A 57671-nucleotide genomic window follows, 5' to 3' on the forward strand; every position below is an offset into this window, starting at 1 on the left:
GCCGCCGGGCTCGGCCTCGGCGAGGACGGCGGGCTCCGGGAACAGGTGGGTGAGGCTGCCGCAGGGCGCGTCGAGCGCCTTGCCGTACCGGCGCACCAGTTCCGCGGCGCCGTGCACCCCGGCCAGAGCGCGGACCGCCGGTTCCAGCGGGTCCACGGCGCCCGGCGAGCGCAGCCCGGGCCGGGCGGCGACCAGGGGGGCCAGGCGCGGGTCGGCGCCGAGCCGCTCGTCGACGGCGTACGGGTCGGCGTCCAGGTCGAACAGCCGCCGCAGCCGCTGCACGGCGGTGGTGAGGTCCCGCGGGTCGGTGAGGTGGAGCCGGGCGTCGAGCCAGCCGCCGGGACGGGTGCCGGTCCCGGCCCTCGGCGCCCGGGTGCGTTCGTGGACGGCGACGATCCCGGTGCCGTACGGCAGCCGCAGGCTCCGACGGTAGGTGCGGGCGCCCGGGGCGCCGGCCACCTCCTCGACGCCCGGCACGGCCTCCCGTGCCAGCTGGTCGAAGACGGCGGCGGCCTGGTACGGGCCCCGGTGGGCGAGACGCAGCGGGATGCCCGCGCCGGGTGCGGCCCGGCGGGCGCCCCGGCCGCGGGGTGCGGCGGCGCGCACCTCGGTCGGCGTCGCGCCGTACACCTCGCGGACGGTGTCGTTGAACTGCCGCACGCTGGCGAACCCGGACGCGAACGCGATCTCGGTGACGGGCATGCCGGTGGTCTGCAGCAGCATCCGTGCGGTGTGCGCCCGCTGGGCCCGGGCGAGCGCCACGGGTCCGGCGCCCAGCTCGGCGGTGAGCTGCCGCTGCACCTGCCGGGCGCTGTAGCCGAGCCGGGCGGCGAGTCCGGCGACGCCCTCGCGGTCCACGACGCCGTCGGCGATCAGGCGCATGGCCCGGCCGACGACGTCCGCGCGGACGTTCCACTCCGCCGAGCCCGGCACGGCGTCCGGGCGGCATCGCCGGCAGGCCCGGAAGCCGGAGCCCTGCGCGGCGGCGGCGGTCGGGAAGAACCGCACGTTGCGGCGCTTCGGCGTGACCGCCGGGCAGCTGGGCCGGCAGTAGATGCCGGTGGTCTCGACGGCGAAGAAGAACACCCCGTCGAACCGTCCGTCCCGGCTGCGCACCGCCTCGTACCTGCTGTCATCGTCCATCACGCGTCCCAGTGTGGGCCGGGGCCGAGGGCCGGGCCAGCGGAAATCGGACGTCACGTTCTCCCGCCCCGGGCAGCCGTGCCGCCGGGCACGCGGCCCCGGACGCCGGGGCCGGAAGGGGCGCCGGACCGCCGCCGGGCAGTCCGCGGACGCCGGGAGGGGCGTCGGCGGGCCCGTCCTGGGCAGGGGCCCGGGACGGGCAGGCGTCGGCGCGGGGTCCTTCTCAGGGGCGGTGTCCCCGTTTGGCCGCTCCGGCCGCCTTTCCCTCCGCCTGCTTCCGCTTCCACTCGTTCTTCATCTCGGCGCGGAGGCGGGCGTCCGACTTGGTCACGATCCACTGGTTCTCCCGCACCAGCTTGCGGTAGCTCTCCAGTCGCCGTTCCGGGAGCTCGCCGTCCGCCACGGCGGCACGCACCGCGCAGCCCGGTTCGCTCTCGTGGGCGCAGTCGTGGAACCGGCACCGCCCGGCCAGTTCCTCGATCTCGGCGAACACCTGCCCCACGCCGTTCCCGGCGTCGTACATGCCGACGCCCCGCAGTCCCGGTGTGTCCATGAGCACCCCGCCGGAGGGCAGGGCGAGCAGGTTGCGGGTGGTCGTGGTGTGCCGGCCCTTGCCGTCGACGTCCCGGGCGGCCCGCACGTCCATGACGTCGGCCCCGGCGAGCGCGTTGGCGAGGGTGGACTTGCCCGCGCCGGACTGGCCGAGCAGCACGGTCGTGCCGGAGCCGACGAGCGCGAGGAGGGTGTCGAGTCCGTCGCCGTGCAGGGCGCTGACGCTGAGCACCGGCACGCCGGGCGCGCTGGTCTCCACGTCCTGCACGAGGTGGGCGAGGGTGACCGGGTCCGGCACGACGTCCGCCTTGGTGAGGACGACGACGGGCTGGGCGCCGGACTCCCAGGCGAGGGCGAGGAAGCGTTCGATCCGGCCGAGGTCGAGTTCGGCCGCGAGGGACACGGCGACGACGGCGCGGTCGACGTTGGCGGCGAGGATCTGCCCCTCGGACCGCTTGGAGGAGGTGGAGCGGACGAACGCGGTGCGGCGCGGCAGGTACGCGCGGACGTAGCGGGGGGAGCCGTCGGGGTCGACGGCGACCCAGTCGCCGGTGCACACGACCCGCATCGGGTCGTGCGGGGTGACGAAGGCGGTGTCGGCGCGGACGGTGCCGTCCGCGGTGACGACGTCGCACTGGCCGCGGTCGACCCGGACGACCCGGCCGGGCAGCAGTCCGTCGGCCGCGTACGGGGCGAACGCGTCGGCCCAGGCCCGGTCCCAGCCGTAGCGGGCGAGGGCGGGGATCGCAGCGGGGATGGAAGTCAAGGGAGACCCTTCACAAGGGTGGCCCCGGGCAGGCGCGTTCGGTGCGCGGTCGGTTCAGCCGGCGGCCACGGAGGTGGACTTGAGGAGTTCCTGGGTCGGGGCAGAGCCCGGCGCGGTGACAGCCATCGGTCGGCACCTCCTCGTCCTCGCTCGCGCGTGCGCACGCCGCCGCGGCGTGCCCGCTCACTGTAGCCCACGGCCGGGGAGGTGCGTCACGGCATTTTCCGCCCGTCCGGCTCCGGCGTTCGGGGTTCTCGACCCGTCGCGCACGGCGTGCCGTCGAGGGGGAAGGCCCGCGGCGCCCGGTTCGCGCCCCTCCTGGAGCCGATGGACACGAAGGACAGGCAAGGACAGCCTGCCGTGCGCGGTGACGGTCCTGTTGTGGCCGGCGGCGGTGGCGGTGACGCGGGAGCCGTCCTGGTGACGGTGGCGTCCCGCATCCGGCCGGCCCGCCGGCCGTCGCGGACGGTCCAGGACACCCGCCGGCCGGTGAGGGGACGGCCGGTGAAGGGCCGGCCGGTGGTGACGGCGACGGCGGCCTGGGAAGCCGTCGGGCCGCTGGCCGGGCCGCTGGGTAGGCGACCCGGCAGGCGGGCGTCCGGGGGGCGGCGGAGGTGGCGGCAGGGCCGGGCGGCGGGCGGAGGTACGGGCGCGGGCGGCGTTCGGCTCACCATCGGGCCCCGTGCCGGGTCACACCCCCGCCGGCGCCTCCCCCGGCCGGTGGGCCGGTTCGTCCGCGGGCAGGCTGTCCATGAAGGAGCTGACGGAGAACACCGCGCGGCCGGGTCCGGGCGGGCCGTAGCCGGGCGGGGAGGACAGGCCGAAGTCCTCCATCGTCTGCCGGTAGGCCTGCAGCAGCCGGATGTGGTACTCGAGCGGCGCGCCCTGCGGGTTGGCCTTGCCGAGCGGGGTGGTGGGCTCCGGGCACCAGGTGGTGAAGCGGGGGGTGATGCCGTGCGACATGAAGAAGCGCAGGCCCTCGGTGGTGGAGGCGATGGCCTCGTCGACGGTGGTGAAGCCGAACGGCTCGGCCATCTCCACGCCCGCCACGAAGTTGGGGATCACGTTGCGGGCGCCGAACACCTCGGCGGAGTCCAGGATGCGCCGGTGCCATTCGTCCCGGCCGACGTACCGCTCCTTGCCCGGGCAGTACAGCTCGAACAGCCGCCGGTCCCACACCTCGAAGTTCGGGTGGTAGATCTGCACGCCGTAGTCCTTGAACCGCTGCACGTCGGGCTTGGGCAGCGCCTGCGCCACGACCTTGCCGATCCAGCGGCCCGGGAAGCGCTCCTCGATGGCCTTGGCGTAGTGGCCGTAGAAGTCGGCCTCGTCCCGCCCGGCGACCGTCTTGGTGATCGCACCGCCGGTGAGGGTGTAGGCGGTGGACGCCTTCTGGGTGTCGTACCGGTCGATGATCTCCAGCGCCTCGAGGACCTCCTCGACGTCCTTGACGCCGGTGTACGGCCGGCCGGCGGCCTTGTGCTGGCGCCAGTTGTGGTTGATGTCGCAGTACTGGCACTCCTCCTTGGCGCCGAAGTACTGGCAGACCCGGAAGACCGTCAGGTAGATCAGATAACCCCACTGGATGGTGGGGGCGACCTCCATCACCGACTTCCCGTTGGACAGGGTGTGCCGGTAGTACTCCGGCATCGGCGGCACGCCGACGTCCGCGATGCGCCGGCCGTCCAGGTACAGGCCGAGCAGTCCCTCGTCGTCGGCGGCGACCCGGTACGGGGAGGCGGGGTTCACCCGCACGGAGACGACCGTCCGCCTCAGGTCGTACGGACCGCCCGTCAGGATGATCTCCTCCGGGGGCCGGCGCAGCGCGGCCTCGCCCAGTTCGGGCAGCGTGCCGTGGTCGAAGGAGAAGATGAAGTACGACTTGGGCTTGACGTCCCCGTCCTCGTTGTCGCTGAGAGCGGACGCGTCGAAGGCGACTCCGCCCCGGAGCAGGTCCTCCTTGAAGACGGCTTCCCGCGGCACGTGCGGGAACCGCTCCATCAGATCCTCGACCAGTGCGGTGCGACTGCCCATGCGTCCGTCTCCTCCCGGCTCAGGCGTACGCCCCCCACCGTATGCCCCCGCCTCCGGCCCGCCCGTGCCGGGTCCCCGCGAGCGCGGCGGCCTCCTTCTCGGCGTTGGCTCCGGGCCCCCGGTCCCGGCGGGCCGCGCTCAGGCCGCCCGCTCCAGCGTCGCCGGGTCGACGGCGTGCAGGAGGCCGTCGCCGCGGGACAGCCGCTCGGCCTCCTGCACGACCGTGAGGCCCAGCCGGGCCACCTCGTTGCCCTGGGAGCCGGCCAGGTGCGGGGTGACGAAGGCGTTCGGCAGGTCGTAGAGCGGTGAGTCGGCGGGCAGCGGTTCGGGGTCGGTGACGTCCAGGACGGCGCCGAGGCGCCCGGCGCGCAGTTCCGCGACGAGCGCCTCGTGGTCGACCAGGGCGCCGCGGGCGGTGTTGACGAGGACCGACCCGGCCGGCATCAGGGCGAGTTCGCGGGCGCCGATCAGGCGGCGGGTCGCAGCGGTCAGGGGGGCGTGCAGGGTGACGGTGTCGGAGGTGCGCAGCAGCTCGTCCAGCGGCAGCAGCGGGACGCCGAGGCGGGCGGCCTCCGGCGCGTCCACGTACGGGTCGGCGAGGGTGACCGCGAGGTCGTGGGGGCGAAGCAGTTCGATCAGGCGGCGGCCGACGCGGGAGGCTCCGACGACGCCGACGCGGCGGCCGTGGTTGCCGATGCCGGGGACGATCTCGCCGTAGGGGTGGGCGGCGCGCCGGGCGCGCAGCAGATCACGGGCGGCGAAGGCGTCCTTGCCGGCGAGGAGGATCACCGCGAGCGTGTACTCGGCCACGGGCCGGGCGTTGGCCTCGGCCGCCGAGGAGACGACGATGCCCCGCCGCCAGACCTCGTCGGTGACGAACCCCTTGACCGAGCCGGCCGCGTGCAGCACGGCGCGCAGCTCCGGCGCGGCGTCCAGGGCGGCCGCGTCCAGCCGGGGGCATCCCCAGCCGGTGATGAGGACCTCGGTGCGGGCGAGGGCGTCCCGCATCCGGGGGTCGGTGAGGTCGTGCGCCACCACGGCGGGGTCGATGTCCAGGCAGGCGCGCAGCCGGGCGAGCAGTTCCGGCGGGAAGACGTGCGGCACGTTGCGGGCCGTCATGGCGAACAGTGCTCGGGGACGCTCGGGCAAGGACGTGACCTTCCGCTCGGCGGCGCACGGGACGGTGACCGTTCCTACGGTAGGCGGCGGGTGAGAGGGTCGGCGCACACGCACCGCATCGGGAGGGACGCGACGGATGATCGGGACCGCGAGGACGACGGGCACGACGGGCACGACGGGGGCGGCAGGGGCGACGGGGGCCGAGGACACCGCCGGGACGGGGGCCGTGGGGGGCGCCGGGGACGCGGGCGCGTGGACCAACTGGGCGCGCACCGTGACCTACTCGGCGCGGGAGTTCCACCGTCCGCGCACACGGGAGGAGCTGGCGGCGCTGGTGGCGGGCAGTGCGCGGGTGCGGGTGCTGGGCAGCGGGCACTCGTTCAACCGGATAGCCGACCCCGGCCCCGACGGCGTCCTGGTGTCCACGGCCGGGCTGCCGCCGGAGACGGAGGTGGACACGGCCGCGCGCACGGTCCGGGTGTCGGGCGGGGTCCGCTACGCGGAACTGGCCCGCGCGGTGCACGCGCACGGCCTCGCCCTGCCCAACCTGGCGTCCCTGCCGCACATCTCGGTGGCCGGTTCCGTGGCGACCGGCACCCACGGCTCGGGCGTCGGCAACGGGCCGCTGGCCTCGGCGGTCAGGGAGGTCGAGCTGATCGTCGCGGACGGCACGACCGTGACCGTCGGCCGGGACGACCCGCGGTTCGACGGCGCCGTGACCTCGCTCGGCGCGCTGGGCGCCGTCACCGCGCTCACCCTCGCCCTGGAGCCGGCGTACCAGGTGGAGCAGCGGGTGTACACCGGGCTGCCGCTGGACGGGCTGGACTTCCCGGCGGTGGCGGCCGCCGGCTACAGCGTGAGCCTGTTCACCGACTGGCGGGAGCCGGGCTTCCGGCAGGTGTGGGTCAAGCGGCGCACGGACCGGCCGGCGGTGGACTTCCCGTGGGCGGCGCCCGCGGCGGGGCCGCTGCATCCGGTGCCGGGGATGCCCGCGGTGAACTGCACCGAGCAGCTGGGCGTGCCGGGACCGTGGCACGAGCGGCTGCCGCACTTCCGGGCGGAGTTCATGCCGAGCAGCGGGGAGGAGATCCAGTCGGAGTACCTGCTGCCGCGGTCGGCGGCGCTCGACGCGCTGCACGCGGTCGACGGCATCCGGGAGACGGTCGCCGGTGTGCTCCAGGTCTGCGAGGTGCGCACGGTCGCCGCCGACCCGCAGTGGCTCAGCCCCGCCCACGGCCGGGACTCGGTCGCGCTGCACTTCACGTGGGTGAAGGACGCGGCGGCGGTGCTGCCGGTGGTGCGCCGGCTGGAGGAGGTGCTCGACGTGTTCGATCCGCGTCCGCACTGGGGGAAGGTGTGCGCGATGCCGTCGGCGGTCCTCCGCCGGCGGTACGCCCGCCTCGCCGACTTCCACGCCCTGGCCCGCTCCCTGGACCCGGCCGGCGTCTTCACCAACGACTTCCTGCGGGACCTGTTCGGCTCCTGAGCACCCGCGCCTCCGGCGGGCCGACGCCCCGACGTGCCCTTGTGGAAGGACCCGCCAGCCCCTAGCGTGCCGCCGGGGGTCGCACGGACCGGCCGCGAGGGCTGAGCGAGGAGACCGATGTCCTTCCGCACGCGCACCGACCACGTCGAGGACGTCTCCCCGGGCCGCGGGACCCTGCCGCCGCGCGCCTGGTACGCCTCCTCCGACGCGCCGTCCCTGTCGCTCAACGGCTCCTGGCGCTTCCGGCTGTCGGACACGGCCGACGCCGAGGACGACTCCTTCGCCGCGCCGGGGTACGACGCCGGGGACTGGGCGGAAATCCGCGTCCCCGGCCACTGGGTCCTCCAGGGCCACGGCTCCCCCGTCTACACCAACCACCGCTACCCGTTCCCGGTGGACCCGCCGCGCGTCCCGACCGAGAACCCGACCGGCGACCACCTGCGGGTGTTCGCCCTGCCCGCGGACTGGCCGGCGGCCGGGGGCGCGGTGCTGCGCTTCGACGGGGTGGAGTCCTGCGCCCGGGTCTGGCTGAACGGCACGGAGCTGGGCGACTTCAAGGGCTCGCGGCTGCCGCACGAGTTCGCGGTCGGCCGGCTGCTCCGGTCCGGGGACAACGTCCTGGCGGTGCGGGTCCACCAGTGGTCGGCGGGCTCGTACCTGGAGGACCAGGACCAGTGGTGGCTGCCCGGCGTCTTCCGGGACGTCACCCTGCTGCACCGCCCCGCCGGCGCGGCCCGGGACTTCTTCGTGCACGCCTCCTACGACCACCTGACCGGCACCGGCGTCCTGCGCGTCGACTCCGAGGCGTCCGGCCGGGTCACCGTCCCGGAGCTGGGTGTGGACGTCCCGGCCGGAGAACCGGTGACGGCGCCGGTCGAGCCGTGGTCGGCGGAGACGCCGCGGCTGTACGACGGTGTGCTGGACACCGGGGGCGAGCGGGTGCCGCTGCGCATCGGTTTCCGCACGGTGCGGGTGTCGGACGGCCTGATCCGGGTCAACGGCCGTCCGGTGCTGTTCAAGGGCGTCAACCGGCACGAGTGGCATCCGGAGCACGGGCGCGCCCTGGACCGGGAGACCATGCGCGAGGACGTGCTGCTGATGAAACGGCACAACGTCAACGCGGTGCGCACCTCCCACTACCCGCCGCACCCGGCCTTCCTGGACCTGTGCGACGAGTACGGCCTGTGGGTGATCGACGAGTGCGACTTGGAGACGCACGGCTTCACCGAGCAGGGCTGGCGGGACAATCCCGCCGACGACGACCGCTGGACCGCGGCCCTCCTCGACCGGGCGGCCCGTACGGTCGAGCGGGACAAGAACCACCCCTCGGTCGTGATCTGGTCGCTCGGCAACGAGGCGGGCACCGGGCGGGGGCTCACCGCGATGGCCGGGTGGATCCGCCGCCGCGACGCCTCCCGGCCGGTCCACTACGAGGGCGACCGCGACTGCCGCGACACCGACGTGTACTCGCGGATGTACGCCGGCCACGCCGAGGTGGAGCGGATCGGACGGGGCCTGGACGGCGGGACGCGCAGGCGCCGCTCCCTCCCCGTCATCCTCTGCGAGTACGCGCACGCCATGGGCAACGGACCCGGCGGACTCGCCGACTACCAGCTGCTGTTCGAGGCCCACGACCGGCTCCAGGGCGGCTTCGTGTGGGAGTGGATCGACCACGGCATCGCCCACCCCGCCCTGGGGTACGCCTACGGCGGCGACTTCGGGGAGGAGCTGCACGACGGCAACTTCGTCTGCGACGGCCTGCTCTTCCCCGACCGGCAGCCCTCCCCCGGGCTGGTGGAGTACAAGAAGGTGATCGAGCCCGTCGCCGTCACGGGCGACGGCATGGCCGGCACGGTCCGCATCACCAACAAGTACGACTTCGCCGACCTGTCGCACCTGGCGTTCACCTGGTCGTACGAGGTCGAGGGCGAGCCGGTGCGGTCGGGGACGCTGGACGTGGGCGCGGCCGGTCCCGGCGAGAGCGTCGAGGCCGGGCTGCCGGCCGTGCCGTCCGGGGCGCCGGCCGGCGAGGCCCACTGGACCGTCCGCGCGGTGCTCGCCTCCGGTACGACGTGGGCACCGCGGGGTCATGTCGTCGCCTGGGGGCAGATCCCCGTGTCGGCGCGCCGGGCGCCGCACGTCGCCGCGACCGCCCGGCCGGTGCTGCGGGACGCGGCCGTCACCCTGGGGCCCGGCGTCTTCGACGCCCGCACCGGAGCGCTGCGCTCCGTCGGCGGTGTGCCGGTCACCGGTCTGCGCCTGGACGTGTGGCGGGCCACCACCGACAACGACGACGGGGCCGCCTGGCAGAGCGATCCGCGCCACGGCCCGCTGTGGCGCGCGCTCGGCCTGCACCGGGTGCGGCACCGCCTCGACGCGGTGGAGGCCGGCGCGGACGCGCTGACGGTCCGTACGCGGGTGGCGCCGGCCGCCCGTGACCTGGGGCTGGCGACGGTGTACCGCTGGACCTCGGACGGAGACCGCCTGCGGCTGACCGTGCGCACGACCCCGGAGGGCGACTGGACGGTCCCGCTGCCCCGCCTCGGCGTCCGCTTCGGGCTGGCCGCGGCCGACCGGGTGCGGTGGTTCGGCGGCGGTCCCGGCGAGGCGTACCCGGACACCAGGGCGGCCTCCGCGGTGGGCCGCTGGCGGTCGACCGTGGACGCGTTGCAGACCCCGTACGTGCGCCCCCAGGAGAACGGCGCCCGGATCGACGTGCGCTGGGCGGAACTGGGCGGCCTGCGCGTCGAGGGGGATCCGGTGTTCCTCCTGACCGCCCGCCGCTGGACCACCGAACAGCTGGACGCCGCGGCCCACCGCACCGACCTGACGCCCGGGCCCGCGTCCGGCAGCGGTTCCGCCGCGGCGGTGTGGGTCAACCTGGACCACGGCCAGCACGGCATCGGGTCCCAGTCCTGCGGCCCCGGCCCGCTGCCGTGGCACCGCCTGCGGGCCGAACCGGCGGTGTTCTCCTTCGTCTTCTCCGCCTGCGGCGCCGGATAGGCCGGCCGCCGCTCCCGGCCTCCCGCCGCATGCCTCTTCCTAGATGGTCTAGGATCGCGCCTAGGCATCCAAGGAGGTGGGCGTGGCGCGGGTGGGACTCACCGTCGAGCGGCTGGTGGCCGCCGCCGCCGACATGGCGGACGAGGTCGGCTTCGACAACGTCAGCATCTCCGCGCTGGCCCGCCGGTTCGGCGTCAGGGACGCGAGTCTGTACTCGCACGTCCGCAGCCTGCAGGACCTGCGCACCCGGCTCGCGCTGCACGCCGGCGGCGAGCTGATCGACCGGATCGCGGCGGCGGTGGCCGGCCGGGCGGGCAAGGAGGCGCTGAGGGCGTTCGCCGGCGCCTACCGGGACTACGCCCTGGAGCACCCCGGCCGGTACGCGGCCACCCAGATCCGCCTCGACCAGGCCCTGATCGCCGACTCCCCGGCCCTGCGCCGCACCGCGGAGATCACCTACGGCATGCTCCGCGCCTACGGCCTGACCGAACCCGACCTGACGGACGCGGTCCGCCTGCTGCGCAGCACCTTCCACGGCTACTGCGTCCTTGAGGGCGCGGGGGGCTTCGGCGCGGACCGGGACGTGCGGGCCTCCTGGGAGAAGGCGGTCGACGCCCTGCACCTCGCTCTCACCCACTGGCCCCGGGAGGCGCACGACGATGACTGACCTTCCGCACCACGACGTCACGGGCCGCGGCCCCGTACTGCTGCTGGTGCCCGGCGGGGCCGGGCACCCGATGGGGCTCGGGCCGCTGACCGAGCGCCTGGCCACGCGCTTCACCGTGGTGACCTGCGACCCGCTGGGCCTCGCGCACGGCCGTCTCGGCCGGCCGGTCGCCGAACAGCGGGTGGCGGACTGGAGCGAGGGGGCCCACCGGGTGCTGGAGGCCGTGCTGCCGGGCGGCGAGCGGGCGTACGCGTTCGGCACCAGCTCCGGCGGCATCGCCGTGCTGGACCTGCTGGCCCGGCACCCCGAGCGGCTGGCGCACGTCGTCGCGCACGAGCCGCCGTGCGTGACCGCGCTGCCCGACGGGACGGAACGGCGGCAAGAGCTGATCGCGCAGCTGGACGGCCCCGGACGGCCGCCCGCGCAGGGCGACGCGGCGACCCCGATGGGCGTCTTCCTGGGCCGGGTGCTGCGCCCGTTCACCGCCTACGCGCCGACCGTCACCCCGCCGCCCGGCCGGCTCACGATCGCCGCCGGCGCCGCGTCCCGCGGACAGCTGCTCCACCGTACGGCCGGAGTCCTCGCCGGGCGGCTGGGGTGCGCCTTCGCCGAGTTCCCGGGCGGGCACCTCGGCACGCTGGATCACCCCGTGGAGTTCGCCGACGCGCTCACCGAGGCGCTGCGTCCGAGCGCGCCGGCGTCGGTGTAGGAGGGGGCCGTGCCGCCCGGTGCCGGGGTACGGGCTCGCGGCGCGATCGTCGCGGGGCGCTCCGGCACGGCGGTGGCCTTCCTCTCGGCGGGACCCGGTCCCGGTCGGACCGCCCGCACAGGCGCCCCCCGCGTCCGCGCCGGTTGCGGTTCGGCTAGCGTCGTGGCATGACCAGCGACCCCTCCCCCGGCCTCGCCGACGCCCTCGCCGCCGGAACGGTCGTGCTCGACGGCGGCATGTCCAACCAGCTGGAGTCGGCCGGGCACGACCTGAGCGACGAGCTGTGGTCGGCGCGCCTGCTCTCGGAGCGGCCCGAAGCGGTCACCGAGGCCCACCTCGCGTACTTCCGGGCGGGTGCGAGCGTCGCGATCACCGCCAGCTACCAGGCCACCTTCGAGGGCTTCGGCAAGCGCGGCATCGGCCGCGAGGAGGCCGCGCGCCTCATCGCGAGCAGCGTGGAACTGGCGCGTGAGGCGGCCCGGCGGGCGGCGGACACGGGCGTGCGGCGGCCGCTGTGGGTGGCGGCGTCGGTCGGGCCGTACGGGGCGATGCTCGCGGACGGCGCGGAGTACCGCGGGCGGTACGGGCTCGGCGTCGCCGCACTCGAACGCTTCCACCGGCCGCGGATGGAGGTGCTGGCCGCCGCCGCGCCGGACGTCCTGGCGCTGGAGACCGTCCCGGACGCCGACGAGGCCGCCGCCCTGCTGCGGGCGGTGCGCGGGCTGGGCGTGCCGGCGTGGCTCTCGTACACGGTCGACGGCCGGCGGACTCGGGCCGGCCAGCCGCTGGAGGAGGCGTTCGCGCCGGCCGCCGACGTCGACGAGGTGATCGCGGTCGGGGTCAACTGCTGCGCACCGGGGGACGTGCGGCCGGCGGTGGAGATCGCGGCCCGGGTGACGGGGAAGCCGGTCGTGGTCTACCCCAACAGCGGCGAGACCTGGGACGCGCGGACGCGCGCCTGGACCGGGCCCGCGACGTTCGGCGCCGCGCAGGTCCGGGCGTGGCGGGAGGCGGGGGCGCGGCTGATCGGCGGGTGCTGCCGGGTGGGACCGGACGTGATCAGGTCGATCGGCCGGGCCTTGGAGACGGCCTGAACCGACCGGTCGCCGGACGCGCCGGCGCCCGGGCCGTGCGCGGTGTGCGGGTGGGGTGGGACGGCTCAGCGGCGCAAGGTGCCGACCGAGCCGCGCAGGCGGCGCATCGCGGCGGCGAGCTCCGCGCCGGGGGCGCGGGGCACGGCGTGCCGGGGTGGTCGGGGGGCGGTGGGGAAGGCCGACCACAGGGCGAGTTCCGCGTCCCGCGGGCCGTGGACCGTATGCGGTGGCCCGTCGCCGAAGACCCGTACCGGGTGGGTGGCGTCCCACGCCTGCCAGCCCGGGTCCCCGCTGGTCACGAACCGCACCCACGCCCCGTGCATCGCGTCGCTCAGCTCCTGCGGCGCGCCCTCGCCGGCCAGCTTCGCCGACTCCGGCGCGTCCCCCGTGCCGAACACGAACCCCAGTTCCAGCGCGTGGCAGGCGCCGAGGCCGGGGCGCCGGGACGGCCAGGCGAACTCGTAGACGTGCGAGGTGCCGGGGCGGGCGTCCGCGAGCCGGTGCAGCGGCACGCGCAGCAGGTGGTCGGTGATCATCTGGCCGACGATCTCGGCGGTGCCCGCCCCGGGGTGCAGGGCGCGGTAGCCGCGCGGGATCTCCGGACCGGCGTGGCAGCGGGCCATGGCCCCGGCCAGGGCGACCGGGCCGAGCCGGTCGACGCGCTCCAGGAGACCGCCGGGCGCCAGCCACAGCCGGTACTCGTCCCGCGTCCAGCCCATGAGCAGGTCGACGTCCGGGGCGGCGGCGCCGGCGATGAGCGCCTTCAGCGGGTCGCCGGGCACGAGGTCGCCGTCCACGACGACGCCGAACGCGGGTCCGCCGAGCACCGGGCTGCTGCGCCGGCTCACCTCGGCCTGGGTGCGCAGCAGCAGTTCCCGGTCGACGGCGGCGAACGCCTCCGCGGTGCCGGGGATCTTCAGCCGGGCCGCCATGCGCCGCACCATCCGCCGCACCCCGTCCCGGTCGGACACCTCGGGCGGTCCGCTCTGCAGCACCGCCCGCCGGATCAGGCCGCGGGTCTGCGGCGCGGCGAGCAGGACGCCGGCGCTGATCGCACCGGCCGACTGCCCGCACAGGGTGATCCGGTCGGGGTCGCCGCCGAAGGCCGCGATCGCCCGGTGCACCCAGCGCAGGGCGGCGAGCTGGTCCTGCAGGCCGGGGTTCGGGGGCGCGTCCGGGAACAGCCCGTAGCCCTCCACCCCGAGCCGGTAGTTGACCGTCACGCAGACCACTCCGTCGCGGGCGAAGGAGGCGCCGTCGTACACGGGCACGGCCGAGGTCCCCCTGGTCAGCGCCCCGCCGTGGAGCCACACCAGCACGGGGAGCCGGGCGCCGGGGCCCGGTTCGGGGGTCCACACGTTGAGGTTGAGGCAGTCGTCGCCGGGGATCACCGGGTCGGACAGGTACTCGGCGAAGACGTCCGAGTACGGCGGCTTCGGCGCGGTGGGTCCGAAGGCGCCGGCGTCGCGCACCCCGTCCCAGGGCTCCGGCGGCTCGGGCGGGCGGAACCGCCGCGGGCCGAAGGGCGGGGCCGCGTACGGGATGCCCCGGAACACCGCGATCCCCTGCTCGCGGCGGCCCCGCACCGCTCCGTGCGGCGTATCGACCACGGGGTCCGTCCGGTCTGCCGTCATCGTCCACCAGTCCTTCGCCGCGCCTCCCGCACGGTGCACAGCACACGTGCGGATCGTTCACATCAGAGCATCACAGGGCGCGGATGTATTCCGGTGTGGTCCGGCGCACCAGCCGTGCACCGGCCGGAGAAGGACGGGGGACGGCGGGAACCGGCGACCGGACGGGCCGGCGGCCGGGCGCCCCGTGCCCGGCGCCCGGCCGCCGGTGTGCCCGCCCCCCCGGGGGGCGCCGGCTCCGGGCGGGGCGGGGACGTCCTTCAGTCCTCGTCGCCGTCGTCGCCGGCGCCGACGATGGCCTCCACCACGTCGACGGCGCTGCCGTCGTGGTCGCTGCCCGCGGTGCCGCTGCCGGCCTGGAGATTGGCCGTGCGGTCGACCTCCAGGATCGAGTCGGCACGGGAGTTGTCGATCACGGTGACCAGGCCCCCGGAGGCGCCGGCGGGGACGGCGCCGGCCGCGAGGAGCACGGCGGCCAGCGCCGTCGCCCGGCCGAGCCTGGGGACGGCGCCGGTCACACGCCCACGCCCTCGGGGACGAGCCGGTCCCGGGCGATGTTGCGTTCCAGCAGGCTGGTGGAGGCCTTCACGCCGACCCCGGTCGTGGGATCCAGTTCCGGCAGCCGGCCGTCGGACGCCTTCAGTCCGGTGAGCGCGGATTCCATCGCCTCGTGCGCGGCGAACAGGCACGGGGTGCTGTAGATCGCGACGTCGACCCCGAGGTCGGACAGTTCGCCGAGGGACAGGCGGGGCGACTTGCCGCCGGCGATCTGGTTGAACAGCAGCGGCTTGGCCCCGACGACCTTGCGGATCCGCTTGATCCACTCGACGCTGCGGACCCCGTCGACCAGGACCACGTCGGCGTCGGTGGCCGCCAGCCGCTCGGCGCGGCGCAGGATGTCGTGCTCGTCGGTGGCGTCGGTGCGGGCGACGACGACCAGGTCCTTGCGGGTCTCCAGGACCCTTTCCAGTTTCTCCAGGTACTCCTCCAGCGGCAGCACCTGCTTGCCGTCGGCGTGGCCGCAGCGGCGGGGCCGCTTCTGGTCCTCGAGGATCACGCCGGAGGCGCCGATGCGCTCCAGGCCCTCGACGACGTGGCAGGCGACCTCGGGATCGACGTACCCGTCGTCGATGTCGACCAGCAGGTGGTGGTGGGGGAAGGCGCCCCGCAGCCGCTGGACGAAGGCCACCATGTCGGGCCAGGCGATGAATCCGATGTCCGGCAGCCCGTAGTACGAGGCCGCGAACCCGAAGCCCGAGACGAACATCCCGTCGAAGTGCTTGGCCGCGATCGACGCCGAGTACATGTCGTACACGCCGATCAGCGGTGTGGTTCCGGGCTCGGTGATGGACTCGCGAAGCTTCTTGCCGTAAGTCAAGGTCCGGCTCCTCCTGTGGGATGGGTGACGCGGGCGGATGCGCTGCCGCGTCTTCACGCCCTTTGCCAAGACAAGAGCATCTCTAAATACTCACGTGACCCTTGCACTACGCGAGCTTTACTCACCCCAACGGCGGAACCGGTTCACCGCAGAAACGTCACGCGGGGAGCCGTGCCGCCCAGGTGAGGCCCCCGGCCAGGTGCGCGAGGAAGACGGGGTCGCGGTAGGCGCCGCAGGCATGGCCGAGGGCGGTGTAGAACACCCGTCCGCCTTCCGGACCGTGGTCGCGGCACCAGGCCAGCGGATGGTCCGCGCCCATCCCGCCGCCTTCGTACGACGTCTCGTCCACGCGCAGCAGCACCCGGGCCCGGCCGCGCGGGACCCGGTCGAAGTCGTACCACTCGTCGGTGAACCGCCACACGGCCGGCAGCTCGCGGGTCGCGGGGTGGCCGGGGTCCGTGACCAGGACACGCCCGGGCTGCGGCGCGGGATGCCGGGTGAAGCGGGCGCCGAGCAGTTCGCCGTACCAGGGCCACCCGTACTCGGTGCAGGCCGCCGCGTGCACCCCGGCGAAGCCGCCGCCCGCCCCGACGTAGTCCCGCAGCCGCTCCCGTCCGGCCGGGGTCAGCACGTCGCCGCTGGTGGAGAGGAAGACGACGGCCGCGAAGCCGTCCAGCGGCCGTTCGAGGTCCGCGGGGTCCTCGGTGTGCTCGACGGCCCATCCGCCGAGCGCCCGGACCGCGGCGACGGCGTCCGGGATGGAGTCGTGGCGGTAGTCGGCGGTACGGGTGTACAGCAGCAGCCGCGGCGACGTGCCCTCCACGGCGCTCAGCCGCCCCGGCCGACGCCGTCGCCGGGGGCCCCGTCGCCGTCCGGCGGGAGGTCGCCGCGCTCCACCGGGACCGTCGCGGCCGAGGACGCCGGAGGCGCCGGGGCCGGGGGCAGGAGGGCGGCGAGTTCCGCGGCCGAGGGGCGGTGGACGGCGTCCGCGGCGCGGCGGAGGACCTCGCGCGGGACCTTCTCGCCGCTGATCCGCACCACCTGCCCCTGCGCCGGGGACCGGCAGACCCAGCCGTCCGGGCAGTCGTCGGCGGTGCCCCGCTCGGTGTACAGGCGCAGCACAGCGCCGCCTGGCGCCCAGTAGGCGGCGGAGAAGCCGTCGTCCCCGTTCACCCCGACGGACTGCCGGGCGAGCGTGAAGCCGGGCACGCCGGTGACATGGACGAGTTCCGGGGCGATGCCCATGGCCCGCAGCCGCGCGTCGAGCGCCGTCCGCTCCGGGGCGGCCGGGCCCGGCGTCCGCGCGGGCCGTTCGGCGGCGGGGCGCTTCGACGGCTGCGTCCCGGTGTCCGCCTTCGTGTCCGCCTTCTCGGCGCCGCATCCCGTCAGCAGTGCGGGCAGCAGCGGGAGCAGCGGCAGGGCGCGTGCGGCACGGACCATCCGACCATGGTGCCGCACCGGCGCTCCCGGGGGCGACCCGAGTGCGCAACTGCCCCGGTGGCGCACCCGGTTCACCGTTGCCGGGCATCTCGTGCGCGCCGCCCCGTCCGGTGGGCGCCACCCCTTCGCGCCCGGCGGCGCGGACCGGAGCGGCCCCGCCGATTGAACACGTTCAAATCGACCTCTAGGATCGTGCGCCTCGCCGTCGCACGGAGGAGGGGACATGCGTCGCACGCTCAGGACGAGGAGGCGGGCGCGGTGAAGGGGCTGGGGCACGGCATCGGCCAACTGGTGCGGTTCGCAGTGGTCCAGGCCCGCGCCTGCGCCTTCGCGGTCGCGTTGCTGGCGGGCATCGCGGCGTCCCGGCTGCTGCCCCCGCTGCCGGTGGCACGCTACGACCTGGTGCTGGTCTACGGCATCGCGCTCACCCTCGTCGCCCGCCGGGTGGGCTGGGAGACCCGGCGCGACACGGCGGTCATCGCCGCGTGCCATGTGCTGGGACTGCTGTTCGAGCTGGTCAAGGTGCGGCTGGGGTCGTGGAGTTACCCCGAGGACGCCCTCACCAAGATCGGTGGGGTGCCGCTGTACGGCGGCTTCATGTACGCGGCGGTCGCCGGCTACGTCTGCCGGGCCCGGCGGCTGATGCGGCTGCGCTGCACCCGCTACCGCGCCGCCGCCACGACCCTCGTGGCCGCCGCCGTCTACGTCAACTTCTTCACCCACCACTGGATGCCGGACCTGCGCTGGCCGCTCGCCGTGGCGATGACCGCCGCGACCGCCGGGACCTGGGTGGGCTTCAGCGTCGGCGCGCACCGCTACCGCATGCCGCTGGCCGTCTCCTTCGTCCTGATCGGGTTCTTCCTCTGGGTCGCCGAGAACGCCGCCACCTATGCGGGCGCCTGGAGCTATCCGGAGCAGATCGGCGGCTGGCAGCCGGTGCCGCTGACCAAGTTCGGCGCCTGGTCCCTGCTGATCAGCGTGACGTTCGTGCTGGTCGAGCGTCACGCGGCGGGCGGTGCCGGCCGCGCCGGGCAGGGGCCGGGACCGTGTCCGCCCCCGGTGTCCGATTCCTTCAAGACCGGCTGACCGGCCGCCGCCTACGGTGGCCGCATGACCGTACGACTCGCTGTGATCGGCCTGGTGGCCTCCGACCTGGCCGCCTCGCTCGCCTTCTACCGCCGCCTCGGGCTGGTCTTCCCCCAGGGGGCCGAGGACCAGCCGCACGTCGAGGCCGAGCTGCCCGGCGGGCTGGTGCTCGCCCTGGACACGGAGGAGACCATCCGCTCCTTCCACCCCGGCCGGCAGCCGGCCACCGGTGCCGGACGGGTCTCCCTCGCCTTCCGCTGCGACTCCCCCGCCGACGTCGACGCCCGCTACGAGGACCTCGTGGCGGCCGGCCACCACGGTGAGCTGAAGCCGTGGGACGCCTTCTGGGGGCAGCGCTACGCCGTCGTGCACGACCCCGACGGCAACGCCGTCGACCTGTTCGCCCCGCTACCCTCCCCCGCGGCCGAGTAGCTCGCCGAGCGGCATGCCCGCCAACTGCCGCACCTCGCGGGCCAGGTGGGGCTGGTCCGCGTAGCCCGCGCGGATCGCCGTCTCGGCGAACGGCGTCCCGGAGCGGGCCAGGGCCAGTGCCCGCCGGAAGCGCAGGATGCGGGCCAGGGTCTTCGGGCCGTAGCCGAACGCGGCCAGGCAGCGGCGGTGCAGGCGGCGCTCGCCGATGCCGAGTTCGGCGGCCGCCGCGGAGACCGGACGGCCCTCGTCCAGGCACCGCACCAGCCGGCGCAGCAGCGGGTCGGGGTCCGCCGCCTGCGCCGCCAGGTCCAGGGCGATGTCCTCCAGCGCCCTCGCCGGGGCGGCGGCCGCCGTGACGCGGTCGTGCAGCCGCCGTGCCTTCGCGGCGGGCCAGAGGTCCGCCGGCTCCACGCGCAGGTCGCGCAGTTCGTGCGCCGGAACACCGAGCAGGGCGGGCGCGGTGCCGGGGAAGAAACGGATTCCCGTCCAGGGGCGCGCCGGGCCCTCGGGCACATGCGGGCGGGTGTCGGGGCCCGCGACCAGGAGCCGTCCACCGCTCCACATCAGGTCCATGCAGCCGTCGGGCAGCACGGGCCGGACGCCGGCGGCGTCCGGGGTGTTCGCCCACACGACCGCGCCGGCCAGCCGGGACGCCCGCTCCACGTACACGGGAGCCAGCGTACGTCGCCCGGCGGGGATGCCCGCGCGCGTGTGCCCCCCTGCCCGGTGCGTGTGCGGAGCCGTGCCGGGCGTACGACGGCGGCGGCGCCCGGCCGTCCGGCCGCGGCCGGACGGCTCCGGCCTGGCGCACGTCAGCGGACGGGCGGGCGCGAGGAGGCCGGTCACCCCTCCGGAGTCGCCGTGCCGCCGTTGCCCTTGTGGGTGTGGTGGGGGTTGCGGGCGTGCGCGCGCAGGCGGGCCGTGACGTCCTCCGGGGGCAGGAAGCGGGACCAGCGTTCGGGGAACTCGGAGGGCATGTCGGGGTCGTCGGGGTCGGCCTCGCGGGCCGCCGCGGCGCGGGCGACGTACTCGGCGACCTGCGCCTCGCGGATCCGCTCGTTGGCCTCGCGGGCGGCCGCCGTGGCCGCGGCGGGCCAGACCCGGTCGATGGCGGCGTTCACGGCGGCGCCGACCAGCACGGCGAAGGCGGACACCCCGATCCACAGCAGGACGGCGACGGCGGCGGCGAGGGAGCCGTAGATCGTGGCGCCCTCGATGGTGCTCGTCAGGTAGATGCGCAGGAGGAAGCTGCCGAGGACCCACATGGCGAGGGCGACCAGGGCGCCGGGGACGTCCTCGATCCACGGGGAGCGGACGGGCACCGAGACGTGGTACAGGGTCGTCAGGAACACGATGGACAGCACGATCACGACCGGCCAGTAGAGGACCTGGACGACCGTCTCCGACCAGGGCACGACGCGCACCACCGCGTCCGGTCCGGCCACCATCAGCGGCAGCGCGACCGAACCGATCAGCAGTGCCACGACGAACAGCAGGAACGCCATGATCCGGGTCTTGACGATGCCGCGGACGCCGTCGAGGCCGTACATGACGGTGATGGTGTCGATGAAGACGTTCACCGCGCGGGAGCCCGACCACAGGGCGAACAGGAAGCCGATGGAGATGACGTCGGGCCGGCCGCCCTTCATCACGTCGTCCAGGATCGGCTGGGCGATCTCCTTGACGCCCTTGTCGGACAGCACCGTGCGGGAGGCCTCGAGGAGGTTCCTCTCCAGGCTGTGGATGGTGTCGGCGCCGGTCCAGTCGTCGACGTAGCCGAGCAGGCCGATGAGACTCAGCAGCAGCGGCGGCACGGACAGCAGCGTGAAGAACGCCGCCTCGGCCGCCAGACCCAGGATGCGGTACTCCATGCAGGAGTCGACGGTGTCCTTGAGCAGCAGCCAGGCGGTCCTGCGCTTGGAGACGTTGCGGTAGAGGGCTCTGGCCCGGTGGAGCCGGCCGGCCGGCCGCACGGGGGGTTCACTTGCTGGCTGCACGACCCAAAGGTATCCGCAGCACGGGACCGTCCTCATCTTCCGGGGCCGGGGTCCGCCGCGCGGGCGCGCGCGCCCGCCGCGGTGTGCCACTCTGGAGGCCATCACCGCCGCCGTCCCGGGTAGGTTCGCATCATGGCAGGCACCCCGACCCACACCGTGACGAACCAGCCGCCCCCACTGGTCGGCTACGACGTCTTCACCGCCGACCGGGCCCTCGCCGAGGCCGTCGACCGGCACACCTCCCCGGACGTCCTGGACGAGGTGCGCGCCGAGCTGTCCGCGCTCGGCCGGGCCGCCGGCTCGGCGCAGCTGCAGGAGTGGGCGGTGCAGGCGAACGAGCACCCGCCGCGGCTGCGCACGCACGACCGGTACGGCCACCGGATCGACGAGGTCGACTTCCACCCGGCCTGGCACCGGCTGCTCGGCAAGGGCGTCTCGGCCGGGCTGACCGGCGCCTGGACCCGTCCGGCCGGGCATGTGCGCAGGGCGGCCGGGTTCCTGGTCTGGTCGCAGGTCGAGGCCGGCACCTGCTGCCCGCTGTCGATGACCCACGCGGCCGTGCCCGCGCTGCGCACCGACCCGGAGCTGGCCGACGCATGGGTGCCGCGGCTGACGTCCACGCTGTACGACCGGGAGCTGCGGCCCGCCGGTGAGAAGCCCGGAGCCCTGTTCGGCATGGGCATGACCGAGAAGCAGGGCGGCAGCGACGTCCGCGCGAACACCACCGAGGCGCGGCCCCTCGCGGAGGCCGGCACGTACCTGCTGACCGGGCACAAGTGGTTCTGCTCGGCGCCCATGTCGGACGGCTTCCTGGTGCTCGCGCAGGTGCCCGCCTCCGCGTCCGGGGCGGGAGAGGGCGGCCTGACCTGCTTCCTGGTTCCGCGGGTCCTGCCCGACGGCAGCCGGAACGTCTTCCTCCTCCAGCGGCTGAAGGACAAGCTCGGCAACCGGTCGAACGCCTCCGCCGAGGTCGAGTTCGCCGGCACCTGGGCGCGCCGGGTCGGCGAGGAGGGGCAGGGGGTGCGCACCATCATCGGGATGGTCGCCGCGACCCGGCTGGACTGCGCGCTCGGCTCCGCGGGGCTGATGCGGCAGGCGGTCGCGCAGGCCGTGCACCACTGCACGCACCGGGAGGCGTTCGGCGGGAAGCTGGTCGACAAACCGCTGATGCGCAACGTCCTCGCCGACCTCGCGCTGGAGTCCGAGGCCGCGACCGCGCTGGCGCTGCGGCTCGCCGCCGCCTGCGACGACGGCGGCGAGCAGGAGCGGGCGTTCCTGCGGCTCGCGGTGCCGGCCGCCAAGTACTGGATCACCAAGCGGTGTGCGCCCGTGGTGATCGAGGCCGCCGAGTGCCTGGGCGGCAACGGGTACGTCGAGGAGTCCGGACTGCCCCGGCTGGTGCGGGAGTCGCCGCTGAACTCCGTCTGGGAGGGCGCGGGCAACGTCCAGGCCCTGGACGTGCTCAGGGCGCTGCAGCGGGAGCCGGGCGCGCTGGACGCCTGCCTCACGGAGATCGGCCTCGCCCACGGCGCCGACCACCGGCTGGACCGCGCGGTGAAGGACCTGTTCTCCGAGCTCGCCGACCTGGAAGGCGTCGAGGGGCGGGCGCGGCGGCTGGCCGAGCGGCTCGCGCTGGCCCTGCAGGGGTCGCTGCTGGTGCGGTACGCGCCGCCGGAGGTCGCCGACGCGTTCTGCGCCTCCCGGCTGGGCGGCGACCACGGCGCGTCCTTCGGCACCCTGCCGGCCGGCCTGGACCTGGAGTCGGTGGTGGAGCGGTCCCGTCCGGTCTCCTGAGTCGCCTGGGCGGTCCCCGGGGGCGCGCGACCGGCGCGCGGCCGCGACGGGCCGTCGGCCGCCGGCGCGCCCGGCGGGCCCCCCGCCGCGCACGGCCGGAGGGCGGGGCGGCGGGGGGTGGTGCTGCGCCGACACGGCACCACCCCCCGGCACCTGGGCCCCTCGAGCCCGTGGACGCGCAACGCGTCGTGGTCAAGTCTCAGCCGCGGCGCGCCGGTTCACCAGGGTTGCAGGAGGTTGCAACTTATGGGGGCACGTGCGCGAAGTCTGTGCCCCCGCCATGCCCGGAGCGGCACTATGAGGGGTGGGGCCGGACCGGAAACCGCCGCCCGGACGGCTCGACAGGTGTGTTGGACGCCCCTTCCCGGGAGGACCTCAGTGGGGAACCCGCCGATGAACGTGGCGCGCCTGGCCGCCGTGGACGCGGCGCGGGCGGCGCGGGTGCTGAGCGAGGTGCGTGAGGCGACGCTCGCCGGACACCGTGCGCGGATCGCGCCCCGGCCGGTGATCGAGCAGTCGTGGGGCCGGATGCTGCGCAGCGGCGTCGATCCCGAACGCGACTTCCGCTCCGGGCTGCTGCCGGCGGACGAGGTGCGGCGCAGGCGGGAGGCGTCACCGTTGCGGCACGTGCTGCCGGTGCTGCGGGAGGGGCTGCTCTCGGTCGCGGACGTCGCGCAGCACATCATGGTCGTCGCGGACGCCGACGGGCGGGTGCTGTGGCGGGAGGGGGCGACGGGGGTGCTGCGCAAGGCCGACGGACTCGGCTTCGAGCTCGGCGCGGACTGGCGGGAGGACGTCGTCGGCACCAACGGGGTGGGCACTCCGGCGGTGATACGGCGGCCCGTCCAGGTGTTCGCCGCGGAGCACTTCGTCCGTTCGCACGCCTCCTGGACCTGTTCGGGCGCCCCGATCACCGATCCGCGGGACGGCCGGCTGCTCGGTGTGGTGGATGTGAGCGGTCCGCTTCAGACCATGCATCCGGCGACGCTCGCCTGGGTGGACTCGGTGGCCAAGCTGGCCGAGGCCCGGCTGCGGGAGCGGCACCTGGCCTCGCTGGAGCGGCTGCGGGCGGTGGCGGCGCCGGTGCTGGCGCGGCTCGCCGGGCGGGCGCTGGTGGTGGACCGGGACGGCTGGGCTGCGGCCGTGACCGGGATGCCGTACGTGCGGCGGGTGGCGCTGCCGAAGTCGCTGGCGCCGGGCCGCCGGTGGCTGCCCTCGCTCGGCTCGTGCGCGGTGGAGCCGCTGGCCGGGGGCTGGCTGCTGCGGGCGGAGGAGGAGCCGCTCGCGGCCGGCGCTCCCCGGATCGTGCTGGACCTCGCCCGGCCGGGCCGGTGCCGGGTGACGGTCGCGGCCTCGGCGGGTTCCTGGTCGCGCGAGCTGAGTCCGCGCCACGCCGAGCTGCTGTTCCTGCTCGCCGAGCACCGGGACGGGCGGGCGGCGGCGGAGCTGGCCGAAGACCTGTTCGGCGACTCGTCCAGGACGGTGACCGTGCGGGCCGAGATGTCCAGGATCCGACGGTACCTGGGCGAACTGCTGCACCATCGGCCGTATCGTTTCCGCGACGATGCGGAAGTCGAGCTGCTGCTGCCCGACGACCCGCGTGACCTGCTCCCCCAGTCGACGGCACCGGAAGTGGCCCGTAAACGGAACGGCCTCGGCGGCGACCGGTCCGCCTCGTGCTGAACTCCGGGCGCCGGACCGGCCCGTGCCGCGGCGGTCGCCTCGGGCCGTCCATGTGCGCGGTCCGGCCCTGCGCGGCCCGTTCCTGCCGTACCATCCCCTACGGGCCTCCCCATCTGCTCCTCGCGTCAACGTACGGACCACACGGCGCAGTTGGCCCGCCTCTGGAGGAGAGATGATGCATCGCGGCAGACACCGGCGGCGCAGAAGGGGCGCGGCACTGCGCGCCGTGCTGACCGGGACCGCGCTGGCGCTCACCGCCGCCGCCACCCTGATCAGCGCGTCCCAGGCAGAGGTCGCCGACAGTCCGGGCGCGCTCGCGCCGCTGACCTCCCCGGCGGACACCGGCCGGCTCCGGCTCCAGGAGCACCTGGTGCCGGCCCGCACCCTGGACCGGCTCGCCGCCGGGATGGGCCGCCCGGTCGGGGTGGACGCCGTGCTGCGCAGCGCCGACCGCGAGCTGCGGGAGGCCGGCGACTGCTCCTCCGCCGACCGCGCCTCCCTGCCCGTCGCCCCGAAGGCCGCCCGTGCCTACTGCTGGGACCCGGCCGACACCGCGGCCGGCGCCTGGCGGCCGGCCTCGGTGACCACCTCCGGGGACGCCGACGACGACGGGGTGTGGGGCAGGCACCGGGTCGTCCTCGCCGGCTGGGCCCACGGCACCGCCGGCGGCCGTCCCGCCGAACGCGGCCTGGCGCGGATCGCGTTCGTCGACGCCGACGACCCCGCCCGCCTCGCCTACCGCTGGGTGCTGCTGGTGGTGCCGGTCCAGGGCGGCCGGGACTACCGGGGGCTGGCCTCCGGGATCTCCGGCATGGTCTGGTACGGCAACAGGCTGCTGGTCACCACCACGGCCGGCAGCGCCGACGCGCTCTACGTCTACGACCTGGACCGCATCCAGCGCACCACGGTCGACGGGCCCGCGATCGGCCGGGTGCCGGGCGGCTGGTCCGCCGGCGGCCTCGGCTACGTCCTGCCCGCCGTCGGCTCGTACCGTTTCGCCGCCGGCCGCTGCGCCGCCTCCGGCCCGCCCTGCCCGGGGGCGCTCGCCCTCGACCGCGGCACGGCGCCCGACAGCCTGGTCGCGGCGGAGTGGACCGCCCCCGGCCGGGACCGGCACACACGGCTGTGGCGGTACGCCTTCAGCACGGACCCGGCGCGGGCCGGGCTGCTGGCCGCCGACTCCGCGGGGCGGGTGGAGGCGGTGGAGACGTACCGGACCCGGGCGGCCGGCATCCGGGGCGTGCTGTCGTACCGGAAGGCCGGAGCGGACCACGCGTCCTGGTATCTGGGACGCCTGCCCGGTTCGCGGGACGGGCACGGCGGGATGTGGCGGCAGGACGCGGAGGGCGCCCGCGCCGACCGGTGCGGCGCCGACGCCTCGCGCCGCTGCTGGGCGCGGGACGCGGGCTCCCTCTCCTACTGGCGGGCCACCGGCGAGGTGTGGTCGCTGTCGGACCGGATGCTGTTCGCGGTGCCGCTGGCCGGTCTGGACCGGTCCGTGGACTGACCCCTGCCCCGGGCCCGGGGATCGCGGACCCGATCGACAGACCGGGCGGCGGGATGGTTCCCTGGCCCGCATGAGCAGCGTCCCCGTCACCACGTGGTCCCTGGAGCAGACCTCCCCGGCCGACCTCCTGCCCGCCGCCGCGCCCGACGGCGACGTCCGGATCGTCCGCGCCGAGGTTCCCTCGCCCGAGTTCAGCCGGTTCCTGTACGCCTCGGTCGGCGGCGACATCCGCTGGACCGACCGGCTGGGCTGGACGTACGCGCGGTGGCGGGAGCACCTGGAGCGGCCCGGCGTGGAGACCTGGGTGGCGTACGACCGCGGCACCCCGGCCGGATACGTGGAACTGGAGCCGCAGGACGAGGGCGCGGTCGAGATCGTCTACTTCGGACTGCTCCCCGCCTTCCGCGGCCGGCGCATCGGCGGCCACCTGCTGGCGTACGGCACGGCCCGCGCATGGGACCTGGCGGAGCGGTGGCCGGGGCTGACGCCGACGAAACGGGTGTGGCTGCACACCTGCAGCAAGGACGGCGAGTTCGCGCTGGACAACTACCGGCGGCGCGGCTTCAAGCTGTTCGACACGCAGGTGGCGCTGGAACCGGAGGTGGCCGCACCGGGGCCGTGGCCCGGTGCATACCCTGTCTGACCTGCCGGGACAAGCCTCCCAGCGGCGTTTGTGAGCGACACCACCCTTGTCTCGCATTTCGGGACAAGGGTGTCCGCATGATGGATGAAGCTGGACTGTGTCCAGATCGCCGTGACACGCTTCCGCCATGTCTGGAACTGGAATCGCCTTGGTGAGTCGACGCCACGTCGACCTGGGCCGCATGTCCAGCGCCATCTGTCCGGCGAGCTGATCCTCCCAGCACCGCCGCTCTCCCCACCCCGGACCCTGCCTGCGCAAGGACGCGCACGCATGCCTCCATGCGCACGTCTGCGCAGGTCAGCAGCTTCCGCCTGTCCCGAAGGACGATGAACCATGGCCGCCACGCCACAGCACCCCGCCGCCTCCGCGCCCCGCCGCAAGGTGAGCCGTCACCGCGGTGAGGGCCAGTGGGCCGTGGGCCACTTCACGCCGCTCAACGGCAACGAGCAGTTCAAGAAGGACGACGACGGTCTCAATGTGCGGACACGCATTGAGACGATCTACTCCCGGCGCGGCTTCGACTCCATCGACCCCAACGACCTGCGCGGGCGGATGCGTTGGTGGGGGCTGTACACCCAGCGCAAACCCGGCATCGACGGCGGCAAGACCGCGGTCCTGGAGCCGGAGGAGCTCGACGACCGCTATTTCATGCTGCGGGTCCGCATCGACGGCGGGGCGCTCACCACGCGCCAGCTGCGGGTGATCGGCGAGATCTCGCAGGAGTTCGCGCGCGGCACCGCGGACATCACCGACCGGCAGAACGTGCAGTACCACTGGATCCGGATCGAGGACGTGCCGGAGATCTGGGACCGGCTGGAGGCGGTGGGCCTGTCCACCGTCACCGCCTGCGGTGACACCCCGCGCGTGATGATCGGATCCCCGGTCGCCGGCATCGCCGAGGACGAGATCATCGACGCCACGCCGGCGCTGGAGGAGATGAAGCGCCGCGTCCTGGGCAACAAGGCGTACTCGAACCTGCCGCGCAAGTTCAAGACGGCCATCTCGGGCTCGCCCTTGCTGGACGTCGTGCACGAGATCAACGACGTCGCGTTCGTCGGCGTACGCCACCCCGAGCACGGGCCGGGCTTCGACGTGTGGGTCGGCGGCGGCCTGTCCACCAACCCCAAGCTGGGCGTGCGGCTCGGCGCCTGGGTGCCGATCGACGAGGTGCCGGACGTCTACGAGGGCGTCCTGGCGATCTTCCGCGACTACGGCTACCGGCGGCTGCGCAACCGTGCCCGGCTGAAGTTCCTGGTCGCCGACTGGGGCGCGGAGAAGTTCCGCCGGGTGCTGGAGGACGAGTACCTGAAGCGCAGGCTGACCGACGGGCCCGCCCCCGAGCAGCCCGTGCAGCGCTGGCGCGACCACATCGGCGTGCACCGGCAGAAGGACGGCCGGTTCTACGTGGGCTTCGCCCCGCGCGTGGGCCGTGTCGACGGGGCCACGCTCACCAAGGTCGCCGACCTGGCGGAGGCGCACGGCTCGGGCCGGGTGCGCACCACCGTCGAACAGAAGATGATCATTCTCGACGTGGCGCAGGACCAGGTCGAGTCGCTGGTCGACGGCCTGGAGGCACTGGACCTCACCGCCCGGCCGTCCTCCTTCCGGCGCGGCACCATGGCCTGCACCGGCATCGAGTTCTGCAAGCTCGCCATCGTCGAGACCAAGCAGCGCGGCGCCCAGCTGATCGACGAACTGGAGCGCCGCCTCCCGGACTTCGACGAGCCCATCACGATCAACCTCAACGGCTGCCCGAACGCCTGCGCCCGCATCCAGGTCGCGGACATCGGCCTCAAGGGACAGCTGGTCCTCGACGACCGGGGCGAGCAGGTGGAGGGCTACCAGGTGCACCTGGGCGGCGCACTCGGCCTGGAGCCCGGCTTCGGCCGCAAGGTGCGCGGCCTGAAGGTCACCTCCGAGGAACTGCCCGACTACATCGAGCGGGTGCTCAAGCGGTTCCAGGCCGAGCGCGAGGAGGGCGAACGGTTCGCCGCCTGGGCGGCCCGGGCGTCCGAGGAGGCGCTGTCGTGAGCGAGCGAGCGGTCCCCTTCCACTGCCCCTACTGCGGCGACGAGGACCTGCGTCCGAGCGAGGAAGGACACGGCGCCTGGGAATGCGGGGCGTGCAACCGCGCATTCCGTCTGAAGTTCCTCGGGCTGCTCGCCCGGGGCCTTCGGCGGACCGACGGAGGGGACGAGCGGATATGACGACGGCTCAGAGGGAGTTCACGGCGGAGGAGTTGAAGGCGCTCGCCGAGCAGGCGGGCCGGGACCTGGAGGACGCCTCGGCGCTTCAGATCCTCCAGTGGGCGGCGGACACCTTCGGCAGGGGGTTCTGCGTCACCTCCTCCATGGAGGACGCCGTGGTCGCCCATCTCGCCTCCCGCGTGCTCAAGGGCGTCGACGTGGTCTTCCTGGACACCGGCTACCACTTCCCGGAGACCATCGGCACCCGGGACGCCGTGGCGGCCGTGATGGACGTCAACGTCATCACCCTCACGCCGCGGCGGACGGTCGCCGAACAGGACGCCGAGCTCGGCCCGAAGCTGCACGACCGCGACCCCGACCTGTGCTGCCGGCTGCGCAAGGTGCAGCCGCTGGAGGAGGGGCTGAAGGGCTACCGGGCGTGGGCGACGGGCCTGCGCCGCGACGAGTCCCCGACCCGGGCGGACACCCCGGTCGTCGGCTGGGACGAGAAGCGGCAGAAGGTCAAGATCTCGCCGATCGCCCGCTGGACCCAGGACGACGTGGACGCCTACGTCGCCGAACACGGCGTGCTCACCAACCCGCTGCTGACGGACGGCTACGCCTCCGTCGGCTGCGCCCCCTGCACCCGCAGGGTCCTCGAGGGCGAGGACGCGCGGGCCGGCCGCTGGGCGGGACGCGCCAAGACCGAGTGCGGGCTGCACGGATGACGGACGATCGGATACAGGAGAACCACGTGACGACCGGAGCCACCGTCTGGCTCACGGGGCTGCCGAGCGCCGGCAAGACCACCATCGCGTACGAGCTGGCCGGCCGGCTGCGCGCCGGGGGCCACCGCGTCGAGGTGCTCGACGGCGACGAGATCCGCGAGTTCCTCTCGGCGGGCCTCGGCTTCTCCCGGGAGGACCGGCACACCAACGTGCAGCGCATCGGCTTCGTCGCCGAACTGCTCGCCCGCAACGGCGTCAAGGCCCTGGTGCCGGTGATCGCGCCGTACGCGGACAGCCGGAAGGCGGTGCGGGCGCGGCACGAGGCGAACGGCACGCCGTACCTGGAGATCCATGTGGCGACCCCGGTCGAGGTGTGCAGCGTGCGGGACGTGAAGGGGCTGTACGCCAGGCAGGCCGCGGGCGAGCTGTCCGGGCTCACCGGCGTCGACGATCCCTACGAGCAGCCGGAGGCGCCCGACCTGCGGATCGAGTCGCAGCACCAGACGGTCCAGGAGTCCGCGGCGTCGGTGTACGCCCTGCTGAGCGAGAGGGGACTGGCATGACCACGGTCGCCACGGTGGAGAACGGCACGCACAGCCCGTACGCCCTGTCCCACCTGGACGCCCTCGAGTCCGAGGCCGTGCACATCTTCCGCGAGGTGGCGGGCGAGTTCGAGAACCCGGTGATCCTGTTCTCCGGGGGCAAGGACTCCATCGTCATGCTGCATCTGGCGCTGAAGGCGTTCGCCCCGGCCGCGATCCCCTTCTCGCTGCTCCATGTGGACACCGGACACAACTTCCCGGAGGTCCTCGACTACCGGGACCGTGTGGTCGCCGCCCATGGGCTCCGCCTCCATGTGGCCTTGGTCCAGGACTACATCGACCGTGGTGTGCTCAAGGAACGTCCCGACGGGACGCGCAACCCGCTGCAGACCCTTCCGCTGACCGAGAAGATCCGGTCGGAGAAGTTCGACGCGGTCTTCGGGGGCGGCCGGCGCGACGAGGAGAAGGCCCGCGCCAAGGAGCGCGTGTTCTCCCTGCGCGACGAGTTCTCCCAGTGGGACCCGCGCCGCCAGCGGCCCGAGCTGTGGAACCTGTACAACGGCCGGCACGCGCCCGGTGAGCACGTCCGCGTGTTCCCGCTGTCCAACTGGACCGAGCTGGACGTGTGGCAGTACATCGCCCGCGAGGGCATCGAGCTGCCCGGGATCTACTTCGCGCACGAGCGCGAGGTGTTCCGGCGGGACGGCATGTGGCTGACGGCCGGCGCGTGGGGCGGCCCGAAGGACGGCGAGACCGTGGAGAAGCGGCTGGTGCGCTACCGCACCGTCGGCGACATGTCCTGCACCGGCGCCGTCGACTCCGACGCGACCACGCTGGACGCGGTGATCGCCGAGATCGCCGCCTCCCGGCTGACCGAGCGGGGCGCGACCCGCGCCGACGACAAGATGTCCGAGGCCGCGATGGAAGACCGCAAGCGCGAGGGGTACTTCTAGAGATGAGCACGACCGCGACCGAGGCCCTCCCGGCCACCACCCTGCTGCGGTTCGCCACCGCCGGCTCCGTCGACGACGGCAAGTCCACCCTCGTCGGACGGCTGCTGCACGACTCCAAGTCGGTCCTCGCCGACCAGCTGGAGGCCGTGGAGCGCGCCTCGGCGAGCCGCGGCCAGGACGCCCCGGACCTCGCGCTGCTCACCGACGGCCTGCGCGCCGAGCGGGAGCAGGGCATCACCATCGACGTCGCCTACCGCTACTTCGCGACCCCGCGGCGCCGGTTCATCCTGGCCGACACGCCGGGCCACGTGCAGTACACGCGCAACATGGTGACGGGCGCCTCCACGGCCGAGCTGACGGTGATCCTGGTCGACGCCCGCAACGGCGTGGTCGAGCAGACCCGCCGGCACGCGGCCATCGCGGCCCTGCTGCGCGTCCCGCACGTGGTGCTGGCCGTGAACAAGATGGACCTCGTCGGTCACCGGGAAGAGGTGTTCGCCGCGATCGCCGAGGAGTTCACGGCGTACGCGACCGACCTGGGCGTCCCCGACGTCACCGCCATCCCGATCTCGGCGCTGGCCGGCGACAACGTGGTGGAGCCGTCGGCGAACATGGACTGGTACGGCGGCCCGACCGTGCTGGAGCACCTGGAGACCGTGCCGGTCAGCCACGACCTGGCGCACTGCCACGCGCGGCTGCCCGTGCAGTACGTGATCCGGCCGCGGACCGCCGAGCACCCGGACTACCGGGGCTACGCGGGGCAGATCGCCGCCGGCACCTTCCGGGTCGGCGAGGAGGTCACGGTGCTGCCGTCCGGCCGGACCACGCGGATCGCGGGGATCGACCTGCTGGGCCGGCCGGTCGAGGCCGCCTGGACGACCCAGTCGGTGACCGTCCTGCTGGAGGACGACCTCGACGTGTCGCGCGGCGACCTGATCGTCCCGACGAAGGACGCCCCGCCCACCACGCAGGACGTCGAGGCGACCGTCTGCCACGTCGCCGACGCCCCGCTGACCGTCGGCCACCGGGTGCTCCTCAAGCACGGGACGCGCACGGTCAAGGCGATCGTCAAGGACATCCCCTCCCGGCTGACCCTCGACGACCTGTCGCTGCACCCGCACCCGGGGCAGCTCGTCGCCAACGACATCGGCCGCGTGAAGATCCGCACCGCCGAACCGCTGCCGGTCGACTCCTACGCCGACTCGCGCCGCACGGGGTCCTTCATCCTGATCGACCCGCACGACGGCACCACGCTCACCGCCGGCATGGTCGGCGAGTCCTTCGCGTCCCCCGAGCCGGTCACGGACGGAAGCGACGACGACGGGTGGGACTTCTGAGCATGAACTCCACCGACTTCTACTCCACGTTCGCGAAGGAGGGCGGCCGCGTCGGCAGCGGCGCCCTCGGCAGCGGGCAGGGCGGGGTCGCGCGATGTGCGCGCTGACGTACGCGCACCGCCTGCGCGCCCGCACCCCCCGCCGCCGTAGACGAAGACCTGCCGACTTCCCGGCCACGGCCCGAGAGAGCCGTGACCGCCGGGCCTGAGGAGAGGAACACCTCCCTTGCCTGCAACGAACGCCTTCCGCCGCGGTCTCGCGGTGACAGCAGCCCTCCCCCTCCTCGCGCTCGCCGCCTGCGGTTACGGTTCGAAGGCCGAGGACGACGGCACCGCCGAGGTCGCCGCCGGCGCCAAGAGGACGGACGGGCTCGACACCGTCAGGATCGGGTACTTCGGGAACCTGACGCACGGGACCGCCCTGGTCGGCGTGCAGAAGGGCTTCTTCCAGAAGGAACTGGGCGCCACCAGGGTCAAGCCCGCCGTCTTCAACGCCGGCCCGTCCGAGATCGAGGCCCTCAACTCCGGTTCCATCGACATCGGCTGGATCGGCCCGTCCCCGGCGATCAACGGCTACACCAAGTCGGACGGCAGAAGCCTGAAGATCATCGGCGGTTCGGCGTCCGGCGGCGTCAAGCTGGTGGTCGACCCGAAGAAGATCAAGTCGCTGGAGGACGTCAAGGGCAAGCGGATCGCCACCCCGCAGCTCGGCAACACCCAGGACGTCGCCTTCCTCAACTGGGCGGCCGAGCAGGGCTGGAAGGTCGACGCGCAGAGCGGCAAGGGCGACGTCACCGTCGTCCGCACCGACAACAAGATCACCCCGGACGCCTACGCCTCCGGTTCCGTCGACGGCGCCTGGGTCCCGGAGCCGACCGCGTCGAAGCTGGTCGCCGAGGGCGCGAAGGTGCTGCTGGACGAGTCGGCGCTGTGGCCGGACAAGAAGTTCGTGATCACGAACATCGTCGTGCGGCAGGCCTTCCTCAAGGAGCACCCGAAGGCGGTCGAGGCCGTGCTCAGGGCCGCCGTCGAGACCAACAAGTGGATCCACGCCCACCCCGACCAGGCGAAGACGGCCGCGAACAAGCAGCTGGAGGCCGACTCCGGCAAGGCGCTGCCGCCGAAGGTCCTGGACCCGGCGTGGAAGTCCATCCAGTTCACCGACGACCCGCTGGCCGCCACCCTCGGCACCGAGGCGGAGCACGCGGTCAAGGCGGGTCTGCTCGAGAAGCCGGACCTCAAGGGCATCTACGACCTGACGATCCTCAACAAGGTCCTGAAGGCCGAGGGCGCCCGCACGGTCGACGACGCCGGTCTCGGCTCCCGCTGACGCCGGTCCCGATGAGTTCCCAGGAGGTGACGACCATGTCCACGACCCTCGCCGAGGCCGACGAGTCGGTCGACTACGCGGCACGCCTCGAGCATGTCTCGAAGTCGTTCGCGACACCGGGCGGCCAGCAGCTCGTCCTGGACGACATCAGCATCGACGTGGCGCCGGGCGAGTTCGTCACCCTCCTGGGGGCCTCGGGCTGCGGCAAGTCCACCCTGCTCAACCTGGCGGCCGGCCTGGACCGGCCGACCGCCGGCTCCATCGTCACGGACGGCCGCCCGGCGCTGATGTTCCAGGAGCACGCCCTCTTCCCGTGGCTGACCGCGGGCAAGAACATCGAACTCGCCCTCAGGCTGCGGGGAGTGCCCAAGCCCGAGCGGCGCGGCAAGGCCGAGGAACTGCTGGAACTGGTGCGGCTGAGGGGCGCCTACGGCAAGCGGGTCCACGAGCTGTCCGGCGGCATGCGGCAGCGGGTGGCGATGGCCCGGGCGCTGGCGCAGGAGAGCAGCCTGCTGCTGATGGACGAGCCGTTCGCGGCGCTGGACGCCATCACCCGGGACGTGCTGCACGACGAGCTGACCCGGATCTGGCAGGAGACCGGCGTGTCGGTGCTGTTCGTCACGCACAACGTGCGCGAGGCGGTGCGGCTCGCGCAGCGGGTCGTCCTGCTGTCCTCCCGTCCGGGGCGGATCGCGCGCGAGTGGACCGTCGGCATCCCGCAGCCGCGCCGCATCGAGGACGCCCCGGTGGCGGAACTGTCCCTCGAGATCACCGAAGTCCTGCGAGGGGAGATCCGCCGCCATGGCCGGCACTGACACCACGAAGACCGCCCTGCCGGACGCGGTGAGCGTCGAGGCGGGCCTGGACGCGCTGGAGACCGCCGCCGTCGGCCGCCCGCCGTTCCGGCAGACGCTCGGCAGGAAGATCCTGCCGCCGGTCGTCGCCGTCGCGGTGGTCCTCGTCGCCTGGACCCTGCTCTACCCGGTCGTCGACGACCCGTCCAAGCTGCCCTCGCCGGCCGCCGTGGGCGACGCGTTCGAGGACGCCTGGCTCAAGGGCGACCTGCTCGGCTTCATCTGGACCAGCGTCTCGCGCGGTCTGCTCGGCTTCGCCCTCGCGCTGCTCATCGGCACCCCGCTGGGCCTGGTGGTGGCGCGGGTGCGGTTCGTGCGGGCGGCGCTCGGCCCGATCCTGTCCGGCCTGCAGTCGCTGCCGTCGGTGGCGTGGGTGCCGCCCGCCGTGATCTGGCTGGGCCTGGACAACTCCATGATGTACGCGGTGATCCTGCTCGGCGCGGTGCCCTCCATCGCCAACGGCCTGGTCTCCGGCGTGGACCAGGTGCCGCCGCTGTTCCTGCGGGCCGGCCGCACCATGGGCGCGACGGGCGTCCGGGGCGTCTGGCACGTCGTCCTGCCGGCCGCGCTGCCCGGCTACGTGGCGGGCCTGAAGCAGGGCTGGGCCTTCTCCTGGCGTTCGCTGATGGCGGCGGAGATCATCGCGAGCTACCCGGACCTGGGCGTGGGCCTCGGCCAGCTCCTGGAGAACGCGCGCACCGCCAGCGACATGGCGATGGTGTTCGAGGCGATCCTGCTCATCCTGTTCGTCGGCATCGCCATCGACCTGCTGATCTTCAGCCCGCTGGAGCGGTGGGTGCTGCGCAGCCGCGGTCTGCTGGTGAAGGGCTGACATGCGCCGCCCGGTCCTCCTCGTCATCGCCCACGGCAGCCGTGACCCGCGGCACGCCGCGACCGTGCACGCCCTGGTGCGGCGGGTGCGGTCGCTGCGGCCGGGCCTGCGCGTGGAGACGGGTTTCCTGGACTTCAACGTCCCCTCGGTGAGCGGGGTGCTCCGGTCCCTGGCGGCGGAGGGCGTCCGGGACGTGGTGGCGCAGCCCCTGCTGCTCACCCGCGCCTTCCACGCCAAGGCGGACATCCCCGCGGTGCTGCGGGACGCCCCGGCTCGGCTGCGGATCCGGCAGGCGGAGGTGCTGGGCCCGTCCCCGCTGCTGCTGGCCGCGCTGGAACGGCGTCTGCACGAGGCCGGGCTGACGCCCGCCGACAAGTCCTCGACCGGGGTCGTGCTGGCCTCGGCGGGGTCGTCCGACCCGGAGGCGATCGCGGTGATCGCCGACATCGCGCGGGAGTGGTGGCGCACCGGTTGGCGCGCCGTGCGGCCCGCGTTCGCCTCCGCGTCCCTTCCCCGCACCGAGGACGCGGTGCGGGAGCTGCGCGCCCTCGGCTGCGAGCGGGTCGCGGTGGCGCCGTACGTCCTGGCGCCGGGCTTCCTGCCGGACCGCATCGCGCGCGGCGCGGCCGGGGCGGACGTCCTGGCCGGCGTGCTCGGCCCCGCGCCCGAGGTGGCGCGGGTGCTGCTGGAGCGGTACGACGCGGCCCGCCGCCCGGCCCTGGAGGCACTCGGCGCGTAGCGGCCGGCGGTGCGCCGGGCGTCCGGCGCCGCGGATGCGGGCCGGGTGCGTGCCCGGTGCCGCGCCCGGCCGGGGACGTCCCGTCCCGGCGGGCCTTGAGCTGCCCGTCTTCGCCGAAAACCCTGCCCGCTCGGCCCAGGATCTGCTGGGATGGACCCCGGAGCACTATCGGGGGAGAACGGTGCGCGTGGCCGGTCAGGAGTTCGGGCGTCATCTGGGGCTGCCCAGAGCCCTGTCGGGGCTGCCGCTGAGCCCGCTCGTGCCCGGTTACGCCGCCCTCGCCGCCGCCCAGCACGCGGCCGGTCTGCGCCACGTCGGCGAGCTGCTGCACGCGGGCGCCGGCGGGTTACGGGTCCTGGACGGGCTGTACGTGCCCGCCGGAGCACGCGCCCCGCGCCGGGTGGACGCGCCGCTGCTGGACGCGCTGGCCGTCTCGGCCGGGCCCGCCGCCCCGGTCGCCGCGCGGCTGGCCGCACTGCACCGCGCCGACCCGGCAGCGCCGCGCCGGATCGTCCTGTACCAGCTGATCAACCTGCTGCAGGAGCGGCCCGAGGACCGGCGCGGCCGGGACGCGCGCGAGCTGGGGGTGCACCCCGACGAGGCGGCGGGCCTGGTGGCGGCCGCGGCGCTGCGCCCCGGGCTCGACCGGCGGCAGCGGGACGCCGCCGAGTCCCTGGCCGACGCCCGGGCGCAGGGACGGCTGCACCGGCTGCGCGCCCTGCTCGACCGGCTTCCCGCGAGCGGCGCCGACCCCGCGCTCGCGGCCCTGCGGACCGAGACGGCCGAGCGGCTGCGCGCGGTCGAGGACGCCCTGCGGGAGGGGCGGAACGCCGAGCGGCGGGGCGACGCGGACGCGGCGGGCGACGCCTACCTGCGGGCGCTGCGCGAGGCCGCCGACGACCGGCGCGCGCTCGGCGGACTGGTCCGCGTGCACGGCCCCCGCCGCGGACTGGGCGCGCGGCTGCGCGCTGACCACGTCGAGCTGAGCTGGCGGGAGAGCCGTCCGACGCCGGGCGAGTGGCGGCTGCTCCGGCTCCGCAAGGACGGGGACGGGCGGGCGGGGACCGTCGTACGCAGTGTCCTCGGGGCCGGCACGGCCGCGGCGGGCACGGTGAAGGACACGGAGGCCGAGCCGGGCGCCACGGTCCGGTACGCGGCCCTGCCGCTGCGGGACGGACGGGTGGACGGTCCGCCGCTGGTGTCGCGGCCGCTGCTGGTCGCCCCCGAGGTGGAGCACCCGGTGCTGACGGACGGCCCGGAGCGGGTGGACTGCTCCTGGCAGCGGCCGGCCGGCGCCTCGGACGTCACCGTGGAGCACACCGGACCCGACGGCCGGACCCGGCGGCTCACCGCGCACGCGGGCGGGTTCACCGCCACGGGGTTGCCGGCCGGTGACCACGCCTTCCGCATCGTGTGCCACTACCGCACGGCGGACGGCGGTACGGTCTCCTCCCCGGGCGTCCGCGCGACGGCCACCGTGCACCCCTGGCCGGAGCCCGTGCGCACCCTGACCGCCCGCCCCGCGGACGGGGGCGTGCGGTTCGCCTGGACGGGCGCCCGAGGCGGCGAGGTCCGGCTGGTGCGGTGGCCCGGCGAGGCCCCCGCGCCGGGCGCCGAACTGCGCACCGGTGAGCTGCCTCCCCCGCTGGACTGGCCCGGGACCGCGGGCCTGCTGCGCCCGCCGCCCGGCACGTACACCGAGGTCGCCGCGGTCGCCGTGCGAGGCGACCGGGCGCTGGCCGGTCCGGTGGTCGGGGTGGAGGCCGTACCTCGCGTGCCCGCACCGGCCGTCCACCGGCTGCCCGGCGGGCAGGCGCGGATCGCGCTGGAGTGGCCGCAGGAGGTCACGCACCTCGTGGTCGGCTGGGAACCGGCGGACGCCGCGGCCGCCGCGGACGACGGGGACCGGGCGGCGGCACGCTCCCCCGGTGACGGGGACCGCGAGCCGGCGGACCGGGCGCGGGGCGGGGAACGCACGGTCACCGCGCACGCCTACCGGCGCGGCGGGCTGGAGCTGCCCCTGGGCCCGGGCGCCGTCCGGGTGCGCGTCACGCCGGTGCCGCGGGTGCCCGGCGCGGTGGTCGTGCTGCCCGGCGCGGCCGAGGCGCTGGTGCCGGCGGACGCGGCCGTCTTCTACGAACTGGTGCGTCCGCGACGGCGGCTGCCCGGCCGGAGGCGGACCGCCCTGCTGCGGGTCACGCTGTCCGCGCCCGCCGGGCTCGCGGACGCCCCCGAGTTCGTGTGCGTCGCCCGCAGCGGCACCCTCCGCCCGCGCGACGCCGCCGACGGGACGACCGTCCTGCGCATCCCGGGACCCGAACTGGCCCGGCACGGCAGCCTGCAGCGGGAGCTGCCCGCCGCGCCCTGCCCGGCCCCCTACACCCTGCGCGGCTTCCTGCTCGGGGAGCACGCCGCCTCGGTGCGACTGGAAGAACCCTCACTCGCGAGCCTGGTGGTGCGCTGAGCCATGACGACCGTGATCTGCCCCTACTGCTTCGCCCGCGCGTCGGCGGCCGGACTGCCGTACCGCTGCCAGATGTCGCCGACCGGGGTGCTCGCCGGCACGCCCTGCGGGCCCGAACGCGACGACGTGTGGGCCGCGTTCGCGGGACCGGGGGCGCCGCCCGCGGCCCGGATGCGCGGGCCCGTGTTCACCCCGGCGCGCAAGGCCCTGCGGCTCGGCGCGGCCGGCGGCGGCGGCGGCAGCGTGCCCTGTCCCCGGTGCGGGGTGACCACCACGGTGCGGGTGTGCCGGTCCTGCCACAGCGACCTGCCGAGCGACTACTGCGACCAGGACAGCCGCATCATCGCGCTGGTCGGCGCGAAGGCGTCCGGCAAGAGCACGTACGTGGCCGTGCTCCGCAACGAGCTGGACCACCGCGTGGGCCAGGCCTACCACGCGTCGCTGGCGGCGATGGGGCAGAGCACGCAGACGCGGGACAAGGAGATGGCGGAGAACCTGTACGAGCGGCTGCGGCTGCCGGACGCCACCCGCCCGGCCGCGCTCGGCTTCAACGACCCGCTGCTGTACCGGCTGAGCCTGCCCCGCCGCACGCTGCTGGGCCGCTCCGGCACCCGGCACACGACGCTCGTCTTCTTCGACGCGGCCGGCGAGGACCTCGCGGACGCCGAGGCCATGGAGCGCTACACCCGCTACCTCAGCGCCGCGGACGGCATCATCCTGCTCGTCGACCCGCTGCAGCTCGGCTCCGTGCGCGACCGGCTGCCTGTGCACGACGGCCCGCCGCTGCCCGAGGTGGAGACCTCGCCCCGGCAGATCGCCGCCGACCTCGCCACCCAGCTGCGCGCGCACGGCAAGGGCGGGAAGGGCGGCCGGGTGGACACGCCGATCGCGGTCGCCGTCACCAAGACGGACATGCTCAGGCCCCTGCTCGACCCGCACTCCCCGCTGCTGCGCAACGCCCCGCACACGGGCGGGGCCTACGACACCGAGGACCGGCTCGCCGTCCACGAGGAACTGCGCACCCTGCTGACGGAGTGGGACTCCGGGGCGCTCCTGCGGCAACTGGAGCTCGACTTCGCCCGGTTGTCGCTGTTCGGGCTGTCGGCGCTCGGCGCGCCGCCGCCCGCCCACGCCCCGGCGGACGTACCGAAGTCGGGGCCGCAGCCGGTGCGGGTGGAGGACCCGCTGCTGTGGCTGCTGTCCCTGCGCGGGCTGCTGCCGGTCCGCACGGCCGCGAAGGAGCGGGTCCGGTGAGCCTCGCCCAGCTGCACTACACCTCGGCGCCGCCCGGCCCGGACGGTTCCGGTTTCCGGTTCACCGCGGTCAGCCCCGGCGTGCCGGCCGCGGTGCTGCGGGAGGCCGAGCAGCTCATCGGGTACGAGCCGCCGCGCGATCTGCCGGACCGGCCGGACGCCGAGCAGCTCAAGTCCTTCCCGAAGGCGTTCTCCTGCACCGAGCTGTCCGACGGGGGGCTGCTGCTGAGCCGGTCCGTGTACACGGGAGCGGACTACAGCGGCCGCTGGGGCAACTTCCACGCCCACGCCGTGCACCTGCCGCCCGGCGCACGGCTGCCGGACGGGGTGCTGCCGATCACGGCGTGGGAGTCGCCGCGCTGGGCGGACGCCACGCCCCCCGGCGGCCGGCCGGAGCCCGTCGACCGCTTCGAGCCGTCCGGCCTGCTGCGCCGGGACTCACTGGTGGCGTTCGCCCGCTCCCGCGCCGGCCGGCTGGCCGCGTTCTTCGCCGACCTGCGCACGCTGGCCGAGGGCGGCGACGCCCGGCAGATCGTGCTCGTGGAGCGGGACAGCGCGGACGTGGCCCGGTGGATCGCGCTGGCCTGCGCGGTGCTGCCCCGCGAGCGCGCCCACCGGCTGACCTTCACCACGTACACGCGGCGACCGCAGCAGGCACGCCAGCAGATCGTCGGGGCGCTGCCGTCCTCGGAGCCGGTCGGTCACGACCACCGGTTCCGGGTGCACGACTGCACCGGCCTGGCCGCCGGGGAGCCGGTCGCGGACGCCTGGGCCGACGTGTGCGCGCGCATCTGGACGGCCGGCCGGCCGGAGCTGTTCCGCGCTGTCCCGCGGGCCGCCGGCGACACCGCCCTCGGCGCCGGTCCCCTCGCCGCGGCGGCGCTCGCCGAGGGCGTGCCCCTGCGCCCGGACGGCCGCGCGGCGGCCGCCCGCTGGACCGCCGCGCACGCGTCCGCACTGCCGGAGCACACCCTCGCCGCCCTGGTCGCGGAGCTGTCCCGCGAGCCCGGAGCAGGCGTCGGCGGGAGCACGGCGCAGGACGCGGCCGGCAGTGCCGGGGACCACGCCGGCGCCGGGGACGACGAACCGGCGGCTGTCGCGGAGCTGCTGGCGCGGCTGGACGGGCAGGTGCCCACGGCCGTGTCGGCGCCGCTCGCCGCGCGGGCGCTGGCCACGGCGGTGCGCGGGCGGGGTCCGATGCCCGCGCTCCGGGCCGGCTCGCTGACCCCCGAGGTGCGGGCCGCGCTGGCCCGTGACCTGGCGCCGGTCCTGCGGCACGGCATCGCCGGCACGGCCGGGCCGGCCACCGGCCGGCCCCTGGCCCTGCTGCACGTCGCCGATCTGCTGGACGTCGACTGCACGGACCTGCTGCCCGGGTTCGCGGGCCGCGTCGCCCGCGAGCTGGTGAGCGCGGACGGCGCGCGGAGCCACGAGGCGCAGGACGCGGCCGGGGACGGCCCACGAGCCCCGGCCGCCGCCGACGGCACGGGCCCGGCGCCGGCGCCCGCCCCGGCCCCGCCGGCCGCCGCGCGCTCCGGGCACGTGGCGCCCGGCGCCGCCCGCCCCCGCGACACCCGCCCGGCGCCCGCCCCGGACGACACCCGTCCCGGCTGTCCGCCCGCGCTGCTCGACGCCCTGGACGCCCACCCGGCCCTGCGCACCGCGCTGTTCGGGGCGCTGGACGCGCTCGCCGCGGCGCACCCGGCCGCCGTGGCCGGGCGGCTCGCCGGGTCGGGGCTGCCGGTGGCGTCGGCCCCCGGTTTCCCGCATCTGCGGATGTGCGTGCTCGACGAGACGGCCGGCCGCTTTGGAGGCGACCGGCTCGGCCGGTTCCACCGGGTGCTGCGGAGCGCCGCGGTCTCGCCGCACGCCGAACCGACCGTGCTGCGCACGGCGTTCCGCCTGGTGTGGCCCGGTGAGCTGCCCACCGGCGAGGAGGCGGGCCTGCTGCTGAACGAGCTGGGCTCGGACGCGCACCGGCTCGCCGGCACCCGGGACCTGCTGGTGGCCGCCGCGCTCGCCGCCCCGCCCGAGGACGCCGCCGTCCCACTGCTCGCCGCCGATCTGCTGCGCTGCTTCACCGCGGAGCTCGCCCCGGCGCACCGGGCGCCCCTGCTGCTGCTGGAGTTCGCGGGACTGCTCGGCACCGACGGCGAGGGCGAGAACTGGGTGGAGCGGGTGCGGGCGCTGCGGGACGGCGCGGTCGAGCCGGTGCCGGACCGGATCACCCGGCGGGTGTACGACGCGCTCGGGCGGCGGCTGCTGGCCGTGCCGGTGCCGGAGAGCGAGCTGTACGCGCTGGCCCGCTCGGGCGACGCGGACCTGCTGGCCGCGTACGAGCGGGCGGCGCACGGCGCCGCGGTGGCCGACCGGCTCCGTACCGCGCCGTCGTACCTGGCCGCCCGCTTCTGCGACTGGAGCGCCTACCCGGACACCCACCCCGCCTGGGAGGCGACGCGCACGGCGCTGCTCACCGAGGTGCTGCGGCCGGTGGTGCGGGCGCTGCCCGCCGAGGACCGGACCGCGGTCGAGGAGGCGCTGCGCCGGACGGGCCGGGGGCGGCTGGACGCGTACCGCGCGTGGAACCGGCCGGGCGCCCTGGGCCGGCTGGCGGGCCGGCTGACCGGACGCGGCCGGCGCGAGGACCGGCAGGCCGCCTGGTACGGGGATGTCCAGCCGCCCGCCGACGGAGGTGCGCGGTGAGCGGCGACGATTTCCCGGGCGGTGCGCAGCTGCACATCGCACTGCAGGTGGTGCTGGTCGTGTTCGGCTGGGCGGGTGTGGTCGCCGTCGCGGTGTGCCTGTTCCGGACGCTCTGGGAGTTCCTCGGGCGGGGTGTGCGGGCGGTGTGGCGGGGGCTCGGCCCCTGGGAGGCGGGCCGGCTGGACCCGCGGCTGCCCGGCCCCGGCGCAGCGGAGCCGGCGCAGCCGGCGTACTGGTGGCGGCAGTCGTGGGCGGACGCGGTGTCCGCCGGCCGGGACGGCATGCGGATGCTGTGGCGGGGGTTCACGGATCCGTGGATGGACCGGATCGTGCCCAACCTGTTCCGCGGCCGCCGCCCGGGGGGACGGCGCCCCGTGCTGCCGGCCGCCCGGTTCCTGCTGACCACGCTGATCGCCCCCGGCACCGCGGCGGGCGCCCTGACCGGCGCGGTGCTGGCCGCGGTGCTGCTCGGCTGGGCCCTGCTGGTCCTCGCGCTGCTGCTGGCCGTGGTGTGGCTCGGCTGGGCGGCGGGGGTGCCGGTGCTGCGCGGGGCGGAGCGGTGCCGGGCGCTGCTGCGGGGGCTGCGCGTCGCGTGCCCCCACCCGGGCTGCTACGCCCCGGTCCCGCTGCCCGTGTACCGCTGCCCGCACTGCTCCTCGCGGCACGCCCGGTTGCGGCCGGGCCGGTACGGCGTCCTGTGGCACGTGTGCGGCTGCGGGCACCGGCTGCCGGCCACCCCGCTCACCGGGCGGGACGGGCTGTCCGCGCTGTGCCCGCGCTGCGAGCAGGTCCTGCCGGAGGCGCTGGCCACCACGCGGGTGGTGCACGCTCCGCTGGTCGGCGGGACCTCCTCGGGCAAGACGATGCTGATGGCGGCCATGGTCGAGGGGCTGCACGCCTGGGCCCGCGACGGTGGGCTCCGCGTGGAGTACGCCTCCGCGGACGACCGCCGCGCCCACACCGGGGTGAACCGGCAGCTGGACAGCACCGGCTGGGCGCACGCCACGACCGGCGGCCCGCCCCGCGCCCTGATGCTCACGGTGTCCCGGGGGCGGCGGCGCCGGCTGCTGTACCTGTACGACCCGATGGGCGAGTCGGTGAGCGACGCCGGACGGGTGCGGGAGCAGCGGTACCTGGCGCACGCGGACGGGCTGATCCTGGTCGCGGACGTGCTCGCCGACCCCGCGGTGCGCAGCCGGCTCGGCCCGGCGGACGCCGAGCAGGCGGAGCGGGCGCGGCCCTCGGCGCAGGGACCGCGGGAGACGTACGAGCGGCTTACGGGTGAACTGGCCGCGCTGACCGGACGGCGCCGCCGTCTGCCGGTGGCGGCCGTCGTCACCAAGCGGGACGCGCTGGACCGGCTGTCGTCGCTGCCGGTGCCCGGCGCCCGGATCGACGACTGGCTCGGTGACATCGGGCTTGGCGCGCTGGTGCGGGCCCTCGGCCACGACTTCCGCGAGGCCCGGTACTGGGCGGTCAGCGCCCACGCGGCCACCGGCACGGGCCCGCTGGAGAGCGAGCAGCGCCGGGCCGCCGAACCCGTGCTGTGGCTGCTGGCCTCCACTGGGCTGCGCACCGGCCCGTCGGCCGGGCCGGCCGGCCGCGGCGGCGGGCGGGTGCCGTGGCCCCGGCGGCGGCCGGACGACGACAGGGAAGGCAGGTACAGCCCGGCATGAACCACGTCACCCCGCCCGTCGGCCGCGCCCGGCGGGTGATGGCGGGCCTGTTCGTCCTCGCTCTGCTCCTGGCGGCAGCGGCCCTCGCCCTCGGCGTCCGGCTGCTGCTCCCCTGACCGCCCCCTCACCCCTGTCGACAAGAAAGGAACGCGGCGTGAGCGACATTCCCGGCGGGCCGATGGCCAACCGGCCGGTCCACTTCATCTGGCTGCTCGACTGCTCGTACTCGATGCAGGGCGAGAAGATCGCCAAGCTCAACTACGCGATCCGGGAGTCCGTCCCGGAGATGCGGTCGGTGGCCCACGACAATCCCGCGGCGCAACTGCTGCTGCGCACGGTCACCTTCTCCACCACCGCGCAGTGGCTGCACCAGACCCCGGTCCCGGTGGACGACTTCACCTGGCAGGACGTGCAGGTCGACGGCATGACCAATCTGGGTGAGGCGCTGCACCTGGTGGCGCGGGAGCTGCAGACCCCGCCGATGCCGCAGCGGGCGCTGAAGCCGGTGCTGGCGCTGGTGTCGGACGGAGTGCCCACCGACGACTGGAAGGCGGGCCTGAAGGCGGTGGACGCCACGCCGTGGGGCCGCAAGGCGGTACGGGTGGCCATCGCGATCGGCGCGGACGCGGACCGCGGGGTGCTGCAGGAGTTCCTCGGCAACCCGGAGCTGCAGCCGCTGGACGCCAACAGCCCCAAGCAGCTCGCGGCGGCGATCCGCTGGGCGTCGACGGCGGCCGTGAAGGCGGCCTCCCAGCCGGTCGTCGGCGACGGCTCCGGCCTGGGCACGGCGAAGCAGCCGTACGCGCCGCCCGTGCTGGACGACGACGATGACGACGACGTGTGGTGACGCTCGGGGTGCGACGGTGGGAGACGCTGGCCGGCAGCGTCCAGGGCGTGGGCAAGCGCCGCAACCAGGACTGGTACGACTGCCGGGGCACCGGGTCCGGTGAGGATCCGCTGGTCCTGGCCGTGGCCGACGGACACGGTTCGGCGGTGCACGCGCGCAGCGAACTGGGCGCGCGGTTCGCCGTCGACCGGTTCCTGGCGCTGGCCGACGGGTTCGGGCGGGCGGCGCACGACTGCCACGGGCCGGGCCGCCTGACCCGGCTGATGACCTACGCCCGGGACGACTTCCCGCGTGCCCTGGTGCACGAGTGGCGGCAGGCGGCCCTCGGGCACTGGGACCGGCACCGGCCGGTGGTGGAGGAGGCCGCGCGGGAGCCGGAGACCGCCGAGAAGCTGCTGCTGTACGGCACCACGCTGATCGGTGCGGTGCTCACGCCGTGGCTGTTCGTGGCCTGGCAGATCGGCGACGGGGACCTGGCGGTGATCGAGCACGACGGCGCCCTGCGCCGGCCGCTCGCCCCCGCCGAGGAGGACCTGGGCGACGAGACCGAGTCGCTGTGCGGGCGGGAGGCGTGGCGGGCCATGCGGATGCACTGGGCGCCGGTGTTCGAGGAGGCGCGCGCCCCGCGGCTGGTGGTGCTCTCCACGGACGGCCTGTCGAAGAGCTTCGCGTCGGCCGGCGGGTACCGCGAGTTCGTCACGGGTCTGGCCGGCCGGCTCGCCGAGGAGGGCAGCGCCGGCGTCCGCACGGCCCTGCCGGACTGGCTCGCCCAGGCCTCCCGCTACTCCGGGGACGACACGACCCTGGCGGCGGCGGTGCGCCCGGCGGCTCCGGTCCCGTCGGGCCTTCCGGAGCCGACGGGTTCGCCGGAGCAGGCGGGTTCGCCGGAGCAGGCGGGGCCTCCGGAGCAGGCGCGTCCTCCGGAGCAGGCGGCCGGCCCGGGACCGGCGGACGGGCGGCGGACGGGCGGCATCGACGCGGACACGGAACGGGAGACGGAGACGTAGATGAGCGGCATGCTCGATGGCGGGGTGCGCCTCGCGGCGGAGAACGGCGACGACGTCGAGATCCTGGACTTCCTCGGCGCGGGCGGCCAGGGCGAGGTGTACCGGGTCCGCACGCCGGACGGGGAGCGGGCGCTGAAGTGGTACTACCCGACCTGCGCGACCCCGGATCAGGAGGCGATCGTCCGGGAGCTGGTGGCCCGGGACTTCGCCGACGACCGGTTCCTGTGGCCGGAGGCCTTCGTGCCGGCGCACCGCGGCTCGTTCGGCTATCTGATGGGGCTGCGCCCGGACCGCTTCAAGGGGCTTCCGGCGCTGTTCCGGCGGCAGTTGCGCACCAGCCCGCGCGCCCTGCTGACGGCCTGCCTGTACACGGTGGAGGCCTATCAGGCACTGCACTCGCGGGGCATCGCCTACCGGGACATCTCCTGGGGCAACATCTTCTTCGACCCGGACACCGGCGACGTGCTGGTGTGCGACAACGACAACGCGGTGGTGGAGGGCGACGCCAGCGGCATCTCGGGCACCATGGAGTTCATGGCGCCGGAGCTGGTGCGCGCGGACCCGGGGGCGCGCCCGGGCACCCAGTCCGACCTGCACTCGCTGGCGGTCCTGCTGTTCATGCTGCTGATGAACCACCACCCGCTGAAGGGCAGGCGGGAGCTGGGCATCCACTGCCTGGACGAGGCGGCCGAGCGCAAATTGTACGGCCGGAGCCCGCTGTTCGTGTTCGACCCGGCGGACGACGCCAACGCACCCGACCCGCTGGAGCACGCGACCGTGCTGGCCACCTGGGACGCGGCGGCGGAGAAACTGCGGGAGCTGTTCCGGCGCTCGTTCACGACCGGGCTGCGCGATCCGGCGGCCCGGGTCCGCGAGTCGGAGTGGCGGGACGCGCTGCGGGCGGTGCTGGACGCGGTGGTCGAGTGCGCGTCCTGCGGACGGCAGAACATGACCGAGCCGGGCGAGAACCCGCCCCCGCGGGACTGCTGGGGCTGCGGGGTCCGGCTGGTGCTGCCGCCGCGGCTGACGGTGACGACTCCCCCGCCCCGCGGCGAGCACCACATCCGGCTGCGCCGTGCCGCCCGGGTGCAGGCCCACCATCTGCTGCCGGAACCGAGGCGGCACGACTGCTCCGACGCGACGCTCGTGGCGGAGCTGGTGGAACACCCGAAGAAGCCGGGGCGCTTCGGGCTCGCCAACCGTTCGCAGCAGACCTGGACCGCCACCCGCTCCGACGGCACGGCGCAGAAGGTGGGACCCGGTCAGACCGTGCCGCTGCGCTCGGGACTCGACCTGGAACTGGGCGGCGGGGTGCGGGCGGTGGTCCGGGCGCGGTGACTCAGCGGCCAAGGGCCTCGTGGCGGCGGGGCTCCGGCCGGCTCACAGGCCGAGGGCGTTCATCAGCTGCTGGGTGAAGGCGAGGCTCCCGGTGCCGGCCGACGCCCCGATCGCGATGGTCTCCAGCGCGGAGCGGATCCGGCCGCGGTTGGGCGGCAGTCCGTCCTCGGCGGACTGCGCCAGCTCGCCCTGGATGACCTCGCCGCTGCTCACCATGTGCGGGTATTCGGCCCGCAGGGTCTCGGTGAGCCGGTCGGCGACCTCCATGAGGGCCTCCAGGTCCGGGGTGGCGTGGTTGATCTGGATGCGGCCGTGGTCGCCGAAGTTGGCCGGGCCGTTGACGTTGCCGAAGTTGTAGGTGCTCATGTCCTGTCCTCGCTTCTGTACCGGTGGCTCGCCTCCGGGCCGGAGGAGCCGCCGTCGGGTGGGGCTGGGTCGCGGCTAGGGGGCGGGCGCACCGGGGCCGGCCGGCCCGGGTGCGCCCTGGGGTCCCGGGGCGCCATACGGTCCGGGCCCCTGCTGTCCGCCCACGAGGACGGTGCCGTGGGCGCCGAAGTTGCTGGGACCGCTGACGCTGCCGATGTTGTACGTCTGCTGGTTGATGACCTGTACGGCCTTGTCGAAGGAGCTGGTGTCGATGTGGTGGTCCTGCAGGAACCGTTCGGTGGCGGTCAGCACGCCCTGCTGGAGCCGGAACAGGTAGTCCTGCGCGTCGATGCGTTCGGCGTAGCCGGCCTCGTCCCAGGCGCCGAGGTCCTCGCGCAGGCTGCCGGTGGCGCCGTAGTCGTGGCGTACGTGCTGCTTGGTGATCGCACGGCGGGTCCGGGCCAGCTGCCGTTCGCGGTCGCGCTGCCAGCGGTGGCGCCGCCGGATGCGGCCGAGGGCGCCGCGCAGCTCGGGGCCGGTGCGGCGGGTGGCGTGGCGGAACAGGTCCCACCAGCGTTCCCAGGGGGCCACGGGGAGCCGGTCGACGCGGTGGAAGCGGCCGTCCAGCGGCGGGATCGCATAGGCGGCCACCTCCCAGGTCAGGCTGGGGTGCTGGAGGATCGCGCGCAGGTACATGGAGACGATCAGCCGTCCGCCCTCGCCGACGCGTTCCAGGCACAGGTGGGTGCGCATGCCGGCGCCCGGTGTCTTCAGTCCGGCCTGCACGAGCTGCTTGGGTATCTGGGCGCGGGGCCGCCGGGTGGGGTCGGGCACCAGCTCGGGCAGGAGGTGGGCGTTGCTGCCGAGGACGTAGAGCCGGTTCCTGACCCGCAGGCCCTGCAGTCCGGAGATGTTCTCCATGTGGCGGGCCACATAGGTGTGCAGGTCGATGACGTCGAACGGGCGTACCGGCAGTTTGCCGCCGCCGGGGGCGTCGGCGGGCCTGCTGATGTCGATGGGCTGCCAGACGACTTCCTTGATCTTGTCGCCGCTGCCGACGAACGGCTTGGTGTAGGCGGCCTCGTCGGCGTAGGGCAGGACGTTGGCGCGTTTCAGCTCGTGCAGCGCGGCCTCGGCCTCCGGTTCCACCGGGGGCGCGGTCTGTTCCGGTTTCTCCGCGGAGAGGAACACCTCCCGGGCCGTGTCGCGCCGGCGGGCCTGGTCGTGGCGGACCAGGAACCAGGCGGCCCCGTAGGCGCCGAGAGGTCCGCACAGCGCCACCCATCCGAGTGACCGGTCTCCGGCGGTCAGGCTCCAGAGCCCGACGAGGACGGTGACGGGCACGGCCGCCTGGAGGCAGGCGAGCCGGCGGTCCAGGGCGGCCCGGCGGCGGGTCGCCCTGCGCGCGTGCCGGGCGAGGGCGACCAGGTTGATGTTGAGGCTCAGCCCGAGGGCGTTGAGCCGGTCGCCGGTGAGCATCCGGTCGGCGTACAGCGCGAAGTCGTCGTCGAGGTGCACGGAGGCGCTCAGGCGCCGGGTCACCCCGTCCTTGCGGTACTGCGGCAACGACGGCAATGGTCTGCCCGTCACGCTCATCCGTCCCCCTCCGGCCTTCCGCGCGTTTCACCCTAGGGACAACGTGGCGGGTTTGTCGCGCGGTTCGGTGAGCCGGGCCGCGTGGAACGGGTCTGTGGTATCGGCCGCCGCGGTCCGGCGTTCCCCTGCGACGTCGGACCGGGGCGGCTCTTGGTTCTGCGTCGCGCGGCGCTCGCGTGTCACACGTGCGGCGAAGCCCGAACGCCGCAGGGGCGTTTTTCGGCCACGGCGGCGTCGCGTCCCGCGGGGGTGGCGTACGGACCGGCGGCACGTGGGCCGGCCGCGGCCCTGCTCACCGACGCGACGGTCGTCCGCGGGGTGCCGCTGCCGGCGGTGACGGCGCTGCCCGGCGAGCGCGACCGGCGCCCGCCGAGGTGGCTGCGCCGGCTGCCGGACCTCACCCCCGACGAGGTGCCGGAGGCGGTCGTGACTGGGGTGCGCGAGCCGGGCGAGCGGCTGCCCGTCCGAGGGCGCCCGCCGTGCGGCCCCGGCCGGGCGGGGAGCGGGCGTCCGCGCCGCCCGGCTCACGGATCACCTCCAGGCCGGGGTTCACATGGCCGTGGCGGCGAGGGAGAACATGGCGATGTGGGCGGGAGGGGCGGCCGGAGTCATGTCCGCGCGGCTGGGCGAGACGACACGTGCCGTCTCGCACCTGCCCTTGGACGGTGCGTGGGCGGGGCGCGGACCGCTCAGCGCTGGTAGCGGGCCAGCACCAGGTTGCCGTCCCGCTCCAGACGGCGGCGCAGCCCGTCGAGACCGATCGCGCCACTGTAGTACTCCTGGTAGGCGGGGGTGGCCACCTTGTCCTTCCACTCGGGGTAGCCGCGGACCGACTGGGCGGGCGCCGGGCGCAGCCGGGCCGCGAGGGCGGTGCCGGTGGCCCAGCCGTTCCGCGCGGTGTGCAGGGCGGGGTCCCGCAGGGCCCGGGCGCCGGTGGGCAGCATCCAGTCGCCCAGGGCGAGGCGGACCATGTTCCGCGGCCGCAGCAGGAACTCGATGAACGCGGCGGCCTCCTTCTTGTGCGGGCAGCCGGCGGAGACGGACAGGGTCTGCGGGCTGACGCCCTGGGTGAGCCCGCCGGCGCCCGCCGGTGCGGGCAGCACCTCCCAGCGGAAGCCCTCCGGGGCCTGCTGCGCGATCTGCTGGCGGTAGGAGAAGCCCAGCGGGAGCATCGCGTACCGGCCGGCGAAGAAGCCGGGCAGGGTGTCGGAGCCGCCGCTGCCGAGGGTCGACGCGGGGGCGCTATGGTCGAGGGCGACCTGGTCGTGGATGACGCGCGGCACGACCGCGTCCCCGGCCGTGAACCGCACGGCGACCTTGCCGTCCGCGCCCCGGTGGAAGAGCCGGCCGCCCGTCGACAGCGACAGGTTCAGCGTGGCGGACACCGGCTCCTTGAGCGGCCAGGCCACGCCGTACCTGCCGGGTCCGCTCAGCCTCTTGGCGACCTGCCGGAACTCCCTCCAGCTCCAGGGGTGTCCCGGCGTCGGGATGCGCACCTTCGCCGCCCGCAGCCGGGTGGCGTCGGCGATCAGCACCCGCGGTTCCTGGAGGAACGGCACGCCGTAGACGCCGTGCCCGAAGGTGACCGTCTCCCAGCCGCTGCGCGGAATGTCCGCGGTGAGCCGGTCGGACAGCAGGCCGGTCAGGTCGGCGAGGCGGCCGCCGTGCGCGAAGTCGGCGAGGTCGTCGGAGGCGTCGTGGACGATGTCGGGGGCCTCGCCGCCCTCGAAGGCGGTGAGGAGCTGGTCGTGCACGGTGTCCCAGCTGCCCTGGACGTACTCGACCCTGACGTCCGGGCGGGCGGCGTTCCACTCCCGCACCAGGTCCTTGACGGTGGCGACGGACTCCCGCTGCCAGGCCAGGGACTGGAAGCGCAGGGTGATCGGGCCGCCGTCGCGGCGGTCCGGGGAGGAGCAGCCCGCGAGGAGCAGCAGGAGCACCGCGAGCGCCTTGGCGAGGGTCCGCATCAGCTCTTCACCGCCCCGGCGAGCAGACCGCCCGTGATCCGCCGCTGGACGAGCGCGAAGACGGCGACGGAGGGCAGGGTGGCGAGGAACGCGGCGGCGGCCAGCGGGCCGAGGTCGGCCACGCCCTCCGCGCCGATGAAGTGGGTGAGGACGACCGGGAGGGTCTGCTTCCCGGGGCTCTTGAGCAGGACCAGCGCGAAGAAGAACTCGTTCCAGGCGGTGACGAACGCGAACAGGGCCGTCGCCGCGATGCCCGGCGCGAGCAGCGGCGCCGTCACCGACACGAGTGTGCGCAGCCGCCCGGCGCCGTCGACGGCCGCCGCCTCCTCCAGCTCCGCGGGCACCGCCCGGACGTGGCCGGCGAGCATCCACAGCGCGAACGGCAGCGCCCACACGACGTACACCAGGACCAGCCCCGCCAGGGAGTCGATCAGCCGCAGATTCTTCAGCACCAGGAACAGCGGGATGATGACCAGCACGAAGGGGAACGCCTGGCTGACCACGACCCACCCGGTGGCGGCCCGGGCGAGCCGGGTGCGGTGGCGCGCCATGACGTACGCCATCGGGGTGGCGACGGCCACGGCGGCGACGGCGGTGGCGAGCGCCACCAGCAGGGAGTTGAGCGCGGCGTGCGCGAGCGGCTGCTCGGCGAAGGCCTGCCGGACGTTGGCCGGGGTGGGGTGGCGCGGGATCCAGGTGGGGTGCACGCTGCCCAGTTCGCGCGGCGGCTTGAGGGCGGTGGACAGCAGCCACAGCAGCGGGAAGGCCAGGAAGAGCAGATAGCCGAGCAGCGCGGCGTACTGGGCGGCGCGTGCGGCGCGTCGGGGTCTCATGCCGCGTCACCGCCTCGCAGCCGGCCGGCCAGGAACACCGCGAGCAGGACCGAGACCGCGGCGACCAGCACGCATCCCATCGCCGCCGCGTACCCGAACTGGCCGTAGCGGAAGGCCTCCTCGTAGGCGAACAGCATCGGCAGCCGGGTCCTGCCGCCGGGCCCGCCGCTGGTGAGCACGTAGACCAGGGCGAAGGAGTTGAGGTTCCAGATCAGGTTGAGCGCGGTGACGGCGAGGGCCACCGGCCGCAGCGCCGGCCAGGTGACCGCGCGGAAGCGGCGCCAGGCGCCCGCGCCGTCCACGGCGGCCGCCTCGTGCAGTTCGCGCGGCACGTTCTGCAGTCCGGCGAGCAGGGCGACGGTGGTCTGCGGCAGTCCCGCCCAGACGCCGACGACGATCACCGCGGGGAGCGCGGTGGCCAGGCCGCTCAGCCAGTCGCGGCCGCCGCCGAGTCCCAGGTCGCGCAGGGTCTCGTTGAGGACGCCGGCGTCCGGGTTGTAGACGAGCCGCCACATGATGCCGACCACGACCTCGGGCATCGCCCAGGGCACGATCGCGAGGGCGCGGGCGAGTCCGCGCAGCCGTAGGTCCTGATGGAGCAGCAGGGCCATGCCGAGCGCCAGCAGGAACTGGGGCACGGTCACGCCGGCCGCCCAGACGAGCCCGATCCGGAAGGACTCCCAGAAGAGGGTGTCGTGCAGCAGGTCGCGGAAGTTGAGGGCGCCGATCCACCGGGTGGCGGTCGTGCGGCCGGACTGGGCGTCGGTGAAGGCGAGCAGGATGCCGTAGAGCAGCGGTCCGACACTGAGCACGAGGATCGGGACGAGGGCGGGCAGCACCAGGAACCAGGCGCCCCGATCGGCGGCGCGCCGGCGGGCCGGCCGCCGCGCTCCGGCCGGCGGTGTCCGTGCTTCGGCCACTGAGGTCACGGAACCAGCCCCTCTGCCCGCTCCGGCCGCCGCGGCGGGCGTGTTCATGGTCGTGAAGGCCCGGTGCCTCGTCAAGGGACCGCGCACACCCGCCGGCCTGTGCGAATGCGAGACTGACCGGGAAAGGCCCGCGCCGGGCGCCGCCGGCGGGCCTCGGCACGGTGGGGAAGATCGCACGGAGGCACGACGAATGGACGAGGCACGCGCGCGGGACGTACTGGCCGCGTCGGGGGTGCCGGCGGGCGCGGTGCGGGAGGCGCGGCTCCTGGCCCTCGGCGAGAACGCGGTGTTCGCCGCCGGTGATCTGGTGGTGAAGGTGGGCCGTGACGCCGAGCTGCTTCAGCGGGCCGCACGCGAGCTGGCCGTCGCGGGGTGGCTCGCCGAGGCCGGTGTACCGGCGGTGCGGGCGGCCGAGCCGGAGCCGCTGCTGGTGGACGGCCATCCGGTGACCGTCTGGCACCGGCTGCCGGATTCCCTGCGGCCGGCCGAGCCGCGCGATCTGGCCGGACTGCTGCGGATCGTCCACGCGCTGCCCGCACCCCCCTTCGCCCTGCCGCCCCGCGATCTGCTGGGCGGTGTGGAGCGCTGGCTGCGGCTCGCGGGCGACGCGATCGACCCGGAGGACGCGGCCTATCTCCGCCTGCGCCGGGACGGCTTCGCGGCGCAGGCGGCGGCGCTGACCCCGCATCTGCCGCCCGGCCCGGTCCACGGCGACGCGCTGCCCCGCAATGTGCACATCGGGCCGGACGGGCCGGTCCTGGTCGACCTGGAGACCTTCTCCGCCGATCTGCGGGAGCACGACCTGGTGGTCATGGCCCTCTCCCGCGACCGGTACGGCCTGCCCGCCGAGGCGTACGACTCCTTCACCGGCGCGTACGGCTGGGACGTGCGGGAGTGGGAGGGGTGTGCGGTGCTGCGCGGGGCGCGGGAGACGGCGAGCTGCGCGTGGGTGGCCCAGCATGCGCCGGGCAATCCCCGGGCGCTGGCCGAGTTCCGCCGGCGGGTGGCGTCGTTGCGGGACGGGGACGCGACGGTGCGCTGGTATCCGTTCTGAGGCGCCCGGCTCCCTCCGGCGCCCGGCGGCCGACGCCGGGGTCTCGCGCGGCCGGCGCTACGGGGCGCCCTCCCCGAGCTGCTCCAGCAGGGAGGAGCCCCGGCGCCCGCTCGGGCCGCCACGAGCGGCACGCCCGCCCGCGGCGGCGGAGCCCGGCGGGCCGGCGTCCGGCAGCTCCCGCAGCGGCCATGTGCCGTCCACCACCGCCCCCGCGTCCCCCTTGCCGCGCAGGAAGCTCTGGAAGTCCGCCGCCCACTCCGCGTACCAGCGGACCTGGCGCCGGTGCAGTTCCGCGGGGCCGAGGTACGCGATCTTCGGGTGGCGCTCGGCGATCGCGGAGGCGAGCCGCGCCGCGGCGAGCGCGTCGGCGCAGGCGTCGTGGGCCGCGTCGAGGACGACGCCGTACTCGTCGCAGACCGCTTGCAGGTTGCGCTTGCCGCGGCGGTAGCGGTCGACCCGGCGGTCGATGGTGTACGGGTCGATGACCGGGGCGGGCGGGATGCCGCCCAGCCGGTCGGACAGGGACGGCAGGCCGTACCGGCGCAGCTCCGCGGAGAGCAGGGTGAGGTCGAAGGCGGCGTTGTAGGCGACGACCGGCACGCCCGTCGCCCAGTAGGACGCCAGGACACCCGCGATGGCATCGGCCACTTGGTCGGCCGGGCGGCCCTCGGCCGCCGCGCGTTCGCTGCTGATGCCGTGCACCGCGACCGCGTCGGCCGGTATCTCCACGCCCGGATCGGCCAGCCATTCCCGGCGCCCCAGGGGCTCACCGTCCCTGACCTCGATCACCGCGCCCGTGACGATGCGCGCCTGCCGCGGATCCGTCCCGGTCGTCTCCAGGTCGAAGCCGATCAGCAGCTGCCGGTGCCAGCCCATGGGCGTCCCCCCTCCTCGGTGGTGCTCTCCCCCCGTGGTCTCCACCTTCGCACGCGGCACTGACAGTCCGAGGAAGTGATTCCGCCCGCCGGGTGGACAGTTCAGGACACCGGGCGCGAATCCGCCCAAGCCAGCTCGAACTCCTCGCGGTAGGTCGGGAAGAGCCCGGCTTCGTCCACGTCGTCCGACTTGACCAGCCGGCTGCCGTTGCGCAGCACCAGGACCGGTGACTCCATGCCCCGCGCCCCGCGCAGATAGGACTGCACCACGGCGATCCCGTCGGCCCCGTCGCCGTCCACCAGGTAGGCGGTGAAGCGCGGCGTCTCGTCGTACACCTGGATCTCGAAGGCGCCCGGGTCGCGCAGACGGGAGCGCACCCGGCGCATGTGCAGGATGTTCATCTCCACGGAGCGGCTCAGTTCGCCCCGTTTCATCCCCAGTTCGCGCTCGCGGCGCTTGACCGCGCTGGAGGCCGGGTTGAGGAAGAGCAGCCGCACCCGGCAGCCGGACTCGGCGAGCCGGACCAGGCGGCGCCCGGAGAAGTTCTGCACCAGCAGGTTGAGCCCGATGCCGATGGCGTCCAGCCGGCGGGCGCCGCCGAAGATGTCCTCGGCCGGGAAGCGGCGCAGCAGCCGGACCCGGTCGGAGTGGACGGCGACGACGTCGGCGTAGCGGTCGCCGACCAGGTCCTCGACCGCGTCCACGGGCAGCCGGCGCGCCGAGGGCACGTCACCGCCCGCGCCGAGCATCTCCAGCAGCCGCGCCGAGGCCCGCTCGGCCTGGCTGAGCACCGCCTCGGACAGGGCCCGGTTGCGGGAGACGACGTTGCGGGTCACCTCCAGCTCGTCCAGGGCGAGTTCGAGGTCGCGGCGCTCGTCGAAGTACGGCTCGAAGCAGGGCCAGTGCTGCACCACCAGCTCCCGCAGCTGCGGCAGGGTGAGGAAGCTGAGCACGTTGTCGTCGGCCGGGTCGAGCAAGTAGCCCTTGCGGCGGCTGACCTCGCGGACCGCGACCGCGCGCTGCACCCACTCCTGGCCGGCCGGGCCGGCCGCGGCGACCACCCAGTCGTCGCCGTGGACGGGTTCGTAGACGGGCCGCAGCACGGCGGCCACCACCGCGCGCAGCCGTTGTTCGACGAGGTTCAGCCAGATGTAGGCCCGGCCCGCCCGCTGGGCGCGGGTGCGCACCTCGCGCCAGGCGTCGGCGTCCCAGTCGAGCTCCGGCCCGATGGACCCCGCGTCCATCGGCCGGGCCAGGGACACCGCGCCGGGCGGGACGTCTGCGGAGTTCCCCTCGTGACCTGCGTCACCAGGAGGCAGCTCCAGCCCTCCCGAGCCCACCCGTGCACCGCCTTCCGCTCCCGGGCCTCTTCCGTCTCAACGATCAAGGAAGGGTACTCCGCGAGCGGTCGGCGGTGCAGCCGGATGGACAGGTCGGTTTGCTGATCGTTGTGCTCAACTGCGCCATTCCCAGTGCCCGTTCTGCCATGCCAGGTCCTTGGGAGTGAGCGGATTCATAGCCGTGACGTCCCGCGGGGAGATGGCGAACCCCTGCCAGTGCACGGGCATGGGCTGCTGGTCCTCGTCCCGGGCGATGTGGTGGAAGCCGACGTTCATCCAGACCACCGGGTGGGTGAGGGTCCGGCCGTCGGCCCACTTGTCGACGGACTTCGGGTGCCCGGCGGCGCACCCGGGGTTGTTGCTGGCGAACAGCTCGCACGCGTCGTACTCGGTGACGTACATGTCGTGCCGGGTGAAGGCGCGGCCCGGGTACCGGGTGGTGGGCCCGGGGACCAGCTCGTACGAGCGGGCGTGGCCGTCCTTGTTCCTGCCGGTCGCGCTGACCACCCGCCACCAGCGGTAGGTCTTGTGGTCGCCGGCGAGTTCCCTGGTGACCTTGGTGCGGGTGGTCCTGGCGGTCGGGCCCTCCTGCCGGCCGGTGGGGGCGCTGACGGTCGAGTCGTACTGCTCGACCCTGGTGCGGGACGAGCCGTCCAGGCCGAAGTCGAGCCGCCAGAAGACGTTGTGGCTGTGGCTGGTGGAGTAGTCCCTGGCGCCCTTGCCGATGGGCCAGCCGCGGCCGTCCTGGGCGTTGTAGTCGTCGAAGGAGAGACTGCCGGTCGCGCCGACGTTCATGGCGACCGTGCCGTCGTCCTGGAAGCGCCACTCGGTGATGTACTCGTACCAGCCGACCTGGTTGACCGTGTAGACCAGCAGGTCCTTGCCCTGGACCTGGTGGGTACGGTCCGTCTGCAGGTCGTGCATGCGGTAGGCGTGGCCGCGGGACCGGGTCGTGGTGCACAGGCCCTTGACGTTCGGGTGTTCCGGGTCGCCGTCCGGCACCTTGACGGGCTTGATGGTGCCGCCGGGGCACTCGGCGGGCGTCAGGTCCATCAGGCCCTGGGCGAAGTTCTGGCCCGTCAGGTCGTCGTACTCGTGCTTGCCGTCGTCGTAGGGCACGTGGATCTGGGCGAGCCGGGCGCTGTTGAGGACCTTGACGGGCTTGCTCTCGCCCTTGGGCAGGTAGGCGACGTTCTCCAGGACCAGGCCGGCCCTGCCGTCGTAGCGCCAGCACATCCGCCAGCTCGTGCCGGTGGCCAGCTTCTGTTCGATCAGATGGGCGGCACCGCAGCCGGCGGCCGGTGCGGCGGCGGCCTGCGGGCGGGCCGCGGCCGGGCCCGCGCCGGTGGTGGCGCCGGCGGCGAGCGCGGCCAGGGACAGGCCGACGGCGGCGGTCCGGCGGGCACGGCGGGCGGTGCGTGTCCGGACGCCGCCGGGCAGGTGCTTGTCGGGCATGAAGGGGTGGCTCCTCTTGCCGGAGGTACGGGTGTGGGGCGGCGGGCGAAGGCCGGTCAGCGGCGGTCGAGGGCGGCGACCCGGCGGGCGCTCAGGTCGATCACCAGGTCCCGGGTGTCGATCCACGGCCCGCTGCGGACCTTGGTGAACAGCCGCACGCAGCGGTGCACGCCGCAGTCGTCGAGCACGGCGGGCTGGGCGCCCGGCGCGGCCCGGTAGACGCCTCCGCTGAGCTGCAGCTGGTCCGGGGAGGTGAGCCGCTTGCCGGTGGCGTCCCGGTAGTCGGCCGCGAGGCCCGCGCCC

The 57671-nt window shown here is 75.0% G+C and carries 50 protein-coding genes (2 of these 50 cut by a window edge); 30 read left to right on the forward strand and 20 right to left on the reverse strand.

What is annotated here, in order from left to right; genetic code table 11:
* The 4 genes from ABZ261_RS00790 to ABZ261_RS00805 form a co-directional block, all read right to left on the reverse strand.
* Positions 1-1143: the 5' portion of an AlkA N-terminal domain-containing protein gene (locus tag ABZ261_RS00790; protein WP_356854582.1), read on the reverse strand. 252 nt of this gene lie to the left of the window's left edge; 1143 of the gene's 1395 nt are visible here — the first part of the coding sequence; it begins with the start codon at positions 1141-1143; its stop codon lies beyond the left edge, outside the window.
* Positions 1144-1366: 223 nt separating this feature from the next.
* Positions 1367-2461 carry a ribosome small subunit-dependent GTPase A gene (rsgA, locus tag ABZ261_RS00795; RefSeq protein ID WP_356854402.1) on the reverse strand — a complete coding sequence of 365 codons (1095 nt, stop codon included), beginning with the start codon at positions 2459-2461 and terminating at the stop codon, positions 1367-1369.
* 690 nt (positions 2462-3151) lie between these two features.
* Positions 3152-4495 (reverse strand): radical SAM protein, encoded by a 1344-nt coding sequence (locus ABZ261_RS00800; protein WP_356854403.1) that lies wholly within the window; start codon positions 4493-4495, stop codon positions 3152-3154.
* Positions 4496-4633: 138 nt separating this feature from the next.
* Positions 4634-5644 (reverse strand): hydroxyacid dehydrogenase, encoded by a 1011-nt coding sequence (locus ABZ261_RS00805; protein WP_356854404.1) that lies wholly within the window; start codon positions 5642-5644, stop codon positions 4634-4636.
* 106 nt (positions 5645-5750) lie between these two features.
* Here ABZ261_RS00805 and ABZ261_RS00810 point away from each other — a divergent pair, with 106 nt between their 5' ends.
* The 5 genes from ABZ261_RS00810 to mmuM all read left to right on the forward strand — a co-directional run bounded on the left by ABZ261_RS00810 (position 5751) and on the right by mmuM (position 12573).
* Positions 5751-7100: an FAD-binding protein gene (locus ABZ261_RS00810; protein WP_356854405.1), complete on the forward strand. Its 1350-nt coding sequence runs from the start codon at positions 5751-5753 to the stop codon at positions 7098-7100.
* A gap of 117 nt (positions 7101-7217) precedes the next feature.
* The gene (locus ABZ261_RS00815) at positions 7218-10103 is read left to right on the forward strand and encodes a glycoside hydrolase family 2 TIM barrel-domain containing protein (protein WP_356854406.1); all 2886 of its coding nucleotides are present in this window, start codon (positions 7218-7220) and stop codon (positions 10101-10103) included.
* Positions 10104-10185: 82 nt separating this feature from the next.
* A complete protein-coding gene (locus tag ABZ261_RS00820) occupies positions 10186-10770 on the forward strand; it encodes a WHG domain-containing protein (RefSeq protein ID WP_356854407.1) in 585 nt (194 codons plus the stop codon).
* The gene (locus ABZ261_RS00825; RefSeq protein WP_356854408.1) at positions 10763-11479 is read left to right on the forward strand and encodes an alpha/beta fold hydrolase; all 717 of its coding nucleotides are present in this window, start codon (positions 10763-10765) and stop codon (positions 11477-11479) included. Before ABZ261_RS00820 ends, ABZ261_RS00825 begins: the two co-directional genes overlap by 8 nt.
* Before the next feature lie 167 nt (positions 11480-11646).
* A complete protein-coding gene (mmuM, locus tag ABZ261_RS00830; protein WP_356854409.1) occupies positions 11647-12573 on the forward strand; it encodes a homocysteine S-methyltransferase in 927 nt (308 codons plus the stop codon).
* Positions 12574-12638: 65 nt separating this feature from the next.
* On the opposite strand, the gene ABZ261_RS00835 is transcribed toward mmuM, so the two are convergent.
* From ABZ261_RS00835 to ABZ261_RS00855, 5 genes are all read right to left on the reverse strand, one after another.
* Positions 12639-14207 carry a carboxylesterase family protein gene (locus tag ABZ261_RS00835; RefSeq protein WP_356854410.1) on the reverse strand — a complete coding sequence of 523 codons (1569 nt, stop codon included), beginning with the start codon at positions 14205-14207 and terminating at the stop codon, positions 12639-12641.
* Positions 14208-14464: 257 nt separating this feature from the next.
* On the reverse strand, positions 14465-14722 hold the full coding sequence (locus ABZ261_RS00840; protein ID WP_356854411.1) for a hypothetical protein: 258 nt from the start codon (positions 14720-14722) through the stop codon (positions 14465-14467).
* Positions 14719-15582, reverse strand: coding sequence for an isocitrate lyase/PEP mutase family protein (locus tag ABZ261_RS00845; RefSeq protein ID WP_356854412.1), 864 nt, complete (start codon positions 15580-15582; stop codon positions 14719-14721). Before ABZ261_RS00845 ends, ABZ261_RS00840 begins: the two co-directional genes overlap by 4 nt.
* A gap of 157 nt (positions 15583-15739) precedes the next feature.
* Positions 15740-16405 (reverse strand): ThuA domain-containing protein, encoded by a 666-nt coding sequence (locus ABZ261_RS00850; RefSeq protein WP_356854413.1) that lies wholly within the window; start codon positions 16403-16405, stop codon positions 15740-15742.
* Positions 16406-16410: 5 nt separating this feature from the next.
* Positions 16411-17022 carry a membrane lipoprotein gene (locus tag ABZ261_RS00855; protein ID WP_356854414.1) on the reverse strand — a complete coding sequence of 204 codons (612 nt, stop codon included), beginning with the start codon at positions 17020-17022 and terminating at the stop codon, positions 16411-16413.
* Between the two features lie 258 nt (positions 17023-17280).
* Between ABZ261_RS00855 and ABZ261_RS00860 the strand changes: the two genes are divergently transcribed.
* Together ABZ261_RS00860 and ABZ261_RS00865 are read left to right on the forward strand one after the other, a co-directional pair.
* A complete protein-coding gene (locus ABZ261_RS00860) occupies positions 17281-18108 on the forward strand; it encodes a DUF817 domain-containing protein (RefSeq protein ID WP_356854415.1) in 828 nt (275 codons plus the stop codon).
* Between the two features lie 24 nt (positions 18109-18132).
* Positions 18133-18540 (forward strand): VOC family protein, encoded by a 408-nt coding sequence (locus ABZ261_RS00865; protein WP_356854416.1) that lies wholly within the window; start codon positions 18133-18135, stop codon positions 18538-18540.
* Here the strand turns inward: ABZ261_RS00865 and ABZ261_RS00870 are convergent.
* Entirely contained in the window at positions 18517-19209 is a 693-nt protein-coding gene (locus ABZ261_RS00870) for a helix-turn-helix domain-containing protein (RefSeq protein WP_356854417.1), read from the reverse strand. The genes ABZ261_RS00865 and ABZ261_RS00870 overlap by 24 nt on opposite strands.
* Positions 19210-19382: 173 nt before the next feature.
* Positions 19383-20537, reverse strand: coding sequence for a YihY/virulence factor BrkB family protein (locus ABZ261_RS00875; protein ID WP_356854418.1), 1155 nt, complete (start codon positions 20535-20537; stop codon positions 19383-19385).
* Between the two features lie 132 nt (positions 20538-20669).
* Between ABZ261_RS00875 and ABZ261_RS00880 the strand changes: the two genes are divergently transcribed.
* The 22 genes from ABZ261_RS00880 to ABZ261_RS00985 all read left to right on the forward strand — a co-directional run bounded on the left by ABZ261_RS00880 (position 20670) and on the right by ABZ261_RS00985 (position 46952).
* Complete coding sequence (locus ABZ261_RS00880; RefSeq protein ID WP_356854419.1) at positions 20670-22331, forward strand: acyl-CoA dehydrogenase family protein; 1662 nt, start codon at positions 20670-20672, stop codon at positions 22329-22331.
* A gap of 393 nt (positions 22332-22724) precedes the next feature.
* On the forward strand, positions 22725-24014 hold the full coding sequence (locus ABZ261_RS00885) for a GAF domain-containing protein (RefSeq protein ID WP_356854420.1): 1290 nt from the start codon (positions 22725-22727) through the stop codon (positions 24012-24014).
* Positions 24015-24186: 172 nt separating this feature from the next.
* Positions 24187-25521, forward strand: a complete 1335-nt coding sequence (locus ABZ261_RS00890; RefSeq protein ID WP_356854421.1) for a hypothetical protein — start codon at positions 24187-24189, stop codon at positions 25519-25521.
* Between the two features lie 70 nt (positions 25522-25591).
* Positions 25592-26164 carry a GNAT family N-acetyltransferase gene (locus ABZ261_RS00895; protein ID WP_356854422.1) on the forward strand — a complete coding sequence of 191 codons (573 nt, stop codon included), beginning with the start codon at positions 25592-25594 and terminating at the stop codon, positions 26162-26164.
* Between the two features lie 127 nt (positions 26165-26291).
* Positions 26292-26375: a putative leader peptide gene (locus ABZ261_RS00900; protein WP_309486338.1), complete on the forward strand. Its 84-nt coding sequence runs from the start codon at positions 26292-26294 to the stop codon at positions 26373-26375.
* Between the two features lie 122 nt (positions 26376-26497).
* Entirely contained in the window at positions 26498-28195 is a 1698-nt protein-coding gene (locus ABZ261_RS00905; RefSeq protein WP_356854423.1) for a nitrite/sulfite reductase, read from the forward strand.
* Positions 28192-28371: a hypothetical protein gene (locus tag ABZ261_RS00910; RefSeq protein WP_356854424.1), complete on the forward strand. Its 180-nt coding sequence runs from the start codon at positions 28192-28194 to the stop codon at positions 28369-28371. Before ABZ261_RS00905 ends, ABZ261_RS00910 begins: the two co-directional genes overlap by 4 nt.
* Complete coding sequence (locus tag ABZ261_RS00915) at positions 28368-29078, forward strand: phosphoadenylyl-sulfate reductase (protein ID WP_356854425.1); 711 nt, start codon at positions 28368-28370, stop codon at positions 29076-29078. The genes ABZ261_RS00910 and ABZ261_RS00915 overlap by 4 nt, the downstream gene beginning before the upstream one ends.
* A 26-nt stretch (positions 29079-29104) precedes the next feature.
* Positions 29105-29641 carry an adenylyl-sulfate kinase gene (gene cysC / locus ABZ261_RS00920; protein ID WP_356854426.1) on the forward strand — a complete coding sequence of 179 codons (537 nt, stop codon included), beginning with the start codon at positions 29105-29107 and terminating at the stop codon, positions 29639-29641.
* Complete coding sequence (gene cysD / locus ABZ261_RS00925) at positions 29638-30573, forward strand: sulfate adenylyltransferase subunit CysD (protein WP_356854427.1); 936 nt, start codon at positions 29638-29640, stop codon at positions 30571-30573. Before cysC ends, cysD begins: the two co-directional genes overlap by 4 nt.
* A gap of 2 nt (positions 30574-30575) precedes the next feature.
* Positions 30576-31910 carry a GTP-binding protein gene (locus ABZ261_RS00930; protein WP_356854428.1) on the forward strand — a complete coding sequence of 445 codons (1335 nt, stop codon included), beginning with the start codon at positions 30576-30578 and terminating at the stop codon, positions 31908-31910.
* A 225-nt stretch (positions 31911-32135) separates the two neighbouring features.
* Complete coding sequence (locus tag ABZ261_RS00935; protein WP_356854429.1) at positions 32136-33239, forward strand: aliphatic sulfonate ABC transporter substrate-binding protein; 1104 nt, start codon at positions 32136-32138, stop codon at positions 33237-33239.
* Between the two features lie 35 nt (positions 33240-33274).
* Positions 33275-34054: an ABC transporter ATP-binding protein gene (locus ABZ261_RS00940; protein WP_356854430.1), complete on the forward strand. Its 780-nt coding sequence runs from the start codon at positions 33275-33277 to the stop codon at positions 34052-34054.
* Entirely contained in the window at positions 34041-34925 is an 885-nt protein-coding gene (locus ABZ261_RS00945; protein ID WP_356854431.1) for an ABC transporter permease, read from the forward strand. The genes ABZ261_RS00940 and ABZ261_RS00945 overlap by 14 nt, the downstream gene beginning before the upstream one ends.
* Before the next feature lies 1 nt (position 34926).
* Entirely contained in the window at positions 34927-35664 is a 738-nt protein-coding gene (locus ABZ261_RS00950) for a sirohydrochlorin chelatase (protein ID WP_356854432.1), read from the forward strand.
* Positions 35665-35851: 187 nt separating this feature from the next.
* Entirely contained in the window at positions 35852-38128 is a 2277-nt protein-coding gene (locus ABZ261_RS00955; protein ID WP_356854433.1) for a hypothetical protein, read from the forward strand.
* Positions 38129-38131: 3 nt separating this feature from the next.
* Entirely contained in the window at positions 38132-39382 is a 1251-nt protein-coding gene (locus tag ABZ261_RS00960) for a hypothetical protein (RefSeq protein ID WP_356854434.1), read from the forward strand.
* Entirely contained in the window at positions 39379-42084 is a 2706-nt protein-coding gene (locus ABZ261_RS00965; protein WP_356854435.1) for a GTPase-associated protein 1-related protein, read from the forward strand. The genes ABZ261_RS00960 and ABZ261_RS00965 overlap by 4 nt, the downstream gene beginning before the upstream one ends.
* The gene (locus ABZ261_RS00970; protein ID WP_356854436.1) at positions 42081-43760 is read left to right on the forward strand and encodes a hypothetical protein; all 1680 of its coding nucleotides are present in this window, start codon (positions 42081-42083) and stop codon (positions 43758-43760) included. Before ABZ261_RS00965 ends, ABZ261_RS00970 begins: the two co-directional genes overlap by 4 nt.
* 178 nt (positions 43761-43938) lie before the next feature.
* Positions 43939-44607 (forward strand): tellurium resistance protein, encoded by a 669-nt coding sequence (locus ABZ261_RS00975; RefSeq protein WP_356854583.1) that lies wholly within the window; start codon positions 43939-43941, stop codon positions 44605-44607.
* A gap of 8 nt (positions 44608-44615) precedes the next feature.
* Positions 44616-45614 (forward strand): protein phosphatase 2C domain-containing protein, encoded by a 999-nt coding sequence (locus ABZ261_RS00980; protein ID WP_356854437.1) that lies wholly within the window; start codon positions 44616-44618, stop codon positions 45612-45614.
* Positions 45615-46952 carry a protein kinase gene (locus ABZ261_RS00985; protein ID WP_356854438.1) on the forward strand — a complete coding sequence of 446 codons (1338 nt, stop codon included), beginning with the start codon at positions 45615-45617 and terminating at the stop codon, positions 46950-46952.
* Positions 46953-46994: 42 nt separating this feature from the next.
* On the opposite strand, the gene ABZ261_RS00990 is transcribed toward ABZ261_RS00985, so the two are convergent.
* The 5 genes from ABZ261_RS00990 to ABZ261_RS01010 all read right to left on the reverse strand — a co-directional run bounded on the left by ABZ261_RS00990 (position 46995) and on the right by ABZ261_RS01010 (position 52634).
* A complete protein-coding gene (locus ABZ261_RS00990) occupies positions 46995-47318 on the reverse strand; it encodes a hypothetical protein (protein WP_356854439.1) in 324 nt (107 codons plus the stop codon).
* Between the two features lie 75 nt (positions 47319-47393).
* A complete protein-coding gene (locus ABZ261_RS00995; protein ID WP_356854440.1) occupies positions 47394-48914 on the reverse strand; it encodes a hypothetical protein in 1521 nt (506 codons plus the stop codon).
* A gap of 689 nt (positions 48915-49603) precedes the next feature.
* The gene (locus tag ABZ261_RS01000; protein WP_356854441.1) at positions 49604-50881 is read right to left on the reverse strand and encodes an extracellular solute-binding protein; all 1278 of its coding nucleotides are present in this window, start codon (positions 50879-50881) and stop codon (positions 49604-49606) included.
* Positions 50881-51714: a carbohydrate ABC transporter permease gene (locus ABZ261_RS01005; protein WP_356854442.1), complete on the reverse strand. Its 834-nt coding sequence runs from the start codon at positions 51712-51714 to the stop codon at positions 50881-50883. Before ABZ261_RS01005 ends, ABZ261_RS01000 begins: the two co-directional genes overlap by 1 nt.
* The gene (locus ABZ261_RS01010; protein ID WP_356854443.1) at positions 51711-52634 is read right to left on the reverse strand and encodes a sugar ABC transporter permease; all 924 of its coding nucleotides are present in this window, start codon (positions 52632-52634) and stop codon (positions 51711-51713) included. Before ABZ261_RS01010 ends, ABZ261_RS01005 begins: the two co-directional genes overlap by 4 nt.
* 199 nt (positions 52635-52833) lie before the next feature.
* Between ABZ261_RS01010 and ABZ261_RS01015 the strand changes: the two genes are divergently transcribed.
* Complete coding sequence (locus ABZ261_RS01015; protein ID WP_356854444.1) at positions 52834-53697, forward strand: aminoglycoside phosphotransferase family protein; 864 nt, start codon at positions 52834-52836, stop codon at positions 53695-53697.
* 57 nt (positions 53698-53754) lie between these two features.
* On the opposite strand, the gene ABZ261_RS01020 is transcribed toward ABZ261_RS01015, so the two are convergent.
* From ABZ261_RS01020 to ABZ261_RS01035, 4 genes are all read right to left on the reverse strand, one after another.
* Complete coding sequence (locus tag ABZ261_RS01020) at positions 53755-54573, reverse strand: 3'-5' exonuclease (RefSeq protein ID WP_356854445.1); 819 nt, start codon at positions 54571-54573, stop codon at positions 53755-53757.
* Positions 54574-54674: 101 nt separating this feature from the next.
* Positions 54675-55913, reverse strand: a complete 1239-nt coding sequence (locus tag ABZ261_RS01025) for an SAV2148 family HEPN domain-containing protein (RefSeq protein ID WP_356854446.1) — start codon at positions 55911-55913, stop codon at positions 54675-54677.
* 114 nt (positions 55914-56027) lie between these two features.
* Positions 56028-57368: a copper amine oxidase gene (locus ABZ261_RS01030; protein ID WP_356854447.1), complete on the reverse strand. Its 1341-nt coding sequence runs from the start codon at positions 57366-57368 to the stop codon at positions 56028-56030.
* 56 nt (positions 57369-57424) lie between these two features.
* Positions 57425-57671 carry the final stretch of a Tat pathway signal sequence domain protein gene (locus tag ABZ261_RS01035; RefSeq protein ID WP_356854448.1) on the reverse strand. 566 nt of this gene lie beyond the right edge of the window, so 247 of the gene's 813 nt are visible here — the last part of the coding sequence; its start codon lies off the right edge, out of view; the stop codon is at positions 57425-57427.

It is taken from the genome of Streptomyces sp. NPDC006193 (genome assembly GCF_040613915.1).
Taxonomy (GTDB): Bacteria; Actinomycetota; Actinomycetes; order Streptomycetales; family Streptomycetaceae; genus Streptomyces.

Coding starts and splice junctions, on each gene's coding strand:
- ABZ261_RS00800 (WP_356854403.1), bottom strand. CDS start 4,495: ATGGGCAGTCGCACCGCACTGGTCGAGGATCTGATGGAGCGGTTCCCG.
- ABZ261_RS00810 (WP_356854405.1), top strand. CDS start 5,751: ATGATCGGGACCGCGAGGACGACGGGCACGACGGGCACGACGGGGGCG.
- ABZ261_RS00815 (WP_356854406.1), top strand. CDS start 7,218: ATGTCCTTCCGCACGCGCACCGACCACGTCGAGGACGTCTCCCCGGGC.
- ABZ261_RS00825 (WP_356854408.1), top strand. CDS start 10,763: ATGACTGACCTTCCGCACCACGACGTCACGGGCCGCGGCCCCGTACTG.
- mmuM (WP_356854409.1), top strand. CDS start 11,647: ATGACCAGCGACCCCTCCCCCGGCCTCGCCGACGCCCTCGCCGCCGGA.
- ABZ261_RS00835 (WP_356854410.1), bottom strand. CDS start 14,207: ATGACGGCAGACCGGACGGACCCCGTGGTCGATACGCCGCACGGAGCG.
- ABZ261_RS00855 (WP_356854414.1), bottom strand. CDS start 17,022: ATGGTCCGTGCCGCACGCGCCCTGCCGCTGCTCCCGCTGCTGCCCGCA.
- ABZ261_RS00865 (WP_356854416.1), top strand. CDS start 18,133: ATGACCGTACGACTCGCTGTGATCGGCCTGGTGGCCTCCGACCTGGCC.
- ABZ261_RS00880 (WP_356854419.1), top strand. CDS start 20,670: ATGGCAGGCACCCCGACCCACACCGTGACGAACCAGCCGCCCCCACTG.
- ABZ261_RS00885 (WP_356854420.1), top strand. CDS start 22,725: ATGAACGTGGCGCGCCTGGCCGCCGTGGACGCGGCGCGGGCGGCGCGG.
- ABZ261_RS00890 (WP_356854421.1), top strand. CDS start 24,187: ATGATGCATCGCGGCAGACACCGGCGGCGCAGAAGGGGCGCGGCACTG.
- ABZ261_RS00895 (WP_356854422.1), top strand. CDS start 25,592: ATGAGCAGCGTCCCCGTCACCACGTGGTCCCTGGAGCAGACCTCCCCG.
- ABZ261_RS00900 (WP_309486338.1), top strand. CDS start 26,292: ATGTCTGGAACTGGAATCGCCTTGGTGAGTCGACGCCACGTCGACCTG.
- ABZ261_RS00905 (WP_356854423.1), top strand. CDS start 26,498: ATGGCCGCCACGCCACAGCACCCCGCCGCCTCCGCGCCCCGCCGCAAG.
- ABZ261_RS00915 (WP_356854425.1), top strand. CDS start 28,368: ATGACGACGGCTCAGAGGGAGTTCACGGCGGAGGAGTTGAAGGCGCTC.
- cysD (WP_356854427.1), top strand. CDS start 29,638: ATGACCACGGTCGCCACGGTGGAGAACGGCACGCACAGCCCGTACGCC.
- ABZ261_RS00930 (WP_356854428.1), top strand. CDS start 30,576: ATGAGCACGACCGCGACCGAGGCCCTCCCGGCCACCACCCTGCTGCGG.
- ABZ261_RS00940 (WP_356854430.1), top strand. CDS start 33,275: ATGTCCACGACCCTCGCCGAGGCCGACGAGTCGGTCGACTACGCGGCA.
- ABZ261_RS00945 (WP_356854431.1), top strand. CDS start 34,041: ATGGCCGGCACTGACACCACGAAGACCGCCCTGCCGGACGCGGTGAGC.
- ABZ261_RS00950 (WP_356854432.1), top strand. CDS start 34,927: ATGCGCCGCCCGGTCCTCCTCGTCATCGCCCACGGCAGCCGTGACCCG.
- ABZ261_RS00960 (WP_356854434.1), top strand. CDS start 38,132: ATGACGACCGTGATCTGCCCCTACTGCTTCGCCCGCGCGTCGGCGGCC.
- ABZ261_RS00975 (WP_356854583.1), top strand. CDS start 43,939: ATGGCCAACCGGCCGGTCCACTTCATCTGGCTGCTCGACTGCTCGTAC.
- ABZ261_RS00985 (WP_356854438.1), top strand. CDS start 45,615: ATGAGCGGCATGCTCGATGGCGGGGTGCGCCTCGCGGCGGAGAACGGC.
- ABZ261_RS00990 (WP_356854439.1), bottom strand. CDS start 47,318: ATGAGCACCTACAACTTCGGCAACGTCAACGGCCCGGCCAACTTCGGC.
- ABZ261_RS00995 (WP_356854440.1), bottom strand. CDS start 48,914: ATGAGCGTGACGGGCAGACCATTGCCGTCGTTGCCGCAGTACCGCAAG.
- ABZ261_RS01000 (WP_356854441.1), bottom strand. CDS start 50,881: ATGCGGACCCTCGCCAAGGCGCTCGCGGTGCTCCTGCTGCTCCTCGCG.
- ABZ261_RS01005 (WP_356854442.1), bottom strand. CDS start 51,714: ATGAGACCCCGACGCGCCGCACGCGCCGCCCAGTACGCCGCGCTGCTC.
- ABZ261_RS01015 (WP_356854444.1), top strand. CDS start 52,834: ATGGACGAGGCACGCGCGCGGGACGTACTGGCCGCGTCGGGGGTGCCG.
- ABZ261_RS01020 (WP_356854445.1), bottom strand. CDS start 54,573: ATGGGCTGGCACCGGCAGCTGCTGATCGGCTTCGACCTGGAGACGACC.
- ABZ261_RS01030 (WP_356854447.1), bottom strand. CDS start 57,368: ATGCCCGACAAGCACCTGCCCGGCGGCGTCCGGACACGCACCGCCCGC.